At 52.7% G+C, this 57,671-nt stretch carries 50 protein-coding genes and 1 pseudogene (1 of these 51 only partly in view); 39 read left to right on the top strand and 12 right to left on the bottom strand.

What is annotated here, in order from left to right:
• The 11 genes and pseudogenes from murD to AB1483_08705 form a co-directional block, all read left to right on the top strand.
• Positions 1 to 812, top strand: partial view of a UDP-N-acetylmuramoyl-L-alanine--D-glutamate ligase gene (murD, locus tag AB1483_08755; GenBank protein MEW6412546.1) — the 3' portion only. The gene continues 559 nt to the left of window position 1, outside the view; only the last 812 of its 1,371 coding nucleotides appear in the window; its start codon lies off the left edge, out of view; its stop codon occupies positions 810 to 812.
• A 1-nt stretch (position 813) separates the two neighbouring features.
• Positions 814 to 1,914: a putative lipid II flippase FtsW gene (gene ftsW, locus AB1483_08750; protein ID MEW6412545.1), complete on the top strand. Its 1,101-nt coding sequence runs from the start codon at positions 814 to 816 to the stop codon at positions 1,912 to 1,914.
• Positions 1,911 to 3,047, top strand: coding sequence for an undecaprenyldiphospho-muramoylpentapeptide beta-N-acetylglucosaminyltransferase (murG, locus tag AB1483_08745; GenBank protein ID MEW6412544.1), 1,137 nt, complete (start codon positions 1,911 to 1,913; stop codon positions 3,045 to 3,047). The genes ftsW and murG overlap by 4 nt, the downstream gene beginning before the upstream one ends.
• A 53-nt stretch (positions 3,048 to 3,100) precedes the next feature.
• The gene (gene murC, locus AB1483_08740; protein MEW6412543.1) at positions 3,101 to 4,474 is read left to right on the top strand and encodes a UDP-N-acetylmuramate--L-alanine ligase; all 1,374 of its coding nucleotides are present in this window, start codon (positions 3,101 to 3,103) and stop codon (positions 4,472 to 4,474) included.
• A complete protein-coding gene (locus AB1483_08735) occupies positions 4,475 to 5,203 on the top strand; it encodes a hypothetical protein (protein MEW6412542.1) in 729 nt (242 codons plus the stop codon). It begins immediately after the preceding gene.
• Between the two features lies 1 nt (position 5,204).
• The gene (gene ftsA, locus AB1483_08730) at positions 5,205 to 6,428 is read left to right on the top strand and encodes a cell division protein FtsA (GenBank protein MEW6412541.1); all 1,224 of its coding nucleotides are present in this window, start codon (positions 5,205 to 5,207) and stop codon (positions 6,426 to 6,428) included.
• A gap of 20 nt (positions 6,429 to 6,448) precedes the next feature.
• Positions 6,449 to 7,462, top strand: a pseudogene (ftsZ, locus tag AB1483_08725) (cell division protein FtsZ).
• Between the two features lie 492 nt (positions 7,463 to 7,954).
• Positions 7,955 to 8,710 carry a SagB/ThcOx family dehydrogenase gene (locus AB1483_08720; protein MEW6412540.1) on the top strand — a complete coding sequence of 252 codons (756 nt, stop codon included), beginning with the start codon at positions 7,955 to 7,957 and terminating at the stop codon, positions 8,708 to 8,710.
• A gap of 197 nt (positions 8,711 to 8,907) precedes the next feature.
• Positions 8,908 to 9,678, top strand: coding sequence for a flagellin (locus tag AB1483_08715; GenBank protein MEW6412539.1), 771 nt, complete (start codon positions 8,908 to 8,910; stop codon positions 9,676 to 9,678).
• Between the two features lie 393 nt (positions 9,679 to 10,071).
• Positions 10,072 to 10,710 (top strand): hypothetical protein, encoded by a 639-nt coding sequence (locus tag AB1483_08710; GenBank protein ID MEW6412538.1) that lies wholly within the window; start codon positions 10,072 to 10,074, stop codon positions 10,708 to 10,710.
• A gap of 300 nt (positions 10,711 to 11,010) precedes the next feature.
• Positions 11,011 to 12,024 (top strand): hypothetical protein, encoded by a 1,014-nt coding sequence (locus AB1483_08705; GenBank protein MEW6412537.1) that lies wholly within the window; start codon positions 11,011 to 11,013, stop codon positions 12,022 to 12,024.
• Between the two features lie 210 nt (positions 12,025 to 12,234).
• On the opposite strand, the gene rpmB is transcribed toward AB1483_08705, so the two are convergent.
• Entirely contained in the window at positions 12,235 to 12,462 is a 228-nt protein-coding gene (gene rpmB, locus AB1483_08700) for a 50S ribosomal protein L28 (GenBank protein MEW6412536.1), read from the bottom strand.
• Positions 12,463 to 12,963: 501 nt separating this feature from the next.
• On the opposite strand from rpmB, the gene serS reads away from it, so the two are divergent.
• The 12 genes from serS (at position 12,964) to AB1483_08640 (ending at position 26,562) form a co-directional block, all read left to right on the top strand.
• Positions 12,964 to 14,229 (top strand): serine--tRNA ligase, encoded by a 1,266-nt coding sequence (serS, locus tag AB1483_08695; protein ID MEW6412535.1) that lies wholly within the window; start codon positions 12,964 to 12,966, stop codon positions 14,227 to 14,229.
• Positions 14,229 to 15,491, top strand: coding sequence for a HAMP domain-containing sensor histidine kinase (locus AB1483_08690; protein ID MEW6412534.1), 1,263 nt, complete (start codon positions 14,229 to 14,231; stop codon positions 15,489 to 15,491). The genes serS and AB1483_08690 overlap by 1 nt, the downstream gene beginning before the upstream one ends.
• A 14-nt stretch (positions 15,492 to 15,505) precedes the next feature.
• On the top strand, positions 15,506 to 17,065 hold the full coding sequence (locus AB1483_08685) for a bifunctional response regulator/alkaline phosphatase family protein (protein ID MEW6412533.1): 1,560 nt from the start codon (positions 15,506 to 15,508) through the stop codon (positions 17,063 to 17,065).
• A gap of 3 nt (positions 17,066 to 17,068) precedes the next feature.
• Positions 17,069 to 17,509: a tRNA (adenosine(37)-N6)-threonylcarbamoyltransferase complex ATPase subunit type 1 TsaE gene (gene tsaE / locus AB1483_08680; GenBank protein MEW6412532.1), complete on the top strand. Its 441-nt coding sequence runs from the start codon at positions 17,069 to 17,071 to the stop codon at positions 17,507 to 17,509.
• 8 nt (positions 17,510 to 17,517) lie between these two features.
• Entirely contained in the window at positions 17,518 to 18,189 is a 672-nt protein-coding gene (gene tsaB / locus AB1483_08675) for a tRNA (adenosine(37)-N6)-threonylcarbamoyltransferase complex dimerization subunit type 1 TsaB (protein ID MEW6412531.1), read from the top strand.
• On the top strand, positions 18,161 to 18,634 hold the full coding sequence (rimI, locus tag AB1483_08670) for a ribosomal protein S18-alanine N-acetyltransferase (GenBank protein MEW6412530.1): 474 nt from the start codon (positions 18,161 to 18,163) through the stop codon (positions 18,632 to 18,634). Before tsaB ends, rimI begins: the two co-directional genes overlap by 29 nt.
• Before the next feature lie 13 nt (positions 18,635 to 18,647).
• Complete coding sequence (gene accD, locus AB1483_08665) at positions 18,648 to 19,490, top strand: acetyl-CoA carboxylase, carboxyltransferase subunit beta (GenBank protein MEW6412529.1); 843 nt, start codon at positions 18,648 to 18,650, stop codon at positions 19,488 to 19,490.
• Positions 19,490 to 20,767: a folylpolyglutamate synthase/dihydrofolate synthase family protein gene (locus AB1483_08660; GenBank protein ID MEW6412528.1), complete on the top strand. Its 1,278-nt coding sequence runs from the start codon at positions 19,490 to 19,492 to the stop codon at positions 20,765 to 20,767. The genes accD and AB1483_08660 overlap by 1 nt, the downstream gene beginning before the upstream one ends.
• Positions 20,764 to 22,152 carry an ATP-binding protein gene (locus AB1483_08655; protein MEW6412527.1) on the top strand — a complete coding sequence of 463 codons (1,389 nt, stop codon included), beginning with the start codon at positions 20,764 to 20,766 and terminating at the stop codon, positions 22,150 to 22,152. Before AB1483_08660 ends, AB1483_08655 begins: the two co-directional genes overlap by 4 nt.
• Before the next feature lie 16 nt (positions 22,153 to 22,168).
• Positions 22,169 to 24,316 (top strand): response regulator, encoded by a 2,148-nt coding sequence (locus tag AB1483_08650; protein ID MEW6412526.1) that lies wholly within the window; start codon positions 22,169 to 22,171, stop codon positions 24,314 to 24,316.
• 91 nt (positions 24,317 to 24,407) lie between these two features.
• Entirely contained in the window at positions 24,408 to 25,832 is a 1,425-nt protein-coding gene (locus AB1483_08645) for a sigma-54 dependent transcriptional regulator (GenBank protein ID MEW6412525.1), read from the top strand.
• Between the two features lie 295 nt (positions 25,833 to 26,127).
• On the top strand, positions 26,128 to 26,562 hold the full coding sequence (locus AB1483_08640) for a hypothetical protein (protein MEW6412524.1): 435 nt from the start codon (positions 26,128 to 26,130) through the stop codon (positions 26,560 to 26,562).
• 83 nt (positions 26,563 to 26,645) lie between these two features.
• Here AB1483_08640 and AB1483_08635 read toward each other — a convergent pair whose 3' ends face one another.
• Together AB1483_08635 and AB1483_08630 are read right to left on the bottom strand one after the other, a co-directional pair.
• Positions 26,646 to 27,842: a cation:proton antiporter gene (locus AB1483_08635; protein ID MEW6412523.1), complete on the bottom strand. Its 1,197-nt coding sequence runs from the start codon at positions 27,840 to 27,842 to the stop codon at positions 26,646 to 26,648.
• 144 nt (positions 27,843 to 27,986) lie between these two features.
• Positions 27,987 to 30,665 (bottom strand): valine--tRNA ligase, encoded by a 2,679-nt coding sequence (locus tag AB1483_08630; protein MEW6412522.1) that lies wholly within the window; start codon positions 30,663 to 30,665, stop codon positions 27,987 to 27,989.
• Between the two features lie 157 nt (positions 30,666 to 30,822).
• On the opposite strand from AB1483_08630, the gene mazG reads away from it, so the two are divergent.
• Positions 30,823 to 31,614: a nucleoside triphosphate pyrophosphohydrolase gene (gene mazG, locus AB1483_08625; protein MEW6412521.1), complete on the top strand. Its 792-nt coding sequence runs from the start codon at positions 30,823 to 30,825 to the stop codon at positions 31,612 to 31,614.
• Positions 31,615 to 31,949: 335 nt separating this feature from the next.
• Complete coding sequence (locus AB1483_08620; GenBank protein MEW6412520.1) at positions 31,950 to 33,149, top strand: hypothetical protein; 1,200 nt, start codon at positions 31,950 to 31,952, stop codon at positions 33,147 to 33,149.
• Positions 33,150 to 33,738: 589 nt separating this feature from the next.
• Here AB1483_08620 and AB1483_08615 read toward each other — a convergent pair.
• The 4 genes from AB1483_08615 to AB1483_08600 form a co-directional block, all read right to left on the bottom strand.
• The gene (locus AB1483_08615; protein ID MEW6412519.1) at positions 33,739 to 34,410 is read right to left on the bottom strand and encodes an OmpA family protein; all 672 of its coding nucleotides are present in this window, start codon (positions 34,408 to 34,410) and stop codon (positions 33,739 to 33,741) included.
• Positions 34,411 to 34,485: 75 nt separating this feature from the next.
• Positions 34,486 to 34,893: a DUF4440 domain-containing protein gene (locus AB1483_08610; protein MEW6412518.1), complete on the bottom strand. Its 408-nt coding sequence runs from the start codon at positions 34,891 to 34,893 to the stop codon at positions 34,486 to 34,488.
• Between the two features lie 40 nt (positions 34,894 to 34,933).
• Positions 34,934 to 37,918: a preprotein translocase subunit SecA gene (gene secA / locus AB1483_08605; GenBank protein ID MEW6412517.1), complete on the bottom strand. Its 2,985-nt coding sequence runs from the start codon at positions 37,916 to 37,918 to the stop codon at positions 34,934 to 34,936.
• 191 nt (positions 37,919 to 38,109) lie between these two features.
• On the bottom strand, positions 38,110 to 38,895 hold the full coding sequence (locus AB1483_08600) for a DUF3800 domain-containing protein (protein ID MEW6412516.1): 786 nt from the start codon (positions 38,893 to 38,895) through the stop codon (positions 38,110 to 38,112).
• A 182-nt stretch (positions 38,896 to 39,077) separates the two neighbouring features.
• Here AB1483_08600 and rsgA point away from each other — a divergent pair, with 182 nt between their 5' ends.
• The 8 genes from rsgA (at position 39,078) to pyrF (ending at position 49,146) form a co-directional block, all read left to right on the top strand.
• Positions 39,078 to 39,983, top strand: coding sequence for a ribosome small subunit-dependent GTPase A (gene rsgA, locus AB1483_08595; GenBank protein ID MEW6412515.1), 906 nt, complete (start codon positions 39,078 to 39,080; stop codon positions 39,981 to 39,983).
• Between the two features lie 60 nt (positions 39,984 to 40,043).
• On the top strand, positions 40,044 to 40,946 hold the full coding sequence (locus tag AB1483_08590) for an MlaD family protein (GenBank protein ID MEW6412514.1): 903 nt from the start codon (positions 40,044 to 40,046) through the stop codon (positions 40,944 to 40,946).
• 3 nt (positions 40,947 to 40,949) lie between these two features.
• Positions 40,950 to 43,118 carry an alpha-amylase/4-alpha-glucanotransferase domain-containing protein gene (locus AB1483_08585; protein ID MEW6412513.1) on the top strand — a complete coding sequence of 723 codons (2,169 nt, stop codon included), beginning with the start codon at positions 40,950 to 40,952 and terminating at the stop codon, positions 43,116 to 43,118.
• A 114-nt stretch (positions 43,119 to 43,232) separates the two neighbouring features.
• Positions 43,233 to 43,976: an NAD-dependent deacylase gene (locus tag AB1483_08580; GenBank protein ID MEW6412512.1), complete on the top strand. Its 744-nt coding sequence runs from the start codon at positions 43,233 to 43,235 to the stop codon at positions 43,974 to 43,976.
• A 64-nt stretch (positions 43,977 to 44,040) separates the two neighbouring features.
• Complete coding sequence (locus AB1483_08575; protein ID MEW6412511.1) at positions 44,041 to 46,149, top strand: tetratricopeptide repeat protein; 2,109 nt, start codon at positions 44,041 to 44,043, stop codon at positions 46,147 to 46,149.
• The gene (locus AB1483_08570; GenBank protein MEW6412510.1) at positions 46,146 to 46,940 is read left to right on the top strand and encodes a dihydroorotate dehydrogenase electron transfer subunit; all 795 of its coding nucleotides are present in this window, start codon (positions 46,146 to 46,148) and stop codon (positions 46,938 to 46,940) included. The genes AB1483_08575 and AB1483_08570 overlap by 4 nt, the downstream gene beginning before the upstream one ends.
• On the top strand, positions 46,937 to 47,854 hold the full coding sequence (locus tag AB1483_08565; protein MEW6412509.1) for a dihydroorotate dehydrogenase: 918 nt from the start codon (positions 46,937 to 46,939) through the stop codon (positions 47,852 to 47,854). Before AB1483_08570 ends, AB1483_08565 begins: the two co-directional genes overlap by 4 nt.
• Complete coding sequence (gene pyrF / locus AB1483_08560; GenBank protein ID MEW6412508.1) at positions 47,854 to 49,146, top strand: orotidine-5'-phosphate decarboxylase; 1,293 nt, start codon at positions 47,854 to 47,856, stop codon at positions 49,144 to 49,146. Before AB1483_08565 ends, pyrF begins: the two co-directional genes overlap by 1 nt.
• 103 nt (positions 49,147 to 49,249) lie before the next feature.
• Here the strand turns inward: pyrF and AB1483_08555 are convergent, their stop codons facing one another.
• Positions 49,250 to 49,810, bottom strand: a complete 561-nt coding sequence (locus AB1483_08555; GenBank protein MEW6412507.1) for a GNAT family protein — start codon at positions 49,808 to 49,810, stop codon at positions 49,250 to 49,252.
• Between the two features lie 35 nt (positions 49,811 to 49,845).
• A complete protein-coding gene (locus AB1483_08550; protein ID MEW6412506.1) occupies positions 49,846 to 50,388 on the bottom strand; it encodes an inorganic diphosphatase in 543 nt (180 codons plus the stop codon).
• Positions 50,389 to 50,513: 125 nt separating this feature from the next.
• Here AB1483_08550 and AB1483_08545 point away from each other — a divergent pair, with 125 nt between their 5' ends.
• Complete coding sequence (locus AB1483_08545) at positions 50,514 to 50,861, top strand: hypothetical protein (protein MEW6412505.1); 348 nt, start codon at positions 50,514 to 50,516, stop codon at positions 50,859 to 50,861.
• Between the two features lie 48 nt (positions 50,862 to 50,909).
• Here AB1483_08545 and tpx read toward each other — a convergent pair whose 3' ends face one another.
• Positions 50,910 to 51,428: a thiol peroxidase gene (gene tpx, locus AB1483_08540; GenBank protein MEW6412504.1), complete on the bottom strand. Its 519-nt coding sequence runs from the start codon at positions 51,426 to 51,428 to the stop codon at positions 50,910 to 50,912.
• A gap of 190 nt (positions 51,429 to 51,618) precedes the next feature.
• Here tpx and prxU point away from each other — a divergent pair, with 190 nt between their 5' ends.
• Positions 51,619 to 52,326: a thioredoxin-dependent peroxiredoxin gene (gene prxU, locus AB1483_08535; GenBank protein MEW6412503.1), complete on the top strand. Its 708-nt coding sequence runs from the start codon at positions 51,619 to 51,621 to the stop codon at positions 52,324 to 52,326.
• 75 nt (positions 52,327 to 52,401) lie between these two features.
• On the opposite strand, the gene AB1483_08530 is transcribed toward prxU, so the two are convergent.
• Both AB1483_08530 and AB1483_08525 read right to left on the bottom strand, forming a co-directional pair.
• Entirely contained in the window at positions 52,402 to 54,027 is a 1,626-nt protein-coding gene (locus AB1483_08530; GenBank protein MEW6412502.1) for an aconitase family protein, read from the bottom strand.
• Positions 54,024 to 54,512 (bottom strand): HIT domain-containing protein, encoded by a 489-nt coding sequence (locus AB1483_08525; protein MEW6412501.1) that lies wholly within the window; start codon positions 54,510 to 54,512, stop codon positions 54,024 to 54,026. The genes AB1483_08530 and AB1483_08525 overlap by 4 nt, the downstream gene beginning before the upstream one ends.
• Before the next feature lie 215 nt (positions 54,513 to 54,727).
• Between AB1483_08525 and AB1483_08520 the strand changes: the two genes are divergently transcribed.
• The 4 genes from AB1483_08520 to AB1483_08505 all read left to right on the top strand — a co-directional run bounded on the left by AB1483_08520 (position 54,728) and on the right by AB1483_08505 (position 57,586).
• Positions 54,728 to 55,597, top strand: a complete 870-nt coding sequence (locus tag AB1483_08520) for an SDR family oxidoreductase (GenBank protein MEW6412500.1) — start codon at positions 54,728 to 54,730, stop codon at positions 55,595 to 55,597.
• 80 nt (positions 55,598 to 55,677) lie between these two features.
• Positions 55,678 to 56,223: a hypothetical protein gene (locus tag AB1483_08515; GenBank protein MEW6412499.1), complete on the top strand. Its 546-nt coding sequence runs from the start codon at positions 55,678 to 55,680 to the stop codon at positions 56,221 to 56,223.
• Between the two features lie 160 nt (positions 56,224 to 56,383).
• Positions 56,384 to 56,959: a hypothetical protein gene (locus tag AB1483_08510; protein ID MEW6412498.1), complete on the top strand. Its 576-nt coding sequence runs from the start codon at positions 56,384 to 56,386 to the stop codon at positions 56,957 to 56,959.
• Positions 56,960 to 57,013: 54 nt separating this feature from the next.
• Positions 57,014 to 57,586, top strand: coding sequence for a hypothetical protein (locus tag AB1483_08505; protein MEW6412497.1), 573 nt, complete (start codon positions 57,014 to 57,016; stop codon positions 57,584 to 57,586).
• Positions 57,587 to 57,671 lie beyond the last annotated feature (85 nt).

Genomic DNA, 57,671 nt, shown 5'->3' with positions numbered 1-57,671 from the left:
ATCTCACGCCGGACCATCTTGACCGTCACGGAACCTTCGAGGACTACAAGCGGGCCAAATACCGCATTACCGAGAATCAGACCAAAGCGCAGTCGCTGATTCTGAATCTCGATGATCCCGGGACTGATGTGGCCGAGATAAAGAGCCGTGCGACCATACGCTATTTCACAACCGGTGATTCATCGCAAGCCGGGGCTTTCGTACGCGATGAATTTCTGTGGCTGCGCAAAAACGGTGAAGAGCACCGCGTCATTCGTTGTTCGGAAATAATGATTCCGGGACCGCATAATCTTCAGAATGCCGCGGCGGCCGTCTGCGCGGCTTCGCTCTACGGTGTCCCGATTGAAAACATGAAGAAGGTACTGAGCACCTTTCCGGGGGTGGAGCATAGACTGGAGAATGTCGGTCGCGTAGCCGGTGTTAACTTTATCAATGATTCCAAAGCGACCAATGTCGATTCCGTATGTTACGCGCTGCGTTCCGTTGATACTCCCATACATCTCATAGCCGGCGGACGAGACAAAGGAGGTGTCTTCGAGACTATCGCGGATTACGGCAAAGGCAAGATCAAGGGGATCGTTGCTATCGGTGAAGCCAGGGAAAAAATATTCAACGCGCTGGGGCAAGAGTTCCCGGTGCAGTTCGCACCTGATCTCGAGGCCGCGGTAAACATGTGTTTTGAGGCCGCCCGTCCGGGAGAGACCGTACTTCTCTCGCCGGGATGCGCCAGCTTCGATCAATTCGAGAATTTCGAGCATCGCGGCCGTGTCTTCAAGCAGGCCGTGGGGAATTTGAAAAACGGCAAAAACTAAAATGAAACGCTTTCGCAAAAATGGCACAATCGACGAGAAACTCCTCTTCGCCTATTTGATCCTGGTGGCCATAGGGCTCATCATGGTCTACTCCATTTCTTCGATAATGGCGGAGAGCCGGTTTGGCTCGCATCTTTTCTTTTTCAAAAACCAGATGATGTGGGCGGTGATCTCGCTGGTGGCGATGTTCGTTATTTGTAAATTCGATCTGCCGAAACTGTCGGTCTATTCCGCTCCCGCTCTTATTTTGATTGTGCTTTTGTTGTCGCTGGTGTTTCTGATGCCGGCCCGCAACGGTTCACATCGCTGGCTGATGCTTGGACCGCTCACCGCGCAACCGTCGGAAATGTTCAAGTTCGTGATGATTGTCTATCTGGCCTTTTCGCTTTCCAACCAGAAGCGTAATTTGGCCGACCTGAAACAGCTTCTGTTCCCCTACGTGCCGATTCTCGGATTGGGCATGTCGTTGATAGTGCTCGAGCCCGACTTGGGAACAACCATTGTAATATTTCTGACAGCGCTGGGCATGTTCTTTCTGGCCGGCGCGCGCATGAAGCACCTACTTGCCGGGTTTGTACCCATGATCGGGGCTGCTTCGTTTATGGTCTTCGTTCTCGGCTACAAAAAGGCTCGCATTATCGATTATATCAATTCCGTGATAGATCCCCTGCAGGGGAGCTACCAGGTCAAACAGGCCGCGTTGACGCTTGGGTCCGGCGGCATACTTGGAACCGGTCTCGGAGAAGGCCGGCAGAAATTGTTTTTCCTGCCCTATCCGCACACCGACTTTATTTTCGCCGCCATTGGTGAAGAGGTAGGTATGCTGGGGCTGCTGGTGGTTCTCGGGCTCATGTTCTTTATCCTGTGGAGAGGTCTGAAGATTGCGTCGGCTCAGCCCGATCGATTCGGATACTTGCTGGCGGCAGGCATGACGCTGTCGCTGTTTATAAATATTTCCATCAATATCGCTGTGGTAACAGCGCTGATTCCGGTGACCGGTCTGCCGTTGCCGTTTATGTCGTACGGTGGGTCGTCGCTCCTGGTATCAAGCGCGGCGATAGCCGTGCTGTTGAATCTGTCCCGAAGGGTGGTGGCCACGTGACAGCCAGAATTATCCTGGCCGGAGGCGGCACCGGAGGTCATCTGTTCCCGGCCATTGCAATAGCTGATAGAGTGACCGAGATGCTCAAAGATAGAATGCCGGTGGAAATACTGTTCGTCGGAACAAAACGGGGTCTTGAATTCAGAATGCGTGACTCGCTGGGTTATCCGCTCCACCTGATAAACATGCGGGGAATTGTCCGGGGGTTCACGTTGGTCAATCTGTTGGTGCCCTTTATAGTCATCGCGGCCCTGGTGAAGTCGAGCCGTCTCATTTCACGGTTTAGGCCGGACCTAGTCATTGGCACGGGTGGCTACGTTTGTTGGCCTGTGCTCAAGATGGCCGCGTTTAAAGGAATTACCACCCTTCTTCAGGAACAGAACTCTTTACCGGGAGTGGCAACCAGGCAACTGGCCGGAAAAGCGAAAAAGATCTATCTCGGCTTCGAGAGAGCCAAAGAGTACTTGAAGACCGATGCTAAAATGATAGTTACCGGCAACCCGGTGCGCAGCTCGATCTCAAAAGGTGACCGCTCTGCGGCAATCAAGCGATTCGGACTGCAGCCCGACCGCAAGACCATTTTGGTTCTTGGCGGCAGCCAGGGCGCCAGAGCAATCAACAACGCTGTTTTAGACAGCCTCGATAAATTAGAAACTAACCAGGGAGTTCAGATACTGTGGCAAACGGGGAAGAGGGACTACAAGGAGGTAGAAGTAAAGGCAGCACAAAAGGCTTCGAACTGCGCCCTTTTCCCCTTTGCCCAGGAAATGGATCTCGTTTACGCCGCCGCCGACATTGTCATAGCCCGGGCCGGAGCGCTTACGCTGGCCGAAATAACCGCGTGCGGTCTCCCGGCTATTCTTGTTCCCTATCCGTACGCGGCCGGGGATCATCAAAAGAAGAACGCACAGGACTATGTTGAGCGTGGTATGGCGATGATGATCGATGAAAAGGATCTCGCCGGTTACTCGCTCGTAGGCAAGGCCATCGAGATTCTACAGTCAGAACAATTTGACCGCATGAGAGAGGCTATAAATAACGAGACCTCCGGACAGAGGCCGGCGGTGGATATAATAGCGGAAGACATTGTGGCGCAGATACAGCATTTGAAAAACATCGAGGGAAACGGGTGAGCACGAATCTGGTGGGCGTCAAGCTCGGTGAAAAGTTTAAGAGAGAAACGATAATGTTTGGTAAAGTAAAAAAGCTCTATTTCGTCGGCATCGGCGGGGCCGGCATGTCGGGTATAGCCGAGATACTGCACAATCTCGGATACCAGGTGAGCGGGTCCGATAATACTCCCAGCGAAGTTACCGACTACCTCCAGAATCTGGGCATAACGCTATTTGCCGAACATAAGGCGGCCAATCTGAGCGAGGTCGATGTTGTGGTGATATCGTCGGCGGTGGGCGAGGACAATCCCGAAGTTGTCGAGGCCAGACGCCGGGGCATTCCTGTAATCAAGAGAGCGGAAATGCTTGGCGAACTTATGCGCCTGAAATTTTCCATCGGCATTGCCGGGACACATGGCAAGACCACGACAACCTCGATGATCGGCAAAATCCTGCAACAGGGACGATACTACCCGACCCTGATAGTGGGTGGTGTGGTAGCCGAGCTTGGCACGGGGGCGGCGTTGGGTAGCGGCGAATATCTGGTTGCCGAGGCCGATGAATACGATAAATCATTCCTGTCGATGTTTCCCACGGTCGCCGTGGTGACCAATCTCGAGGCGGATCACCTTGATTGCTACGATGGCATGGATGATCTCATCGAATCGTTTTTGACCTATATGAACCGGGTACCGTTCTATGGTTCGGTGATTATCTCCGCGGACGATCCGAACCTGACCAAGCTCCGGCCTCGCATAGCACGGCCATATAAAACCTTTGGATTTGACATAGAAGCGGACTACCGGGCGTTGAATATCAAAAGCGAGGCCGGCAGAACCACCTTCAGCGTGTATCATCGCGGCGATCCGCTGGGCGACGTTTCGCTGAAAGTGCCGGGACTTTTCAATGTGGCCAACGCCCTCGCGGCAATTGCCACCTGCTACGAGCTCGATGTCCCGTTCGCGACTATTGCCGACAGCCTCCGGGCCTTCAGCGGAGTGAGCCGCCGGTTCGAGGTGATCGGTGAAGCGAACAATATCCTCGTGATTGACGATTACGCCCATCACCCATCGGAAATTAAAGCAACGCTGACAGCCGCAAAGGAAATTGGCCGCTCGCGTGTGATTGTCATATATCAACCGCATCTCTTCAGTCGCACGAGAGATTTTAAGACGGAGTTCGCCGATGCCCTCTCGCTGGCCGATACATGCGTACTCACTGACATCTACCCGGCCAGGGAAAAACCAATCGAGGGAATAACCTCGAAAATCATAGTAGAGGAAGCGACAAAGAAAGGCATTGGCAATTTCGAATATGTGGGTGTGAAAGAAAACGCGATTGATGTCGTCAAGCGGATTGCCAAACCGGGCGATCTGGTCATTACAATGGGCGCCGGCTCGGTTACGCTCATAAAACGCAAAATACTCGAGGAACTCGCGAAAAAATAGATGATGGTAAGGCTGTCGAGGAAAATTACGCTGACGCTCCTAACTGTCGTCATAACAGGCGGCGCGCTTATGGTCACGGTGCACTATACCGGCGCCTGCCGTCTGGAGAGTGTGAAGGTTAACGAGCGCGAAATCTCGGACTGGTCAACCCGTCTCGGTCTTCAGGAAGGCAAGTCCATCTATCGCCAGCCAGTCGACAGCTTGGCCTGGGCGCTTCTGGGGAAGCGCGATGTTTTCAAGGTCGATATAGATTATTCGTTTCCGGGTACTATCGATATCAAAGTCAACGATTTCGAACCGGTCTGTTTTGCTCTCGACAAATACACCGGGAGAATGTTCGGTCTGAACCGCGAAGGAAGAGTGATCTCGCTGAAGGACCACGAATTCAGCTGGGAACATCCGGTGCTCACCTCGCTGACGGTCGGTAAGCCGTATGATTACTGCGAGGATGTCAGAACGCTTGTTCTCGTGAATTGTCTGGAGCAATTGCGCGGTGAAAATATCGATTTGTACCGGTTAATATACGAAATCGACCTCGGGTCAGACAGCTTTGTGAGAGTGGCCCTGTCGGGACTGGATTATCGACTCAAAGTGAGAGCCGAGTATTTTCTCGAAGATATATCCCGGTTCGTGGAATTCGTGAGCAAGTTCGACCCGCAGCTTGAGGGAGTCTCATCGATCGACCTGCGGTGCGACGGTATGGTAATATGCGGGGGAGGAGAGAAGTAACGTGGCCCAGGAAAATATCGTCGCCGCCCTCGATATCGGCACCACCAGGATTGTCTGTCTGGTGGGGGAGATGGATGAAGACGGAAGGATCTATGTAATCGGTCACGGGCAGTCCCCGGCCGAGGGATTGCGCAAGGGTGTGGTCGTTGATATGGAAAAAACAGTGACATCGATACGAAAGGCCGTGGAAGACGCTCAGATGGTTTCGGGGACGGAGATTGACAGCCTGACAGTCGGGATCGCTGGTGAACATATTCGGTCCATCAACAGCCATGGCGTGATTGCCGTGGGGCGCTCCGACAACGAAATCACGCCGCAGGATGTCAGGCGGGCTATCGACGCCGCCCGGGCGGTGGCGATTCCGGTCGACCGCGAGATCATTCATGTTATCCCCCAGGATTTCTCGGTTGACGACCAGGCGGGCATCAAGGACCCGGTGGGCATGACCGGCGTGCGCCTCGAAGTGGAAGCTCACATCGTGACAGCATCGGTTACCTCGGCGAAAAACATCTACCGGGCGCTCGAGCGCTCTCATCTGGGAGTTGACCACATGGTGCTCGAATCGCTGGCGCTTTCCGGAGTGCTGCTTTCGAACGAGGAAGCCGAGGTGGGCGTGATCGTGGTGGATATCGGCGGTGATATTACGAGCGTGTCGGTTTTCTACGACAGCGCTATTCGATATACCAGTTTTGTTTCGCTGGGAGGCAGGAACGTGACCAGCGATATCGCTATCGGGCTGAGAACTTCGGTCGACCAGGCCGAGAAGCTCAAAATAGCGCACGGGGCGGCAATTGCCTCGATGGTGGACCCCGAGGAGATGATTACCGTGACGGCCGCCGTGGGAAGGCCGGACAAGGATGTCTCTCGCAACGTGCTGGCCTCGATAATAGAGCCCCGCATGGAGGAAATTTTCTCGCTGGTAGCCAGGGAGATAAACAAGGCCGGCATGACCGACATTCCCGCAGCCGGTATCGTGTTGACGGGAGGCGGAGCGCTGCTTCCGGGCACGGTTGAACTGGCCGAGCAGATTTTCGATATGCCGGTACGAATGGGTGAGATAAAGAAGATTGAACATGTACCGGAAGAACTCGACAGCGCGCGCTACATAACCGCTCACGGGCTGCTTCACTACGGTTTCGGCAACGAACCGTTGACGGGCGGCAAGAGCGGCACGGTGCGCGGGCTTTTGAAACGGTTCGAAAATTGGATAACAAGACAGTTTTAGAAACATTGGAGGAACAAGGTATGACAGAAAAGAAGCATTCGTTCGGTTTCGCCGAAGACTTCATCGGGTATGCCAACATCAAGGTAGTGGGTGTTGGCGGAGCGGGCGGCAACGCCGTCAACCGGATGATCGAAGCGAAGCTCAAAGGGGTGGAATTCATTGCGATCAACACCGATGCGCAGGTTCTCGACAGCAATCGTGCCGAGACCAAGGTGCAGATCGGTACCGAAATTACCAATGGCCTCGGCGCCGGCGCGAACCCGGAAGTCGGCAAACGGGCTGTCGATGAAAACCGCAGGGAGGTCTCCGACGCGGTCGGCAAACCGAACCTGGTGTTTATCACCGCCGGGATGGGCGGCGGAACCGGCACCGGTGCGGCTCCGACCGTGGCCGAAATCGCCAGGCAGGCGGGGGCGTTGACGGTGGCTATCGTGACCAAGCCGTTCACGTTCGAGGGCCGCAAGAGAGTGCAGCGCGCCGACCTGGGGTTGGCCGAATTGAAATCGAAAGTCGACACGCTGATTACAATTCCCAACGACCGGCTGCTGGAGATTGTCGATAAGAAGACGGCGCTCACCGAGGCCTTCTCCACCGCGGATGAAGTTTTGTACCAGGCCACCAAGGGTATCTCGGATCTGATTACCGTACCCGGCCTGATCAATTGCGATTTTGCTGATGTCCGTACCGTTATGCTTGAGAGGGGGGATGCCCTCATGGGTACCGGTTATGGCAAAGGCGATGAGAAAGCGGTCGACGCCGCTCGCAAGGCGATTTCGTCGCCGCTTCTCGAAAATGTATCTATTAGCGGCGCCCGGGGCGTGCTGATCAATATCACCGGCGGCGAGGATATGTCGCTCTTTGATGTTAACACGGCGACCTCGCTCATTTATGACGCCGCCGGTGATGACGCCAATATCATTTTCGGCGCCGTTATCGACCCGAATATGAACGACCAGATGCGCGTGACAGTCATCGCCACCGGGTTCGGCGGTGAAAACGAGCTGGTCGTCAAGAAGGCTGAGGAAAAACAGGTCGATATGTCCAAGCCGGGCAAACCTATGTCGCTGTTCCCGGACCATCCTCAGACTTTCACCAAACCGGAGCCGCGGGTGATCGAACCGGAAGAGGCGCTGGTCGGCGCTGCCGAGGCTGAGCTTCATGAGGTATTCGAGTCCGAGCCCGACAGCTACAACGGTCGGAGCCACGGCGGCAATGGCGGTAACGGGCACTCCATCCGCAACCGCGTGCCGCTCTTTTCCGAGGACGACCGGACCATTCCGGCCTATATCAGAAGGCTTGATGATAAGATGTAGTCGCAAAGAAGCGACCACGACAGAACAAATGCACCTACACAATAGAGCCTGAACCGCTCTATAAATTGGTTCCTCCACGATACCGTCGGTTAACCTACCCTGCCGACGGTATTTTTTTGCGTCTTTTTGAGGCGAGACGAGGTTGCTGACCGGCGGCGGGGTGGTTATATTGGCAGCGGTGAGAACAAGTGTCTTTCTGAAAGGATGGTTATCATGGCAAATGAGATAGGGAAGGAATTCATAGAGAGAACCAAGTACAGGTATGTCGATGAGTCCGATCAGAGCCGGGGTGCGCCGCAACCACCACTTCAGCGGGGCAACGCTCAGGGGCTGCCGGTCATTGATCTGCCGAAACCATCGTCGATAAACATCCCCGCCAGCGATCTCAGAAATGTCATTGATCAGCGCCGTACTCTTCGGACGTTCTCGAAAGAGCCGCTGACGCTCGGGGAGCTCTCGTACCTTCTGTGGTGCACCCAGGGAGTGCAGAAAGTTGTCGAGCCGGGCGGGATTCAGGCCGGAAGAACTCTCCGCACCGTACCATCGGGAGGCGCCCGTCACGCTTTCGAAACATATCTCATCGTGCACAATGTTGATGGTCTCGCGCCGGGAGTGTACCGGTTTCTCGCTATTGAGCATAAACTTGTCGAAATCGGCAAGAGCGATGAAGCCGCGGCGGTTTTCGCCCAGGCGTGCGCCGGGCAGACGTGGATGAAAGAAAGCGCGGTGATTTTCGCGTGGGTGGCCGATGTTTACCGGATGACGTGGCGCTATCCGCAGAGAGGATACCGGTTCATGTTTCTCGATGCCGGGCATGTTTGTCAGAATCTTTATCTGGCGGCGGAATCTATCGGCTCGGGAGCATGCGCTATCGCGGCTTATGAAGATGACGAGGTGAACGAGTTTCTTAAGCTCGATGGTATCGAGCAGTTCGTAATCTACATTGCCACGGTTGGCAAGAAGCGCTAAACAATTAATACTATTAATGTATCCAATTTTGTGTGGGATTAGTCCCATACTTATCTCTCTCTTCGTAATTCGCCCCGTTAGATTGATTGTCGTAAGTTACGGCAAGGCAATAGATTAAGACGAGACAACTCCTGCCCGGCATGGGCTATGCTGCTTTATCATCCGGTGGATAACACCTTTGAAAGGACAAAAGAGGTATGACTCTTAATCTTTTTGATGATGCCAATGCCAGCAATCTGGTCAATTATATCCGGCTTTCCAGTTCGAATATGTACAAGTCGCTGGAGAAGTTGTCGTCGGGATTTAAGATCAATTCCGCCTCCGACGGCCCGGCGATGTTGATCATCTCGGAGCGACTTCGCTCCCAGATAGCATCGCTCAATCAGGAAATCGAGAATCGTGTGGCGCAGGTGCACAAGTACGACACAGCATCGTCGCACCTGATGACCTACCGTCACCAGCTCACCGAACTTCGCACGCTCGCTATCGGCGCCGCTAACGAAGGTGTCAACAGCGAGGCGGCGCAAGAGGCCTATGCTCTTGAGGCGCAGAATATGGTGACGTACTATAATGAGGCAGTCGGGAGTGCGGAGTATAATGGCGCGATGCTTTTTGACGGTTCTGCGGGATCGCTCGGTGACCTTGCGGCGCTGGAGGGGATTGATCTGTCGTCGGCCGAGACCGCTGAGGCATCGATAGCCGTTATCGATGAGGCGATAGCGGAAGTCGATTCGCTGCAGGTGGAGATTGGATCGACGCAGCGTTATGAGTTTCAGTCGCAGATAGCATCGATGCGCGTCACCAGCCAGAATTTGCAGGCGGCGGAGTCGAGTATACGTGATACCGATTACGCTATGGAGTTTTCGAATTTCCTGGCGCAGCAGATAAAATATGAGGCCGGGTTGGCGATTTTGAGTCATTGGGCGATGAGTTCCAATTCGGTTTTACAATTATTGGGTTCCAGGTAACACTCCATCCAAAACCCCCTTATTTGCTATAGGATAGCGATACTGCGTTGGCCGCCGGGTTCTGCTCTCCCGGCGGCTTTTTATTTGCAGGGTGTGGGCAAAACCGAGCCCAGCGCCAAGTCATTCCCGCGAAAGCGTGGAATCCAGACGCAGTGACCGTCAGGTCACACGACCTCAGGAGGTCGCAAGACCTGACGAAACAACGAAGATTTCTCTGAAGCCTCGAATCCGACTCTTTCTTGTCATTCTATTGAAAAACGGAATCCAGTCTTCGGTGTCATCATTTGGGGCATAATAGCCAGCTGTGCGCGGCAGATGTCCTCATCTGCCCGCGTAGAGTGTTTTGTTGCGCATCGATGCGTTTGATAATTCAAACGCCCACGGATGCGCCAGGTGTATTATTCTAAGTCAGGGCCAAACGAGTTTGAGCCTGCCACCCCGGACGCGGTCATTCCGGTTCTCTTTTGTCACCATTCCGTTGAAAAACGGAATCCAGTAAGCAAGAACCGTCAAGGATTCTGCCGTGATGGTGTATCCGTATTTTTCCGCGCAATCCTCTATCATCCATTTCATTATCCGGATTTGGGTTCGTTTCGTTATTTTTGTGTTTTCGTGTCTGTTGATCTTTTGCTCATGGTAGGCTCACGCCGCGGCGTGAGCCTACCAACGCGGGTGTTCGAAAGAGAGTGGTGTCAGGTCGCGTTTGATAAATCAAACGCCTACCGTTCAGGGCGGGGATCGCACGGTGGCGGGTTCGAAGACGGACCCGCCCTACGGGATTTAAGCATATGCCATGCAATTGTGCCCGGTGCATCTTCAGATTCTGATTTTGCGTCCGGTGGCGCTTCAGATTCTGATTTTGTGCCCGGTGAATCTTCAGATTCACCGGGTAATCCAGAATTGGCTTTGTTTCGTTATTTTTCATGGGTCCCCAATTCAGGTTATTCTCTTCTAACCTGTTTTCATGGATGTAGTTATCTGGTGCAACCAAAGCCAATTCGGCGCAAAGATCATCAGTACATCTATTTTTAACAAGATTCCGCTTCATACTTTTCGCGCGGGTAGTGAAATCACCATCGATTTTGTAGTGAAATTGCATCAATCGTCGGATGGAGGGAGAAACGGAAACTTGATTTGCAACAATCAAATACCGATCATATGGTATATGTTTGGGGAGGAGCCACGACGGGGAGATCAGGGTAGTATCATCTGAAGGCTTAAATGGCCAATGATTGGCGAAAGTGTATAATGAAGTAGAGGATAATGGGCGTCCGGGGCAGCCGGTTTTGTCATTTTCACAAATGATGTTTACCTCAGAACAGAGGTCTTTTCATGAGAATCATCCTGTTTGCCTGTGCCGTCCTTCTGAGCCTGAGTGCAGGCGTGTGTCATGGTATTGATTTTGAGATTACGGATGTCATCAACATCGGACCTGTCTACGCTGGCAGCATGCTGAGGCCGGTACAGTGGTCGCCGGACGGCAGATGGATCGCCTATTTCGATGGAAATGGATTGCGATTAGCTGATACTCTCGGGGTGAGCCGCGCCGTTGTTAAATCGGACTTCGTACCGATGAGATTTCGCTGGTTAGGTAATAAAGAAATCGTAGTCCACCAGAGGCGCAAAGCGTCTGGTACAGAGTCTTTGGACCGTCTGGTGACTATTGACATTGAAACTGGCGATATGAGGGTCTTGGAAGAACAGGGCAACCAGTCTTCGCGCTCCGCGCTGGAGGACGGGCGACTTTTCTGGGGACTCTGGCAGACTGTGGAAGGAAATGCCTATTATAGGGTCAAAGAACAAGGCCGAACGTGGATAGAAATATTACCGCGAGAAGATGGTAAGATAGCTACCGCAGATCGAAACCATATATTGCGTGCTGGCGACGACGGAGTCTATTTGGTCCGCACTGATTTCCAAGATTCTACCAGAATCTCTGAGAGACCGACCGGTCCCTACACGGGCCATCCGATGAGCCTCAATCGCGAACGCACGCACCTTCTTTTTGACGGAACTATCTTGAGATTGCCGGATGATGAGTTGATTGCCCTTGACACAATATCCGCTGTGAGAGATGTCTATGGCTGCGAATTGAACGGTGGTTTTGTTTCCGAGGGGATGAACCCGGTATTCTCGGAAATATGCTTTGTGCTAGTCTGTAGTGACGTGCATGAAAACGAATCGGTTAGGGTAGGCGTGTTCGACTACAGCGCTGGTCAGTTCACGATTCTGGATGGGATAGCCGGCCTCACGGAATGTCACATGCCGGAGTTTTCACCCAATGGCAGGGATTTGACTTTGATATCTAATCGCCAATTGTATATCGTAGTGCGCAATGTTCGATAGGACGCGCAGAAAGGGTTGGGCGTCTTTTCGGGATTTCGTGCGGAGCCGAGCACAAAGTCTAAAACCCGGTCAATCTGAAGATTAACCGGGCACAACAACGAGGTTCGTGCCTTACGAAATTGAAGTACCACCGAGGAACGTGATTTTGGGCATTAAAAAAGCCGCGCGGGCGCGGCTTTTTAAAATCGTAATGTCGGCAATCTAAAATCGCTACTGATTGATCGCAACAGCACTGGTCTTCTTGACACGGATATTCTTGGTGACCTTGCCGGCCTTCAAACAAGAAGTACACACCGTGACGCGTTTCGGCTTACCATCAACCAGAGCGCGAACAGTCTGAAGATTCGGATTAAACCGTCTCTTGGTAATATTGTGCGCATGGGATACGTTGTTTCCCGTGGTCGGTTTCTTGCCGCATATTTCACATGCTTTTGCCATTGTTCGTCTCCATTCGTTCTCGGAAAAGTCTCATAAGTTATCAATTTTGCCTCAAAAGGCAAGCAGAATCTGGGCAATCAGTCATTTTTTTGTTGGGCAACGTGTTATAAGGCTTCTTTCCACAGACGCTCTCAGGGTAAGCTGTCAGGTGGGGACACCTGACAGCACACATTGTCTCAGCTGCCGCTGTAACAGCCGGGGGGCAAAATGGTTGCAATTGACTTAATTTGTTGATTACTTTATAATTAGTGGAACTCTGGCGCCCCTCGGCCTTAGAAATTGTGGCGGGATTACAGAGATTATGGCAGGAGACTGGGAAGGCTCCTGCCCTACGGGAAGAGAATTCGAGCTTTTCTCATATGACGGCGGGTTCGAAGACGGACCCGCCCTACAGGGGCTGAGAGCCCTAGAAATGACGGCGGGTTCGAAGACGGACCCGCCCTACGAGAGGAAAATTGGGGCGGGTAGACCTCAAAAATAGTAGATAACAGGATATTTACAATGTTGGACCTCAAATTCATACGCGAAAACCCGGATCTGGTAAAAGCCGGGCTAAAAAAGAAATACGATAACTCCAATATAGACAAAATACTTGGGCTCGATGACCGTCGGCGCGAAATAATCCGCCAGGTCGAGGCCCTCAAAGCCGAACGCAATGCCGCTTCGGCCGAAATCGCCAAAAAGAAAAAGGCTGGAGAACCGGCCGATAACGCGATCGAGGCGATGCGAAAGGTTGGCGAAAACATTGCCGCCATGGATAATGATCTTCGCGAGGTCCAGCAGCAAATCAACGACCTTTTGGCCTGGATACCTAATCTCCCTCACGAATCAGTACCGGTCGGGCCGGATGAAACCGCCGCGGTGGTTGTGCGCGAGTGGGGCGAGATCAAGAAGCCGGATTTCGAGGTTTTGCCGCACTGGGAGTTTGGCGAAAAGAAGGGTTGGCTGGATCTTCCGGCAGCCGCGCGCATATCCGGGGCCGGGTTTTATCTGCTCAAAGGCACCGGCGCGCGACTTCAGCGGGCGCTGGTCAATTACATGCTCGATGTCCACACCAAGAGCGGCTTCACCGAAATAGCCCCGCCGTATCTGGTCGGTGCGGATGCTATGTTCGGAACCGGGCAGCTTCCGAAGATGGCCGAAGATATGTACCGGACCGAGAACGACAATATGTATCTGATTCCGACCGGCGAAGTGCCGGTGACTAATCTCTACCGGGGCGAGATTCTGAGTTACAAGGACCTTCCGATGAACATGGTTTGCTATACGCCCTGTTTTCGTCGCGAGGCAGGAGCGGCCGGCAAGGATACGCGCGGGATGATACGGGTACATCAGTTCGACAAAGTCGAGCTGGTGAAGATTGTCCGTCCGGAGAGTTCCTACGATGAGCTTGAGTCGCTGACAGCCCAGGCGGAGAAGATACTTCAGGGACTGGATATTCCATATCGGGTGGCCGCTCTGGCGAGCGGTGATTTGTCTTTCGCGGCGGCCAAGTGTTATGATCTCGAGTTGTGGGCGATGGGGGTAGGCAAGTATCTCGAGGTATCATCGGTATCCAATTTCCAGGATTTCCAGGCGCGGCGGATGAACTGCCGGTTCCGCGATGAGGATAAGACGGTGAAATTCCCGCACACGCTGAATGGTTCGGGAGTGGCGCTGGCGCGTCTGGTCGCGGCGATACTCGAGAATTATCAGAATGTCGACGGCGGCCTGACAGTGCCGCGCGCTCTTCGGCCGTACATGGACGGGGCGGAAACTATCGGATAATGGCGTCATCCAAAAGTACAAAGAGTCGCAGTGTCGACCATCTGTACGTCGGAAAATCGACCGTATTCAAAATTTTTCTTCTCGGCGGCGTCACGATCATATCGGCGATTTTCATCTGGTACACGTTTCGCGTTATCGACGAACTGCAGCAGGATACCCGTTCACAGGTGGAGAAGTATGTTCGGATGTGGCAGTTGGCGGCCAACTCGAACCTGTCGGGCGGGGAACTTCAGTTCATTTTCGACGAGATCATAGTCAAAGCCAATTTCCCTATAATCGTTTTAGACAGCGGACGAGAGCCGATTCATCACCGCAATGTGCCCGGAGTTAAGCCGGGAGACATGTCGCCTCAGACGATTGTACGTCTGAAGAAAGAAGCGGCGGAGATGATCGAGCAGAACGGCGAGTTTCCGCTGGTGTTTTCGGGGTTGTCGCACGGGTTCGTGAATTATCTCTGTTATGGTGATTCGAGCGCCATCAACCAGCTCAAGATTATGCCGTTCGTGGAAATCGGGATAATCGTGGCGTTTATGATCGTGGCGATAGTCGGTTTTCAGAATATCCGGCGCAGCGAAGAGCGGCACATCTGGATCGGCATGGCCAAGGAGACGGCGCATCAATTGGGCACGCCGATATCATCGCTGATGGGTTGGCTGGAGGTTATCGAAGCGGAGAAAGAATCCGGCAACTATTCCGGCGAGGAGAAGCAGCTTCTGGCCGACACCCTCGCCAACAGCAGAATTGATGTGGTGCGGCTGCAGAAGGTCGCCAACAGATTCGGGCAGATAGGTTCGATTCCTGAGTTGAAAAGCGCCGACCTCAACGAAACGATACGGGAAGCGGTGGATTATTACAGGCGGCGACTTCCTTTTGAAGGCAAGGGGATCCAGCTTGAGTTTGCCCCGACGCAGCTTCCGCCGGTCGACTTGAATCCGGAGCTTTTCGGGTGGGCGCTGGAGAATTTGATAAAGAATTCGCTTCAGGCGGTAGATTCCAAGACCGGGCGGGTGGATTTGAAGACTTCGCCATCGGATCGCGACGGATGGGTGGTTGTTGAGATTACTGACAACGGTCCGGGTATCCCGCCGAGGTCATCGCGCAAGATTTTTAATGCCGGTTTCACCACCAAGAAACGGGGATGGGGGCTTGGCCTGACACTCGTGAAACGGATCGTTGAAGAGTATCACAATGGACGTATAATCTTGCGCAGGTCGAAGCCGGGAGAAACGACCTTCGAGATTCAACTTCCGGTGGCAAAGTAACGCGAAAGTAAGATATGTCGAGACGATTGAGTCCGAAAAAAATCCTGTGGGTCGACGACGAGATTGATTCGTTGAAACCTCACATTCTCTTTCTGGAGAAGAAGGGGTATGAGGTGTCGACGGCCATATCGGGTGATGATGCTATCGCCATGGTTGGGAAAGAGACGTTCGATGTGGTGCTTCTGGATGAAATGATGCCGGGCAAGGATGGCCTGACGACGCTCGAGGAGATCAAGGATATCGTGCCGCATCTTCCGGTGGTTATGGTGACGAAATCGGAGGAAGAGTCTTTGATGGATGACGCGATCGGTCAAAAGATCGATGATTACCTGGTCAAGCCGGTGAATCCATCGCAGATTCTTTCGGTGATAAAACGTCTTCTGGATTCGCGTCAGATAATAACGAGTTCGGCCATGCGCAGGTATATCAGCGAAATCAGCCGGTTTAATCAGAAGTTGTATATGGATGTCACCGCCGAAGATTGGCTGGAGGCGGCGAGGATACTTGCGTCATGGAGTCTTGACCTCGATGAGCACAATGAAGAGGGTCTGGAGCACGCTCTTGTGGGAACGCGCAAGGAATGGAACAACGAGTTTACCAAATTCATAGAGACAAATTATACGAGCTGGCTGTTCAGTGAGGACCGTCCTGTGCTATCGCCGGATATCGCGGGTGAGTACGTGATGCCGCTTCTGACGGGCGGGCGGAAGGTGGTTTTCATAGTTGTGGATTGTATGCGTCTGGATCAGTGGATGCTGGTCGAGCCGCTTCTGGCGGAATATTACAACATACAACGGAAGTATTATTTTTCGATTCTACCCAGCGCGACGCCGTTTGCCCGCAATGCTTTGTTCGCGGGCGCTTTTCCCGATGAGATTCACAAGGCTTATCCGGACAATTACCGGGTGCAGGACGAGGGATCGTTGAACCGGTATGAGGAAAATCTGCTCGCGGACAATTTGTCACGGTATCGCATACCGCTGGAGGGAAAGCCGCGCTTTTTGAAGGTGCACAATGACTCAGAAGGTGACGAGCTGGCCCGGAGAATTTCGGATTTCTACGACAGTCCGCTGGTGTCTATCGTTTACAATTTCCTGGATATCCTCGTGCACGGCCGATCGAATAATATCATTGTTAAAGAGATCGCCGGGACGGAAGCGGCGTTTCGATCGCTGATGAAAACATGGTTCACGCATTCATCGTTGTTTGCCATGTTGAAATCGTTCGCCTCAAAGGACCATACCGTGATAGTGACATCTGACCACGGTTCGGTGCTCTGTCAGCGGGGAACGATGGCGCACGGTAAGCGGACGACCTCGACCAATCTCCGATACAAGTACGGAGATAACCTGAACTCGGATCCGAAGGAGTCGGTGATAATCAAAAAGCCCGACCAGTGGCGGTTGCCGTCACTCGGCCTGGCCACGACGTTTATCCTGGCGAAGGAAGATTTCTATTTTGTTTACCCCAATAAATTCAACGAGATGGTGCGGCATTTCCAGAATTCGTTTCAGCACGGAGGCATTTCTCTCGAGGAGATGGTGGTGCCGCTTGCCATTCTTAATCCGAAATAGACTATGCAACGAATGTTGAACATCATTTCGCACAGCGAAGAGGAGACTCTGGCGCTGGCGTCGAAGCTGGCCTTACTGTTCAAGCCCGGGGATGTGCTTGTCCTGACAGGGGTGCTTGGCGCCGGTAAGACGGTCTTCGTGCGGGGACTGGCGGCGGCGATGGGTATCGATGAATCCATCGTGAACTCGCCATCGTTTACACTTGTTAACGAATATCAGGGGGAGAAAACGCTTTATCATTTTGACCTGTATCGCCTGGGGGATTCCTCGGAGTTGTACGAAATCGGCTGGGATGAGTATCTCAGTCGCGATGGTCTGGTGGTGGTGGAATGGGGAGAGAAGGCAGCGGGATATCTTCCGGAAAGATATTACCAGATGGAGTTCGGCATTGTCAATGAGACCGACAGGGAGATAAACATCTCGTTTGTCAACGGCGGCGATTGAGGGTAGCAGTGAATATTCTCGCGATAGATACATCGGGTAAACATCTCAGATTAGCGCTTAGTTTTGGCGGGGATCGGCTGGTCAAATCGGACGAGTTGATGGAGCAATCGCACGGCCAGCTTTTGATGAAAAAGATCGGGGAGCTTTTTCGGTCGGCCGGTCTTCGCAAGGAGGAATTGAACGCCATAGTGATCTGTACCGGGCCCGGTTCTTTTACCGGTTTGCGCATCGGATTGGCCGCGTCGAAAGGGATGGCTGTGGCGCTCGGTATTGAGGTTGTGCCGGTGAGTCTGTTCGAAATCGCGGCTCAAAAGTTGAGCGCGGTGGATAGCGAGGTAAGCGTGGTCGTGCCGCTCAAGCGGGATGAGTTTTTTGTCAGCGAGGTGGCCGGCGGCAAGCAGGTATCGGAAATTCGTGTGGTGAATGACCGGGAGCTTGAGTCGCTGGTTAACGAGCGGCCGGTAGTGGCAATTCATTTTGACCTTCAAAATAACGCCGGTATTCTGGCGGCGAATGATCTGTCATCGGCGGTCGGCTATGACGCGGCTGATATGATTTATATTGGTCTGGCCAAACTCGAGTCGGGCTACAGCAGTGATTTGGCCATGCTGGAGCCTTTGTATGTTCAGAAATCACAGGCGGAGATCAGGTTTGAGCGACGAGGCAAAGGCGAAAACTGATATAGCCATAAGAGATATGGTGTTAGCGGATATTCCGCGGGTGATGGAGCTCGAGCGGGCAATATTTCCTGATCCCTGGTCGGTGGCGGCTTTTAAACAGCAAGTCACCGAAAAGGATTGGGGCGGTCTTGTGGCGGAATCTGATGGTATGGTAATCGGTTACGCCTGTTATTATATGGTCGCTGGCGAAGCCCATCTGACCAACATCGGGGTCGAGCCCAATTATCGCAGAAAATCTGTTGCCAAGCAGCTTTTGGACAATATCTTACAGTTCGTAGCCGATAACGAATGCGAGTATATTTTTCTTGAAGTAAGGCCCAGTAATAGCGGGGCCATAACTTTTTATGAGAAGTTTGGATTCGATGTGCTATATCGCCGGCCGAATTACTATCGCAAACCGGTCGAGGACGCTCTGGTGATGGGGAGGTATATCCCGCTGAAGTGAGAGATGATAATCAATGACGTGGTTTAGAAAAGATAAGTCTGGTTTGGCCCGCCAGGAGAAGAAGAATATTCCGGAAGGCTTGTGGACCAAGTGCGATTCGTGCGGCGAGGTGGTCTACAGCCGAAAGATGGAAGAGCTACTGTGGGTCTGTCCCAGTTGCGATTTCCATTTCAGGATATCGAGCCAGAAATATATAGACCTTTTGCTGGATAACGGTGAGCTGGAGGAACACGACGTTCATGTCGCCTCAAAAGACCCGCTCAAATTCAAAGATTCCAAACGGTATCCCGACAGAATCAAGCAGGCCCAGCAGAAGACCGGCAAGGTCGAGGGAGTGATTTCCGGTATCGGCAAAATTGACGGCATCATGGTATCGTTCGCCATCATGAATTTCGAGTTTATCGGCGGTTCGATGGGTTCGGTGGTCGGTGAAAAAATCGCGCGGGCGATTGAGCGGGCAATCGAGGGAAATATGCCGCTTGTGGTGGTATCCTGTTCCGGGGGAGCCCGCATGCAGGAGGGCATCCTGTCTCTTATGCAGATGGCCAAAACATCGGCATTGCTGGCGGTGCTGGCCGAGAAGCAGATACCGTACCTATCGATACTGACCAACCCGACCACGGCGGGGGTGATGGCATCGTACGCCTCGCTCGGCGACGTGATTCTCGCGGAACCGAAGGCGCTTTTGGGTTTTGCCGGGCCGAGAGTGATTCAGCAGACAATCGGGCAGGACCTGCCCGAAGGTTTTCAGTCGACCGAGTTTTTCCTCGAAAAGGGGTTTGTTGACAAGATCGTCCATCGCAAGGAGCTTCGCCCTACCGTCAGCCGCCTTCTGCACTACATGTGGAGAAAATAATGCCGCGTCATACTTACGAGGCAGCGGAGAAGTATATTCTCTCCCGCGAGTTTTTTGGCATGAAACTCGGGTTGGAAAATATCACCGGGTTTCTTCATCAGATTGGCGACCCTCAAAACAAATACAAAACGATTCACATCGCAGGAACGAATGGCAAAGGTTCCACGGCGGCGATGCTGGAGGCGATATATCGCGCGCAGGGCTATAAGACGGGACTGTTTACATCACCTCACCTGGTGAGCCTCCGGGAGCGCGTGAAGGTAAACGGGCGCAAGATTCCAAAACATTCGGTAGCGGCTTTTATCGATCGTCATCGCAAGGTGCTTTCTAAACGGAAGCTGTCGTTTTTCGAACTGACCACCGCTATGGCTCTGGAACACTTCGCGCGAGTCGGCGTGGAAATTGCCGTTATCGAGACCGGACTTGGCGGTAGACTCGATGCTTCGAATGTCCTTTTACCCGAACTCACGATTATCACGGATGTGAGTTTTGACCATATGGAGATACTGGGCGACACGCTGCCCAGGATCGCATATGAGAAAGCCGGCATAATAAAGCGAGGGGTGCCGCATCTTGTCGGACTTTTGCCGGAGCCGGCTGAGAAAGTTATCCGGCGGAGGTGTGTCAAGCTGAGCGCGCCATTTCACAGGTTGCGACTGACGGACTACCGGCCGTATCCGGAAAGAATGAGCCTGGACTTCAGGTACAACGGCCTGGCGATGAATAATGTCAAACCGGCTCTGATAGGCCCGCAGCAGTTGCAAAACTCGGCGCTGGTTTTGAAAGCGGTATCGATTCTGAGGGATCGAGGCTTATATGTCAGTCGCCGGGCTATACTGGAAGGTTTGAAACAAACTTACTGGCCGGGGCGTTTTCAGATTGTGGAATACCGTCGCAAGCCGCTTCATATTTTCGATGTCTGTCACAATGCGTCCGGGGTGGAGGCGTTCGTTAGAACGTTTGAGCTTCGTTTTCCGGGCAGGAAGGCGAAGGTTATTACCGGATTTGTGAAACGGAAAGAGCATCAGAAGATGTTTGACAGCCTGAGACGAATCGCCGAATCTTATGCTCTGGTGCCGCTGGCCACCGGCCGGTCCACTGATACGAGGGAATTGATTCGTACGATTGACTGGCGCGGCGTGCCTTACAAAAAGTACGGTTCGCTCGATAGCGCGTATAATAAAACAGTAAAGACGACCTCGCCTGAAGAAATAGTAGCGATAATAGGCTCGCATTATCTGGTGGGTGAATTTTTTGGCAAGCACAAGGTAAAATGAGCGGCAGTAAGAAAAAGCCAACTCAGAAACGATCCAACAACCCAGGTCCATCCAGCCCATCCGGCTCCATCGAGCGCAAAAGCGCCCTCAGGGAGCACGAATCGGTGGCGACGCTCAAGCGGGAACTTCAGGAAAAAATAACGAGTCTCACCGAGGCCAACCGGCAACTCAAGCGGAAAATATTCGATCTCTACACGATTTTTGAGATCAGTCGCAATTTCAACGCGGTGCTGGATTACCAGCAACTTCTCGACACCTTCATATACACGTCACTGGCGCAGGTGGGGGCCTCGAAGGCGGCCGTGTATATCGAGCGCAATCAGCGTGACGGTGTGTACGGCATGGCGAAACACAAAGGTTCGGGTGATTTCCCCGATGACAATTTGTCTTTTCGCAGAGACTCGGGGCTTATCAGTTATCTGACCAAGTTGAACCGTCCGGCCGCTACCAGCGATGTAATCACGGATCTGGCGTCCGAAGAGGAGAGGCTGATTCTGGAGAGATTTCATCCCGGACTGATAGTGCCGTTGATCTTTCAGAGCCGTCTTGGCGGCGTGCTTTTGATAACCGATAAGATGTCGGGCCGCGAGTTCAATATGGATGACATCGAGTTTTTGTCGATTCTGGGCAACAAGATATCGGTGGCTATTGAGAACACGCGTCTTTACGAGGCGGAGAAAGAAGCCAGCCAGCAACTGCGCGCCACGCAGCAACAGTTGGTACATTCGGAAAGGCTGGCGGCGTTGGGGGAGATGTCGGCTAAAGTGGCTCACGAGATAAACAATCCGCTTGGTATAATCAAGAATTACCTCCTGCTCACGAGAAAATCGGTTGGCAGCAACAAGAATGCCGGCGAGTTTTTGGAAATACTCAGTCAGGAGATTGAACGGATAGCTCGCATCGTAAAGGAACTTCTGGATTTCCACCGCCCGAAAGGTATCCAGTTCAGGAGGGTTGATATTGCCGCGGTGGTGAGCGACGTGCTTCTTTTGATGGAGCGCCAGATGGAGAGTAAGGGGATACGTCTGGAGAAGGGTTTCGAGCCGAACTGTCCCGAGGTCGAGGCTTCGCCGGAGAGTCTCAAGCAGGTGTTTCTGAATTTGATAATTAATGCGGTTGATGTAATGCCCAACGGCGGAAGACTCAAGGTGAGCGTTGTTAGCGAGGCGGACGAAGTCGTCATATCATTTCGCGACACCGGACCGGGTATCGCGCCCGATGTGATACCGCGGATTTTCGAGCCGTTTTTCACCACTAAGGAGCCGGGAAAGGGGACCGGTCTGGGGCTTTCGGTCTGCTATGGTATAATTAAACAGCACAAGGGGTCGATAACTTATAAAAACACCGATGACGGCGGCTGTTTTGAGGTGAGGCTGCCCAAATGATACACAGAAACGAGTCATGACGCCATTATTCGAAAAAATCATTGTGGTCGACGACGAAAAGAGAATGTGTGATTCTCTGACGGCTCTTTTGAGTGACGAAGGTTACCAGGTCGAGGCTTTTCAGGATCCCAGGCAGGCGGCGCAGGCAATCCGTACCAGTCGGGTGGATCTCGTTATCACGGACATAAAGATGCCCGAGGTCGATGGTCTGGAGCTTCTTCAGATTGTCAAGCAGGTTGATCTGGACATTCCGGTAATCCTGATGACCGGGTACGCGTCGCTCGATTCCGCTATTCAGGCCATCACGAGGGGAGCTTATGATTATCTGCTCAAGCCGGTGGAGTTCACGCAACTCGATTTGGCGGTGAGACGCGCCCTGGATAAACGTCGTTCGGACCTGTCCAGACTTCGAATCCTCGAGGAGCTCAAGATCTCCAACCTGATTCTTCACCGCCGCATCGGCGAACTCAATGCTCTCTACGAGGCGGGCAAATCGATTGGTTCCACTGCGAACCTGAAGGAACTGCTTCGGCAAATCGTCGTGCTGGCTTCAAGCGTAACCGAGGCGCAGGTGGGTTCGATAATGCTCATTGACGAGCAGGGGGAGTGCCTGACGATTGAGGCCGCTATCGGGCTCGAGGAGAAGATCATCGCGACCACAAGATTGCCCATCGGCGCTTCGATTGCGGGTCATGTCGCACAGAAAGGCGAGCCCATGATAGTCGAGAACGTCGAGCAGGATGGTCGTTTCAAGCGTATCAACAAGGAGCGTTACGGCGCTGCTTCGCTCTTGTGCTGTCCGCTGAAGATAAAGAACAAGGTCATCGGTGTAATCAACATGGCCAACAAACAGGGCGGCGAGGGATTCACGAAGAATGACCTGCACCTTCTCACGAATTTTGCCTCCCAGGCGGCGGTCGCTGTCGATGATGCCAATCAGTTCGAGAAGAACCGTCGCCGGCTGACCGAGTTTCAGATTCTCCATGAGATCACTACCGAACTTCCCCAGATACGCTCCCTCGGCGATTTCCGGGAAAAACTCATAGACAAGCTGAGCCGCGTTTTTCCCATAGACTACTCAATCTGGTTCAACTGGGATCCCTCGCGCAAGGTGCTGACCGCCGACGGTATCTCCGGCACCACCGAGGTACCACTGACGCGCAGCGGCAAGATCGATCTATCGAAAATAACCCGTGACAGTATCGTCTTCGGACCTTTTGACGACGGCGCTCTTGATGTTTCGGATATCGGTTCGATGACCTCGGCCGTCTCCGCATACCTCGATAAGAGCGAGTTGTTCCCCAATGCCAAGAACGCCCATGTGGCGATACCGATCGCGCGGTATGGTGAACTGGCGTACGTTTTCTATATGGCTTCGGATTTCAAGACAAAGTACAGCGAGGAGGATATCTCGCTGGCCCGGCTGGTTATTTCACAGGGAGCGATTCTCTTCGAGAAGGAAAAAGCGCTTCTGAATGCCACGCGTCTTTTGACCATGGGCAATATGATATCCGAAATCAGCCACGACCTGCGCCGTCCGCTGACATCGATAAAGGGAGGACTTCAGATTATCAGCCAGCGATGGCCGGATGTTATGGAGAACTCGCAGTTTTTAAAAGATGTTCAGGACGAGGTTCACCGGATGAACGAGCTGGTTAAGGAATTGGTCGATTTTTCCAATCCCAACAAATATCAAACCGAAAAAGTGGACTTGAGGCAGGTTGTGGAAAGGGCAAGTGAACTGGTCGACGCTGACCTTCGCAAGAAAAAGATTACGATGGAAGTGCGCTATGATGATGCCGACTGGAACATCATAATCAATAAAAACCAGATCATGGAAGTCTTTTTGAATCTTTTCCTCAACGCCATTGATGCCATGCCCGAGGGCGGCTTGTTGACCGTGCACGGCTTGATTGAAAAGCCGGGGCACAAGAAAGTAGACTATCTGGCTGTGAAAGTGACCGACACCGGTGTCGGCATCAGAAAGGAAAACCTCTCGAAAGTCTTTGACCGGTATTATACTACCAAGGATACCGGTACCGGTCTGGGACTGGCGGTGGTCGAGAGGATAGTATCGGCTCATAATGGAACCCTTACGGTGGACTCCCAGGAGGGGCAGGGTTCCACTTTCACGATATACCTTCCCTATGATCAGAGCATGTAGGTTGCAGCGATTTGCCGAAAGTGAGCAAAATCCAGTAATTTCAACTTGATTATTCTCCGCCGGTGACGATATATATGCAAAAGCTATCAATATGGCCAAAGACAAAGTAAAAATACTGGTTATCGATGATGACCCCAAGGTTTCCTGGATCCTCAGCGAAGGGTTGGCGGGGAAGTATAATTTCGTTTCCGCGCGCGACGGTATCGAAGGTCTTCAGATGGTTTCCACCGAGAAACCGGACCTGATACTTCTCGATATAAAGATGCCGGGAATGAACGGTATAGAGGTGCTCGAAAAGCTCAACAAGCTCGATACCCGCCCCGATGTTATCATGGTTTCCGGGCACGGCGAGACCAACTATGTCGTCGATTCGATCAAGCTGGGCGCCGCCGAGTTTATCAATAAACCCTTCGATGTTGAAGAGATTGAAATCCACATCAACGGCGTTCTGGAGCGTACGCAGCTTCGCAAGGAAGTCAGTGAACTCAAGCACCAGCTCGAGGCTCGGAGCAACTACGACAGCTTTATCGGTGATTCGCAGGCGATGCACAAAGTGCGGGCCATTATCGAGCAGGTTGCCGATTCCGAATTGACCGTGCTGATTCGGGGCGAGTCCGGTACCGGCAAGGAAATCGTGGCACGGTTGTGCCATCAGCTTTCCAGCCGCAAGAACAAACCTTTCGTTAAAGTGAATTGCGCCGCTATCCCGAGGGATCTGCTGGAGGCTGAACTGTTCGGTTATGAGAAGGGCGCTTTTACCGGAGCCCACAAGAACAAGCAGGGAAGATTCGAGTTGGCCGATAAGGGGACGATCTTTCTCGACGAGATAGGCGATATGCCCATGGAGCTTCAGTCGAAATTGCTTCAGGTTCTCGAACAACAGGAGTTCGTTCGCGTGGGAGGCATTCAGAACATTCACGTCGATGTCAGGATTATTTGCGCGACGAACCGCAATCTGGAGCGAGCCATCAAGGAACAGGGTTTCCGCGATGATTTGTTCTATCGGCTTAACGAGATAACCATATTCCTTCCGCCTCTTCGCGACCGTCGGGAGGATATTCCGCTTCTGGTCAGTTACTTTATCGAGAAATACAACAATCAGTACGAGCGGGAATTCGGCAGTCTTTCAGCCGAGATTCTTGACAAGCTGGCGTCGTTTACCTGGCCCGGCAATGTTCGCCAGCTCGAGAATATGCTCAAGCAGGTCGTGGTTCGCGGCGACGAGTCGGTGATATCCGATCTCATCGATTCGGCCGGTTCCGGACCGATCGTTATCAGTCCGGAAAACTCTCAACATTCTGAGGCGGTCAGCAACCCCGGTCCGGCCACCGCGAGTGACACGTATTCCCTCAAAGAGCGGGTGGGCAAGACTGTGGCCAGCGAAGAAAGAAAGCTCATCGCTGAGGTACTGGCGAAAACAAACTGGAACCGCCGCAAAGCAGCCGAGTTACTTGATATTAGCTATCGTTCGCTTCTTTACAAGATCAAAGACTATAATCTTAACGCCACGGATTGACCCGAGAGTCAAAGCAGATAAGAATGCTCCGGATTAGCAAATAGTTGCATAATAAATGCATACTATCCACTTGCGTCGTGTGGATAAATCTCGATACATGTTTTTTAAAGAATTTTGACCGTCAAGATTCCCCATTGTCTGTCAAGCGATTGCGAACTCTTCGGAGTTCTTTTCGACTCTGATGTGAGAAATATTTTCTTATTCTCTGAGCTCCTCGTCAAACCGGAATGACAGTTGCTGTAATCATTTTGAACAATAGCAACTGGGAAAACCCTACCAACCGAAGGGGATGGGTTTGGACGCACTAAAACTGATGGATAACTTGTTCCTTGATCGGGTCGATAACGAGCTGAAGAGGGCAGAACGATACAGGATTTTTATATCTCTGATAGTCCTTGATGTGGGCTTCATCGACTCGATTTTCCCCGGCCAGACGACTGAGATTATGGGCGACATTGTTGACGCCGTGAAAAAGCACATCAGGGCTATCGACAACGTGGCGGTTTTGCAGCCAAGCAAATTGGGTTTGCTGTTTCCAGAGACGACTCGTCAGGGAGCCGAGATTGCGTCGCGCCGAATAACCGAGTTGATCAAGACCAGGCTGTCCGAGCGCAGGAATGGGCGGCTGGACCAGATAATTCAACTGGAGATGGCGTCGTATCCCGACGCCGCCGGCGCCAAGAGCATCGATGACTTTTTGAGGGAGTATTCGGATACAAATTTGAATTAAAGTGCCCTGTTTTTTTATTACCTCCCATTCCCAAAGGAAGATCGCCCACCCCCTCCGGGCGGTCTTCTTTTTTTGTCTTGCGGCTATTCAATCGAAGCAACCTCGCGGACTTTATACAGCACCCATCGGATCACGGGAGGGCCGGCGGTCTCATAGATTATGATTGATGCGAGGACAAGGGGGGTGATGGTATTTCCCAGTTGGGGGTCGGCGTCATTTATTACGTTGACCAGTCCGATAGCCACTCCGGCCTGTACCAGCATCCCCAGCCCCAGATATTTGCGAACATCGGTCGAGAGATTTTTCCAACGGCTGACCGCATAGATACCGATGATTTTTCCGACCGGCCTGCTTACGAGGTAAGTTATGCCGGCCAGGCCCAGGGCGGGAAGGAGTTCCAGGTGCAAAGATGCCCCGGCGAGCACGAAGAAGGCGATATAAAGGGGCTGTTCGACTTGTCTCAGTTCGATATATATCAGGCGGTGCATCAGAGAAAGATTGGTCGTTACGGCGCCCATGATGAGGGCGGCGAAGAGCGGCTGAAGATTGAGAGTAGTGGCCAGTCCGATGACGAGCATCACGCCGGCGACGATGATCATGAGCAGTTCCGCCTGGTCCTCGACATGCTGTTCCCATTTTGATATCACGTAGCCAACCGCGGAGCCGATGACGAGCGAACCTCCGAGTTCGTACAGGGGGCTCATGGCGGCGTAGAGCAGGCTGGTACCCTCCCTGATCTGCCCGAGCGAGAAGACGAATTCAAAGCTGAGGATACAGACGATATTCGATGTCGCCACGATTGTTATGAGGGTGTCGGTGAAGTCGCCGCGGGCTTCATATTCACGCAACACGAGGATAGTGGCGGCCGGCGCGATTTCGATCCCGATCGTCGCAAGCAGGAGAGCGGGAAACCAGTCCATACCGATTATCAGCAACGATACGGCGATAAACATTGCTGCGCCCAGTGACTGACCGATTGTGAGCCAGATGGTTTTCTTCCCGACCGAACGGATGTGGTGGATTTCAAAGACGCCACCGATAGCGAACATTATCAGGCCGAGTGCGATATCGTTAATGAGCGACAGATTCTCGACGACCTCGGTGGAGATCAAATTCATCAGCGAGGGGCCGATGACTATGCCGGTAAGTAGATACCCGGTCACTTTCGGCAGCTTGATTTTGCGGGCGATTTTTCCGCCGAGCAGACCCAGGAGCATAACGGCGCCGGCCGGAGCCAGGTAGTGGAGGGTGATGTCGAGAATGGGTATATTTTCGGCCACGGTATCGGTTCGAATTAAAGGGTGAGTTGTTTAGCCATAATGTTGGATAATCTGGAGCGATTTACAAGCACTAATTTGGTTCGAAGACAGTCCTCACCATCGCGGATTGATTGACCTGCAGGGATGGAGAGTAAGCGGAGGTCGCTACCAGTCGAGAATCTGTTCGAGGTTTTTGTTGAGCTTTTCGATGCGTTCCTGGAAATCGTCTTTCTTGGCTCTCTCTTTACCGATAACGTCCTCGGGGGCGTTGGCCAGAAAGTCCGGGTTGGCCAGCTTTTTGGAGATCTTCTCCAGCAGGTTTTTCAGGTTGGCCAGTTCTTTTTCCAGGCGTTTCTTCTCGACCTCGATATCGATAAGTCCGGCCAGCGGGACGAATATTTCGGCTCCGGAAATGATCGCCGAGGCGGAGATGGGCGGTTTTTTGATATCGACACCGGTGAAGAGGTTTTCCACTTTGGCCAGCGAACGGAAATACTCTATATGTTTTTGCAGCAGGTCACCGAATGACTGTTCGTTAACCCGCACGTAGAGGTCTGATTTTTTCGATGGATGCACGTTGAGTTCGGCGCGCACCGAGCGCACTGCCATAACCACGGCCTGAATCTGCTCGAGGCTCTGCTCGAGTTCGGTGTTGATGTGGCGGCCATCGGATTTCGGCCACGGTCCGAACATGATTGTCTGATGGCTCGAGCCGATTTTATCGCGCAGTTCGAGGAAGATATTCTCGGTGACAAACGGCACCATCGGATGAAGCAGCTTGAGGATCTGGTCGAGCACATAGACAGCGACTCTCAGCGAGCCGGGGCGAATCGGCTCGCCCGGTTGGTCCGGCTTTATCAGTTCGACATACCAGGAGCAGTAATCGTTCCACACGAAATTGTACAGTGTCTTGGACACCGTCGACAGGCGATATTCCGTAAAGGATTTCTCGACCGCTTCGATTGTTCTCTCGAGCCGCGAGAGGATCCATCTATCGAAAATAACGAGATCGGAATCGTCGATTTGACTGACATCGATAGTCTCATCTTCCAGACGCATCATCACGAACCGGGAAACCTGATGCAGCTTGTTGACAAAATTTCTGCCCAGTTCAAACGTATTGCGGCTGATCCACGGATCCTGGCCGTCGGGAGTCGCCAGCACCAGCGACATACGGAGAGCGTCGGCGCCGTACTTGTCTATAATCTCGAGCGGGTCGATGCCGTTACCGAGCGATTTGGACATCCTGATACCGTTGGCGTCGCGTACGGTGCCGTGGATATAGACATCGGCAAAGGGAGCATCACCCACGAACTCATACCCGGCCATAACCATGCGGGCCACCCAGAGAAAGATAATTCCCGGGTCGGTGGACAGCACCTTGGTGGGATAGAACCTGCCGAGTTCCGGTGTCTTCTCGGGCCAACCCATCGTGGAGAAGGGCCAGAGCCACGAAGAGAACCAGGTGTCGAGAACATCTTCATCCTGCGTCAGGGTCGCCGGGTCGTGGCCGGCGCACTCCTGTTCGGTAGGACGGTCAACCGAAACGAACATGGTGCCGTCTTCGGCGTACCAGACGGGGATGCGATGTCCCCACCAGAGCTGACGGGAAATACACCAGTCGCGGATGTTCTCCATCCAGTGCAGATAGGTTTTCGACCAGTAATCGGGGTGGAAACGAACCTTGCCGCTCCTGACGGCATCGATAGCCGGTCTGGCCAGTTCATCCATTTTGACAAACCACTGGTCGGAGAGATAAGGCTCGATTACGTTGTGACATCGATAGCAGGTACCGGCCGCGAGGTCATATTTTTCGATTTTTTCGATGTGGCCCTTTTTCTTCAACTCCTCGACGAGCTGCTTGCGGCCTTCGTATCTGTCGAGACCTTTGAATTTGCCGGCGTTCTCGTTAAGGGTGCCATCGGTGTTGAGGATGTTGACCTCTTCGAGATCGTGACGTCGTCCGATTTCAAAGTCGTTGGGGTCGTGAGCCGGGGTGACTTTTACCACACCGGTGCCGAACTCCGGATCGACGTAGTTATCGGCGACAATCGGGATTTCGCGTTCGAGGATCGGCAGGATGATAGTCTTGCCGACATATTTTTTGTAGCGGGTGTCTTTGGGGGAGACGGCCAGCGCCGTGTCGCCGAGCATGGTTTCCGGGCGAGTAGTCGCTACGGTCAAAAACTCATCCGTGCCCTTGAGTTTGTATTTGATATACCACAGATGGCTGTCGATATCCTTGTGTTCGACCTCATCATCGGAGAGAGATGTCTGACATGAGGGACACCAGTTTACGATACGGTGCCCTTTATATATCCAGCCCTTTTTGTACAGATGGGTGAAGACTTCGGCTACGGCGCGGGAGAGGCCTTCATCGAGCGTGAAGCGGGTGCGATCCCAGTCGCAACTGCAGCCCATCTTCCTGAGCTGATTGAGAATCTTGTCCTTGTGCTCAATGGCCCAGTCGCTGGTGCGTTTGAGGAATTTCTCACGGCCGATATCGCGACGGGTGAGGCCCTCTTTGGCCAGTTGTTTTTCCACGATAACCTGGGTTGCTATACCGGCGTGGTCGGCTCCCGGTATCCAGGCAGCCTCGAATCCCTGCATGCGATGTTTGCGAATCAGAATGTCCTGAATGGTGTTATTCAGGGCGTGACCGAGGTGCAGGATGTTGGTTACGTTGGGCGGCGGGATTACGATGGTATAAGGGGGTTTCTTCGAGTTAACATCGGCGTGAAAATATCCCTCTTCGAGCCATCGCTGGTAAATATTATCTTCAACCTCGGCCGGCGAATAGGCCTTGGTCTTCTTTTCGTTGTTTTGGTTTTCCTTGCTCATCATATTTTCTTGCGCTATATTCGACCGTTGCTGCCCCGCAGGGGGTTCAGCGGTGAGATTTCAAAGGCAAAACGCCAAATTTAGGCGGCCTCGGACGTTTTGTCAAGGCATACATTAACATACCGTCTTTTAGCGACTTTAGGTAGAATTATCGTCACCCGTGGCTGATTTCAAAAGCAAAGTTTTCGACAAGAATCTGCCGCCATTTGAACGGCTGGTGGCGATTATGGCTGTACTGCGCTCCGAAGAGGGGTGCAATTGGGATCGCAAGCAGACCCATAAGAGCTTGTTGCCATACCTTATAGAGGAATCCTACGAGGTTGTCGAGGCGGTCGAGTTCGGCGATTCATCGATGCTCTGCGAGGAACTCGGAGACCTGGCCTGCCAGATGGTCTTCCACGCCCAACTGGCTAAAGAGGCCGGGTCATTCGATATTAATGATGCTTTGGAAAGCATTAACAAAAAGCTCATTCACCGTCACCCGCACATTTTCTCGGAGAAAAAAGACCTCAGCCCCAAAGAGGTTCGCGACCAGTGGGAGAAAATCAAGGTGGAATCGGGGGAGAAAAAGTCAGTTCTCTCAGGATTGCCGGTCTCAATGCCGGCTCTGCTTATGGCTTACAGGATGGGGGAGAAGGCGGGAGGAGTGGGGTTCGATTGGAATAATCCCCGTGAGGTGATGGATAAGATATCCGAGGAGATAGAAGAGATCGAAGCCGAAATGACCAAAGGGGATAAAGGGCGGCTCGATGAGGAGATAGGCGACCTTCTGTTCGCTGTGGCCTCGCTGGCGCGGAAGATGGAAATCGATCCTGAGCAGTCGCTCAGGCGCGCGCTGGTAAAATTTCGCTTAAGATTCGCTAAACTCGAACAGGCTGTCAATGATTCGGGCAAGAAATTCGGCGATTATTCGCTCGATCAGCTCGAAGCGATCTGGCAGAGTATCAAGTAAGTTATTTATCTTCAATACATTATATCGATTGGGTGACCAAACTAAAATGGTCGCGTTTGTCTTGTATGGCCATTGCAATGGCCTTTTTTTTGTTGAATTGAATTTGTTGAATCAATAATTTTTTTCAGCCTTTGCAGTTGATGGGATACTTTAAGGGTTTGGCATAGATCAAAGGGAATTGGTAATTAGGGATAAGCAGACCGGGTCATTTTGGGAGTGATCCGAAGGGAGGTTTGCCTATGATGTAACAGCGGCGCGCACTTCAGTGAGGGATTTTAGTAATCCAGTTTTTTTGCGACAAACTGAATGGATTCAAACTGACTATAGAGGATTTTATGATGAAAAAGTTATTTATTCTTACGTTCGCGGTCCTGCTCTTAATGGGCACGACCTCCATGGCTACCGACACCAGAGTGTTGACCATGGGTGACAACAATACTGTGTTGCTCGATGACGCCAATATCTGGCTGTTCCCGTCGAGAATTTTCGAGTATCAGAAGATAGCGGTTGGTGAGTTCGGCGTGAACGATGATTTCACCAACTTTGGTGTTCACTGGGCGTTCGGCAACGACAATCCGATCGTTTTCGGCACTTATTTCAGCAAGCTGGCGCCGGCGGTTCCGACCGATCTGCTTGGCGGCAATCTGGTACCCTTTGATTTCGCACTTCTGGACAACCGCCGTATCGATTTCCTGTATGGCAACCAGGTGGGCGATCTCACTTTAGGCGCCCGCATTTCCTACTACAACAGCAGCCAGGAATTCGACTATCCGGCCGATCAGTCGGAGGAAGGTTTCAGCTACTATGATTTCGATTTCGGGCTCACGCCGTCCGGCGGCGCCTGGGATCTGGCGGTGAATGTCGGGTTCGGATCCTGGACCGACAAAAATGCTGTGGGTCAAAAAGAGACTGAGGCCGATGGCTTCATGGATATCGGCGTTCTGGGCCGCTATTTCTGGCAGCGCAATCCCAACTACACGTTCATTCCTCATGCCGGATTCTTCCACAGCAAGCGCGGTATCATAGACAATCTGTACGACGGTGATCCGGCCACGACGGATGATCGGACCGACAAGTACACTTGGACCGGTTGGGATCTGGGTATCGGTACCAACTACACCCCGGCCGCCAATGTGCTGGCCGTGATGGATTTCGGCTTCATGTACGGTAAGTGGAAAGACGAAGTGGATATTACTCTTCCGGCTGCGGCTACGGGTGAAACCACCGAGTCTTATTCGGTGCTTCCGTATTTCAAGATTGGTCTTGATGCCGACGTGTTCAAATGGATGGATGTCCGTCTGGGCGCGACATCATACTGGACCAGTTTCACCGAAGAGGATAAGGGCGCGAACGAGAAATTCAAGGCGAAATACGCCGCCAATGATACTTATCTCGGTTTCGGATTCCACTGGAACAGGCTGCATGTCGACACCTACACCGATCCGGAGTTGTTCCTTCAGGGATTTGACTTCATTTCGGGCAACGGTGACACCGACATGAATTTCCAGCTTTCAGTTGTATATGAGATGATGTAGACACCTGTGACGTAGCACCTTTATGGCCCGGCCAACGGATTGGCCGGGCTTTTTTTATGCGGTGTACTTAAGTCTTTCGGGGGGTGCTGCTCGGCCAGGGCAGATGAGGACATCAGGGCAGATGAGGACATCTGCCGCTCACAAGTGGTGGTCGGTCAAAGCAGATGGGGACATTTGCCGCTCACAACGCGTTAGATGCGATCGGCAAGATCGCGTCATTCCGTTGAAAAACGGAATCCAGTCCCAGTAGGTTTCGACCTGCTTTTGATAGTTCAGGGCAGATGAGGACATCTGCCGCTCACAGTATGGGGGTCGGCTCGGTCAGGGCAGATGGGGACATCTACCGCTCACAACATAAATAAGTAGAAAGATGTCGGGTTTCTTGGCGTGTGTCCCTCGCTGTGCGAGGCCACACCCGGCGGAACACCGACCTACTTTCGATAGTTCAGGGCAGATGAGGACATCTGCCGCTCACAGTATGGGGGTCGGCTCGGTTCAGGGCAGATGAGGATATCTGCCGCTCACGGTAATAATAAGCGGGAATCAGGTGTGATTCCCGCTTTGCGCAATTCATTTTTCACAACAAGTCTTAACCGGCTGTTTGCTCCTCGGCGACTTTCTTGAGCTTGTCGTTGGCATAGATGGCTATTTCGACACGGCGGTTGGCCTGACGACCATCGACAGTCTCGTTGGAGGCGACAGGCTGAAGTTCCCCATACCCCAGCACGGTGAACCGCGTCGGGATGACGTTGTTCATGGCGAGATGGGTGGCTACGGATTCGCCCCGGCGAACCGATAGTCCCATGTTGTATTCTTCGGGACCGGTCGAGTCGGTGTGACCCTCGACGAGAATCTCAGTGTCTTCGTACTTGTTCAAGATCACCGCCAGTTTTTCGAGATTGGCCTTCGCCTCGGGCCGCAAATCCGACTTGTTGATATCGAAAAGAATCCCCGAATCGAAAGTGATTTTGATACCTTCGCCGATTCTCTCGATTTTGGCGCCCTCAAGGTCGCGCTCGATTTCCTCGGCCTGCTTGTCCATGTAGTTGCCGATATAGGCGCCTGCCGCGCCACCGATAGCCGCGCCGATAATAGCGCCGACAGCGGTATTACCGGCTTTATCGCCGATCACGCCGCCGATTACGGCCCCGGCCGCCGCGCCAATCACCAGACCCTTGTCCTTCTTTTTCCAGTTCGAACAACTGGTAAAGCTGAACGCGAGCGCGAGAATGACGAGAAAGACCAATGACTTCTTAATCATATAAGATGCCCTCCGTGGTTAATAGTTGTCTTATCCAAACCTACGTGGTTGCTAACGCAAAAGCGAGTGAAAAAACTAAGAGTCGATATTTTTGCCATCCGGAATAAATGACTCTGCCGCAGTCGGTGTACCCTGGTGGAAGACCATGCGCCAGTTGCCGTTTACAATCTTCCAGATGGAGCTTCGCAGCGAATCTCCGGTCGGTTGGTCGCCTTCGGTTATCGTCGCGCGATAGGTCACCAGCGCCACTTCAGAGGACAAAGCGACACACTTGAAATCACTAATAGAGATTCGCATCGATGACTCTTCGGCCAGGCTGGCGATAATGCTGTCGCGGTCGTAGATGCAACCGGAACTTCCGAATTCCACGAACTCTTCGGCAATAAGCTCGGTCAGTTGCTCGCGGGAATGTCGGACATCCGGTTGAAACAGGCGGGTTTCGAGCTGATAGAGAAGGTCCGACAGTGAATTTCCGTCAGCCATGGCTTACCCTCCCGGGCAAGATCAGCATTACAGATTTATTTTATTCGTTCGCGCCGTGGCACTTTTTGTATTTTTTGCCGCTGCCGCAGGGGCAAGGGTCGTTGCGGCCGACTTTGGGTTGCTCACGTTTTATGGTCCGTTCCTGTTTGCCGGCCTGAGACGCCTGGGCCATCGGGCTGGCTTCCGGTCGACCGCCCTCGGGAGCCTGTACCGCGGCGGAGGCGAGCCCCATACCGGTAGTATCGGCGTGACGGGCCACCATCGCCGGCTGTTCCCGTCGGCGTTCCTCGCGCGATTTCTGCGGCATATTTACTTGAAGCTTGAAGACCAGGTTGACGATTTCCTTATCGACTGCTTCGACCATGTCCTGGAACATGCGGAAGCCTTCGCGCTTGTAAATATCGATCGGTTTACCCATGCCGCCGTGATAGGCCCGAAGGCCGATACCGGTGCGGAGTTCATCCATCTCGGCCAGATGATCGCGCCAGTGGCGGTCGATAGTCGACAGGACGGCGTAGCGTTCGAGCTGACGCATGATCTCGTTGCCGTAGGCGGTCTCTTTCTGCGTGTAAATCTGCATGATCGCTTTGAGGATGTTTTCTTTCAGGGATTCACGCGTCAGTTTCTCGATGTCGGAGTCTTTGAACTGGACGTTGAGCAGGTATATTTTGCGAAGCTCCTCGGTAAAGCCGGTCAGGTTCCATTCCTCGGGATAGACTTTTTCGGGGCAGTAAGCATCGATTACCGTTTCGAGAATCTCTTCGATCAGCTCGACCACTTCTTCTTTGATAGACTCTCTTTCCAGCGCGGCCAGACGTCGTTCGTAGATCCACTTGCGCTGGACATTCATGACATCGTCATATTCGAGAGTGTGTTTGCGGATGGCGAAATTCTGGGCCTCGACTTTTTTCTGGGCGCGCTCTATGGCTTTGGTGACCATACCGTGGGTGATGACCTCGCCCTCTTCGACACCCAGCCGGTCCATGATACTACCCAGTCTATCGCCGCCGAACAGGCGCATGAGGTCATCTTCGAGAGAGAGGAAAAACAGCGACGACCCCGGGTCGCCCTGACGTCCGGAACGTCCGCGAAGCTGGCGGTCGATGCGTCTTGATTCGTGGCGTTCGGTGCCGACTATGTGCAGGCCGCCGCGTTCCACCACGCCCTGGCCGAGACGGATATCGGTGCCGCGGCCGGCCATGTTGGTGGCGATTGTGACGGCCCCCATTTCACCGGCGCGGGCGACGATTTCCGCCTCGCGCTGGTGCTGTTTGGCGTTGAGGACATTGTGGCTGACGCCGATACGCTTGAGCATGCGCGAGAGCGTCTCGGATACATCAACCGTCACCGTACCTACCAGTACCGGTTGCCCGGCGTTGTGCCTTTGGACAATTTCTTCGATGATGGCGTTGTATTTTTCGCGGCGGGTCCGGTAGATGCGGTCATCCTGATCATCGCGTACGACCGGTTTGTTGGTCGGGATAACCATGACATCGAGCTTGTATATGTCAAAAAACTCCTGGGCTTCTGTTTCCGCCGTGCCGGTCATGCCGGCCAGTTTATCGTACATGCGGAAATAGTTCTGCAGGGTGATGGTGGCCAGGGTTTGCGATTCGGCCTCGATAGTGACGCCTTCCTTGGCTTCAATCGACTGGTGAAGTCCGTCGGAGTAGCGTCTTCCCGGAAGGATACGTCCGGTGAACTCATCGACAATCATCACCTTGCCTTCCTCGATAACATATTCGACATCTTTTTCATAGAGCGAATAGGCGCGCAGCAGCTGGTTGATGGCGTGGACTTTTTCCGAACGCTCGGCGTGCACCCGGTAGATTTCGTCAGCCTTCTTCTGGCGTTCTTCCGCCGATAGAGACTCGTCGCCTTCGACCTCGGAAAGCATGGTTGAGATATCCGGTATCTCGAACAGTTGCTGTTCGCCTTTATCGAGCTGGGCGGTGCCGAGGTCGGTCAGGGCGATGGAATGTTCGCGTTCGTCGATATAGAAATAGAGCTTGTCGTCTATCTGGTGGAGTTTTTTGTCGCGCATGAATGACGACTCGACATCGGTCATCAGCTTTTTCATGCCCGGCTCTTTGAGTATCTTGAGCAGCTTTTTGTTTTTGGGAGCGCCGCGGTTGGCCGCCAGAAGCAGCGTTCCCAGTTCGAACTCGTCTTCGCCGGCGCCGCGATTCATCATCCGCTCCGCATTGTGGAGCATGTCGTTAATGAGCATCGTCTGTTTGCGCACGAGCTTTTCGACAGTCGGTTTCATTTCGCGGTAGCGATCGTGCACTTTGGAATCGACCGTGCCGGAGATAATCAGCGGAGTACGGGCTTCATCGATAAGGATCGAGTCGACCTCATCGATGATGGCGTAGTTGTAATTGCGGTGGACGCGGTCATCGGCGGTCTGGGCCATATTGTCGCGCAGGTAGTCAAAGCCGAACTCGTTGGCTGTTCCGAAGGTGATATCACACCGGTACTGGACACGTCGCTCGGCGTTGGTCATCTGGTTTTGAATGACGCCGGTGGTCAGCCCGAGGAACTCGTAGATTTTTCCCATCCATTCGCGGTCGCGGCGGGCGAGGTAGTCGTTGACGGTGACGATGTGGACGCCTTTGCCGGAGAGGGCGTTGAGATAGGTGGGCATAGTCGCCACCAGCGTTTTACCCTCACCGGTCGCCATTTCGGCGATTTTGCCCTGGTGCAGGGCGACGCCGCCGATTAACTGAACATCGAACGGAATCATATTCCACTCGGTCTTTTGCCCGACAACATCCCATGTCTGTCCCATCAGCCGGCTGCAGGTTTCTTTGACCACCGCGAAAGCCTCGGTCATGATATCCTCGAGTGTGGCGCCATCGGCCAGGCGTTGCTTGAATTCGTCGGTTTTGGCTTTCAGGTCGTCATCGGAGAGCGGGTGGAGTTTTTCGTAGAAGTCGTTTATTTCGTCAACGAGGGGGAGCATTTGTTTGACATCCCGCTCGTGTTTGGTGCCGAATATTTTCGTTATTATATTGCCAATCATATCTTTTCCGGAATCTTATACATTACGAGTTATCTGAGGATACAAAATTTTGATACAGAAGGCAACAGCGGGAAAAACGTAAGATAATTCTCCTTGACACAAATTTATGTTTTTGCGTATATATAATTAATCCAGTTAACTGGAGGTGGATGGCAAAAGCTATCGGCCCCGGCCTTGAGTCGGGGCTTTTTTTATATGAATTTTTTGCCGCAACCCGTAATCTTGCCCTCTTTTTGATAGTATTTTGTCTGAAGTATGCCGGTTATCGACAGTGCGAACGGCGTAGGGGGATTGCTCAGTAATCCCTGTTCGCGCAGGATTTCGTTGCGGCTTGGCTGAGCCAAAATATCAGCGAGCTGGAGTCCAGCGATGTTATTCGATTTTGGCTTAACCTTCAATTGTTTGCTCGTCAGCACGTTCTGGATCCGTTCTCGATCGACATAATCAGTCCCCTGTCGCCACAGTCGAGAGAATGATTCCTTCAGTTTTTTGTCCTCTTTACCGCCCCTTGATTCCGCGAGCACGTCTCCGGTCGATCTCATTTCCTGAAGAAAGAAAACATACCTTTCCAACAATATTGCCAGGCAGTAGTGGTACGGGTGATAGCGCCAGGTGGCGTACGTTGAAACATGATTCATTTTGTCGAGGCAAATTGTTATTACCCGGTACTGCCAGTCTGAAAGCAATCTCAGCAGCCGCGAATCAAAGCCGTCCCTCACGTTCTTGTCTTTCAGAGACTGAAACGGCGGTTTAGCCCTACTGATTTCAGTACGATGCAGTATGATGGGTTCATCGGGATGCTGCCCAAACGCATGACACTTTAAGCGCTCCAATTGGGGATGAATGACTGTCCTAACGTGCTCTAAGTCTATGATAACGCCGGTCAAACTCAGGTATCTCTCGTTATCGCTGGTGAACCGTCTGAGGTCGTGCGTACCGGTCTCATCAACGTACATGCGGTATTTCGTAGTCGACATTGCTTCCCAATCAGGATATGACAGCAGAATTTGGTTCCCGTTTCCCCGAATCGTCAGGCTGTACGACAATATATAAACTCAATCGAACTGTAAGTCAAGCGTCTACTTTGAGTTGTCGGGCATTTGCCGCACCTTACATTTGTCTTGATAAGCTGTATTTATGCGGTTAGATTCATAAGCGTATGAGCAAGCACGAGAAGGCGGTCGTGGTCGCCACCAGAGGAAGGTTGTTTGATGTTCGTGTAGAGGATGGCACGCATCTCAAGTGCGAAGTGCGCGGGGGAGTGAAGGCTGATGCCGATGCTACCACGCCGGTGGCGGTGGGTGACGATGTTCTGGTCAGCCGCAGCCACAAAAAGGGCGGCGCTATTGAGAAAGTGCTCGAGCGCAGGTCTTCGTTCGGTCGGCCCGCGAAGGGAATCGAAGGGAAACTTCAAATTATCGCCGCCAATCTTGACCGTCTGGCGGTTGTGACGTCGGTGCGCTCACCTTCCCTGAAAACCGGTATGATCGACAGGGTCATAATCGCCGCTTACATCGGGCACATGACCCCCTTTATAATCATCAATAAGACTGACTTGAAACATCCGGACGATTTCGATGAGATCGTGGCGGCTTACCGATCCCTCGAATTCGAAGTATTCACCGTGTCAGCCAAACGCGGCGATGGGATGGACGAGTTGAAGACGAATCTGATAGACCACAGAACATTATTCGTCGGTCATTCCGGGGTGGGGAAATCCTCGATTTTGAACGCGCTTATCCCCGGATTGAACCTAAAGACAAAAGAGGTATCGTCTTACAGCAATCGAGGCAAGCATGCCACTACCTCCATAGAGCTGTTTGAATTGCCCAATGGCGGGTATATCGCTGATTCTCCGGGTCTAAAGGTTATGGGGTTGTGGGATGTTCGGAAGGAGGATTTGCCGCATTATTACCCTGATTTTGAACCATTTATGGCCGAGTGTCGTTTTAAGCCATGTAGCCATACCCATGAGCCGGACTGCGCCGTAAAGGCGGCGGTAAAACGCGGGGAAATACATGAATTCAGATGGGAAAACTATGTTGCTATCGCGGACTCCATTTAGCTATTATTCTGTGCGGGTTAACTTAAAAAATGGTAATAAGTTACCGATATAAATAGAGATATGGCCTCAAGAGATATAGAGTTTAAAGTCGGTGTTATCATCCTTGTCGGTATAATCATCCTTGGCGGGTCACTGTTTTGGCTTCAAGATTATCGCCTGGAGCAGACCGCCCAGGTAGTGATGGTCCGGTTTGATGATGTTGGTACTCTTGAAGTTGGCGACAAAGTTACGGTCTCAGGAGTGCGCAAGGGGAAAGTGAACGGCTTAAAACTCACCGAAGACGGTGTTCGTGTGGAGATTTTACTCCAGACCGATGTTGTTTTGAAAAGGGATGCCGCCTTCACGATCAAGAATTTGGGTCTAATGGGTGACAGGTTTATCGCTATCGATCCGGGCAAAGATTCCGTTCTTCTGGTGACTGATGAGACGATTAACGGCAGCTATGATACGGGATTGCCGGAAGTAATGGGTTTGATGGGCGAGATGATAGTGGAGTTGCGTTCTCTGGTGGGTTCATTCAAGAGGTCGATCGGATCCGACTCGTCGCTGCAAAAATTCAATAACACGATTTCGAATCTGGAGTCGGTAACGGCCTCGATGGCGTCGTACATGGACCGAAACAGCGACCGTCTCGACCAAACCGCCACCAATTTCCACAAGGCGTCGAAGGAGTTGAGCCGGATGCTTTCGGATAATTCGGGCAAGGTTGACTCGGCGGCCCAGCGCATGGATCGTATGACAATGAGACTCGAAGATTTCGTGGGGCGGCTTGACAGTCTGTCGATGTCGTTCAAGGAGTTTGCGGACAACCTGAATAATCCCGATGGAACCCTGCAGCTTTTGGTCGAGGACCGTCGCCTTTACGATGACCTTCGCCGCACCGCTGATAATATCGATGATTTGATTTTGGATATTCGCGCCAATCCCGGCAAATATATCAATCTAAAGCTGGAGATCTTCTGATCGATGAGCAAATTTAGGCTGGCCTTTGGGATTCACAATCACCAACCGGTCGGTAATTTCGACCATGTGTTTGAATTTGCCCATCGCAACGCCTACGCGCCGTTTCTTGAGGCGCTCAGTCGCTCGGGATTGTCCATCTCGCTTCACCAGTCCGGTATTCTCTGGGACTGGCAGGAGAAGCACCATCCGGAATATCTTCAGACGGTTAAGGCGATGGTTACGCAGGGTCGCCTGGAGCTTATGACCGGCGGATTCTATGAACCGATTCTGATATCGATACCGGAACGTGATGTTCAGGGGCAGATAAAGCAGCTGAATGACTATCTCAAAAAGCATTTCGATTTTACCCCGGAGGGATTGTGGCTGACCGAGCGAATCTGGGAACCGCACCTTCCCAGACAACTCCAGCAGGCCGGTGTCAAATTTCTCCCCGTTGATGATACTCACTTCATCTATGCCGGTTTCGAGCACAGCCAGTTAACCGGTCCGTTTGTGACCGAGCACGAAAACTACCGCGTGAAGTTGCTTCCGATATCCAAGCGGATGCGTTATCTGGTGCCGTTCGGTACGGTGGACGAAGTCATCGACGAGCTCAAATCGCACGCCGAGGGGGATCCCTCGGGGATGATCATCTACGCCGACGATGGCGAGAAGTTCGGCAGTTGGCCGCAGACGCATCAGCATTGTTATGTCGATGGATGGCTTTCGAATTTCTTTGAAGCGCTCGCCAGGAATTCGGACTGGCTTGAGGTGGTGCCGTTGAAGACGGCTGCCGACGCCAAAGCGGTTGGGCGGGCCTATCTGCCATCGGCGTCATATGCCGAGATGCTTCACTGGTCACTGCCACCGACGGCTTTCGTCCAGTATGAAAATTTTGAGATGTATCTCAAAGACCACAGCCTGCAGAAACTTTATGGACGGTTCGTCCGCGGGGGGCACTGGCGTGGATTTCTGGCCAAGTATGATGAAGCCAATCTGATGCACAAGAAAATGATGGCTGTATCGGAGCGGTTGGCGAGTTTCAAAGCGAAAACCGAAGCGGAAAAGAAGCAACTCGAAACGGCCCGCGATCACCTGTACGCCGGGCAGTGCAATTGTCCCTACTGGCACGGGGTTTTTGGCGGTCTATATCTACCTCATATCAGACAGGCTATCTTCAGTAATCTTGTCTCGGCCGACAGCATCCTCGATAAGATGGAGTCTTCCAAGGGCAGCAGAATCTCAAGTTCGGACTACGATGCCGACGGCAGCGATGAGATAATTGTCGGTGGGGAAAAGCTCTCGGCGGTATTTAAGCCGGGGCGGGGAGGAACTCTACTCGAGTTGTCGATCAATGAGCGCAGTTTTTCTATCACCGATACGCTAACGCGGCGCAGAGAGGGTTATCATCTCAAGCTCGACCAGGCGGTCACACCGGGAAGCGAAAGCAAAACAGCCTCGATTCACGATTTGGTCCTCGCCAAGGAAGAAGGTCTCAAGGAGTTGTTGACCGAGGACTGGTATTTGAAGCGCTGCTTTATCGATCATTTCTTTAACGGCGGTGTCAACTATGAAGCCTTTCATTCGGGAGTGTTTCGTGAGGATGGCGATTTCGTGCTGGAGCCGTATGACAGCAGGATTGACAAGAAGTCCGGCAGTATCACGCTGATGCGCGATGGTCACCTGTGGAAACCCGAGGGTGTGATTCCGGTCAGGCTGGTCAAGACGTTCGCCTTCAATCAGGATCGTGGCAGAATCGATGTTACTTACGAGATGTCGTGTCCGGGTCATGCCGGTCAGGATGTCAGTTTCGGATTGGAGAACAATTTCAATCTTCAGGCCGGCCATGATGATCAGCGGTTTGTTCTGATCGATGGAGAACGTCCGCACGATTCATTTCTTGATACCTCCGCCGAGCACAAGGGGATATCGTCTTTTGCCATGGTCGATTCGGCCCGCGATATCGCTATCGGCCTGGAATGCCGGCCATCGGGTGACCTCTGGCGAATGCCGATTTTCACGGTATCGCTATCCGAGGGCGGCTTTGAGAAAGTGTATCAGGGAACGACTCTGTTGAATCACTTTTTCCTCAGGCTGACCGATGAGCCTACCGTGCTTCATTTCGGCCTCGTGGCGGGCACGGTCGGTCAGGTGACCGAAAATCTGAGTACGTCGGCCATTCACCACAAATAACGGCACTCTTGGTTGCCGCCGATTTTTCCTTCTTATAAGCCCGTGTGGCTGACCGTTTTTCCGTCCCCAAACATTTATTTTGGCTTTTGCCGCCACGATTCATATCTTGCGCCTGTGGTAGAAGAAATTGTCGACGTAATGGTTAACTGCCGCAGTTGTGTGGTGCTCACCGGAGCGGGAATTTCGGCCGAGTCGGGCGTACCTACCTTTCGGGGCCAGGAGGGTTTGTGGAAGAAGTTTCGGCCTGAAGAATTGGCGACCATGGATGCTTTCATTGCTAATCCCAAGATTGTCTGGGAGTGGTACAACTGGCGCCGTCAATTGATGGCCAAAGTAACGCCGAACGCGGGTCACCTGGCCATTACCGAAATGGAGTCATGGTGCGAAAGTTTTACGCTGGTGACGCAGAATGTCGATAATCTGCACCGCACCGCCGGGACTCAGGATATTCTGGAACTGCACGGCAATATCCAGCGAAACAAGTGTGTTGACTGTAACGAGCCATTCGACCCGGTCGTGGAAATCAACCCGGATAAAATTCCGAAATGCAAACTGTGCGGGGGGAGGATACGTCCGGATGTAGTCTGGTTTGGCGAGCTTTTGAATCCACAGATTATCGACCGGGCGTTCAGGGTTTCACAGGAGGCTGATATATTTTTCTCGGTCGGAACATCCGCCATCGTACATCCGGCGGCATCGCTGCCTCCGACGGCGAAACGAGACGGCGCCACCCTTGTTGAGGTGAATACAGAAGAAACGCCGATCAGCTTTCTGGCCGATTTTCAGATTCGGGAGAAATCCGGCGAATTTTTACCTCGTCTGGTTCAGCAGTTGAAACAGAGAAAGCAGGTCAGATAGCTGCAACCAGCTACTGGCTGAACGGTATAAGGTAAGAGTTACCAGTGAGATAGGCTATAACCTGATGTTTTTCAGAAAATACCGAACGTTTATTTTGATTATTCTGGCGCTGTCGTTGACTTCGCTGGGTGGCTGTGTTTACTGGAATACTTTCTACAACGCGAAGAAGGCTTTCAACGAGGCCGAGAAATCCCGCAGAGCGAGCGCCTTCGGGCGCGGACGCATAAATACGGGGCTGTACGAGACCGCCATTGAAAAATCCCTCAAGGTGATTGAAAACTACCCCAATTCCAAGTACTACGATGACGCTCTTTTTGTGCTGGGGGTATCATATTTTTACACTGAGAAATACATCTCTTCCGAGCGTCGCATGAGGGAACTTCTGGCCAACTACCCGGACTCCAAGTTCGGCAAGGAGGCCGAGCTTTATCTGGCAAAATCGAAGCTTGCCCTGCGCGATGAGAAGCCGGCCATGGAAATTTTCGAAAAGATATTCCGCTCCGATTTCAAAAGGGAGTACAAAGTCGAGGCGGCCATAGCGCTTGGGAACTACCACTTTGATGAGCGGGATTACGAGAGGTCACGTCAGTATTTTCAGGCTATCCGCGACTCGCTGGGCAGCGATAGTGAAAAGAAGATGGGCCAGTTGATGATAGCCGATGGTTACTACAATGATTTCGACTCGCGGGCGGCGCTGGGAGCGTATCTTCAGGTTCTCGGAATGAAGCCGGAGCCCGATGAGAAGTATCACTCGCTGTATTATGCCGCTCAAGCGGCTTTTCGCCTGATGAGGATTTCCGACGGGCTCGATTATCTCCAAACGCTGGCTACTGACGAAACGTATTTCGACTCGCTCGCGGTGATAAGACTTCAAATCGCGGCGGGATACGAGTACGCCGAAGATATAGCGCAGGCCGAGCAGATTTATTCCGAAGTGCTGGAGCAGGAGGAGAAAAAGCAGATCGCCGCCGAAGCGGCGTATCGTCTCGGACTGATTCATCAGTTCGATTACGACGATTTGCCGAAGGCTAAAGAATTTTACGACCAGACAGTGAAACTCGACCGTAATTCGGTGGTTGGGCTCGACGCGCTCCAGCGTTCATCGGATATAGGCAAGATCAAAACATACGCCCGGGCGGCGCTTGATTCGACGGCCTCCCAGGAAGTAATCGATGAGGCCGCGATCACCCAGTACCAATTGGCCGAGCTGTACTGGTTCAGTCTCAACAAGCCGGATTCGGCCATGATTGAGATGCAGTATGTCGTTGATTCCTTCCCGTCATCGACCATCGCTCCCAAGGCAATGGTGGCGCTGGCGCAAATGTATCGGGACAATCTTGGAGACTCGACTAAGGCTCGTGAGTTGTTCGAGCGGGTGCTGGAGCGTTATCCCCGATCCGACTATGTACCGCAGGCGCTGGAGGCCCTGGAATTGAAAGACACGCCGGCCGATACCGGTTACGCTCAGATATATCTGGACAAGGCGGAGAAGTTCCTGGTCGATCAGGAGAATATCGATTCGGCTCGCTTTTACTATCGGGTGATTGCCGATAATTTTCCTCGCAGCAAGTATTATCCTCAGGCCAAATTCAGTTTGATCTGGCTTCAGGAGCAATACAACAGCCCCGGGGATTCATCGGTCTATTGGGCCTACACCGAGTTCGTTGACTCGTTCCCCGGTACTGACTGGGCGCTGGAGGCGGAAAACCGTCTGGCAGTCAACCGGCCTCAGAGTAAAGCCAGGCAACCCAGGCCGGATACCACCGATGTTCGAGACGAGAGGATAACCGATGATCTCGCCGCCGATACGGGTGCGGTCCAGGAGGATGAGCAAGCTCTGACACCAATCGAGGCCGTTTACATCGGTCCCAACGGAGAGCCTATCAAGAACGCTCCAATTGAGCCGGTGGAAATCCGCGAGGAGTTTATCTATCCGGTTGAGGCCTATCGGCTCGGCTGGGAAGGCGACCTGTATTTTCAAATCTTCCTTGATTTTTCGGGTGAAGTTACGGATTATATCCTGAAAATTCGCTGTGAGAGCGAAGAAATTAACCGCGAGGCCAGCGAGGCTGTGGCGTCAATGATATTCGACCCGATGCGGATACCCCAGGAGCAACAGGATAGCTGGATGGTTTACAGATTTCAGGTCAGAAAACCGGAACACCTGCGATGATAAAGCCGACGTGCGAAGACACGTTTTTGATAAAAAAGCGCGACCTCAAAAACAACTACTTCTCCATGGTCTTTAAGACCTACTCCCGTGTTGACCAGTGTCAGCCGGGACATTTTGTTCACGTTCACATTCCATCGACAGACATCTTCTTCAGACGAGCGATGTCGGTTGCGGGCGTGTTGGTTGAAAGCGGCGAGATTGAGGTCATTTTCAAGGTGGTTGGCCGGGGGACACGGCTGCTCAGTATGCTTCACCCAGGCGACCGCGTGAATTTTCTCGGCCCGCTCGGCGTGTCGTTCAAACTTCCCAAAAAGAGCGAAAAAGCGATCATGGTGGCCGGGGGAGTGGGGTTTCCGCCGCTTTTCTACATGGCGACCGAGATGGTCCGCCGGGGTTATGATCCCAAAAATATCGAATTCTTCTACGGCGGGCGATCCGTTTCGGACATACTTGAAAGAACCCGCATCAAAAAGCTGGGCGTCACTTTTCATCCGGTGACTGAAGACGGCTCCTATGGGGAAAAGGGCCTTGTGACAGGTCCGGTGGAGAGGTACATAAAAAGCGGCGACAAGGCGAAAATGCGGCTTTATGGCTGCGGTCCCGATGGTATGCTGAGAGCCGTCAACGAACTTGGTCTGCGACTGGGTGTTCCCGGACAACTTTCGCTCGAGGCGCCGATGCCGTGCGGAGTGGGAATCTGCCTGGGCTGTGTGGTTCCACTTGTCAAAGGCGGATATGCCCGGGTTTGTCAGGACGGACCGGTTTTTGAAATCGGTGAGGTGGCGTTATGACGCCGAATCTTAAAGTCTCTATCGCCGGCGTCGAGTTCGCCACGCCGATAATGACAGCTTCGGGTTGCTGCGGCTACGGCGAGGAACTGGCGGCGATTTTTCCGATGTCCAAACTGGGGGCGCTGGTAACCAAGTCGGTGACGCTCAATCCCCGCGAAGGTCACCCGCCGCCCAGAACGGCCGAGACGGCATCGGGGATGCTCAACGCTATCGGGCTCGCCAACGTTGGGGTAGACCGTTTTATCACCGAGAAGATTCCGTTTCTCGAAAAGCAAAAGACGAAAGTAATTGTCAACGTGGCCGGCTCGAAACTCGAGGAGTATGTCGAGGTCTGCAGTCGATTGAACGACATCGAGCGGGTTGATATGATCGAGCTCAATATCAGTTGTCCGAACGTGAATGAAGGCGGGATGGAGTTTGGTTCCGACCCGGCGATGACGGAAAAATCGGTGGCGGCGGTAAAAAAAGTATTCTCCCGTCCCCTCATAGCGAAGCTCTCGCCCAACGTGACCTCGATAACCACCATCGCTCAAGCAGCCCAGCAGGGCGGCGCGGACGCTTTTTCTGTGATCAATTCGCTGGTAGGCACCTCGATTGACACCGACACCTGGCGACCGAGGTTGACCAACAACAAAGGCGGCCTGACCGGCCCGGCGATAAAACCCGTAGCGCTGGCTATGGTGAACGCGGTTTATGAAAAGTGCAGTCTCCCGATTATCGGAATCGGCGGAATTGCCACCGCCGAAGATGTAGTGGAGTTTATGTTATGCGGCGCCACGGCGGTCCAGGTGGGAACCTCGCTGTTCGTGCGTCCCGATGCTCCGGTGATCATCGCTGATGGTCTCAAAGAGTATCTGAGGAAAAAGAAGCTGAGTTCAGCGTGTGAACTCATTGGCAAGGTAAGGAAATACTGATGAGTGCAGTAGACAAACTTAGATCGATACAGGACAAAAACAAGTCCATGATATGCCTGGGTCTGGATCTGGACCCGAAAAGGATGCCGCCGGAATTTACCAAGAGCATCAAAGGCATGTACGATTTCGTGATGCAGATTGTTGAAGCTACTTCGGATATGGTCTGTGCCTACAAACCCAACATGGCCTTCTACGAGAATAAAGGCCCCGAAGGCATCTCTCTTCTGACCTCGGTAGTTCAGCATATGCCTGAAGATGTGGTTTTGATTCTCGACGGTAAGCGCGGCGATATCGGCAACACGGCGTCGTTTTACGCCGAGGCGCTTTATCAAAGATTCCGGGCCGATTGGGTGACGCTCAGTCCCTATATGGGCTATGATTCCATGCGCCCGTTTCTGGAGTACGAAGACAAGGGGATTTTCGTTCTCTGTCTGACATCCAATACCGGTTCCAAAGACTTCCAGCATCTGAATTGTGACGGCAAGCCGTTGTACCGGATAGTCGCGGAGAAGGTATCGTACTGGAACAAGGATGACAACTGTGGCCTGGTTGTCGGAGCGACTCAACCGGAACACATCAAAGAGCTTCGTGATGTGGCCGGCAATATGCCGCTTCTCATTCCCGGTGTAGGCGCTCAGGGCGGTTCGCTGGAGAAGGCCGCGGTCTATGGAACGGACAATTTCAAAAAGTTGGCGGTGATAAATGTTTGCCGATCGGTACTGTATGCCTCGACCGGGAGTGATTTTACCGCGAAGGCGCGGGAGGAGTTGAAAAAACTGAATGATATGGTTGCGGGGCTGCGCAGCGGCGAGATAAAAATCGAAGATGAGGCGTGGCTGGAAGTTTCCACTGATCCAACCGAGCAGTCTCCGCCGCCTCCCCCGCCACAGCCGGAGCCGCCCCAGCCACAGGTTCCGCCGGTGCAACAGCAGCCACCGCAGCAATCGCAGCCGCAGCCGACTCCGCCGGTGCAACAACAGCCACCGCAGCAGTCGCAGCCGACTCCGCCTCCAGCACCACCCCCTCAGCAGGAACCGCCGAAGAGAGAGTGGAAACTTCCTCCCATACCGGACCTCCCTTTCGTAAAGAAAAAGGATCCGAACGAATCGGCGGCGCAATCTCAGCAGCAATCCGGGCAACAGCCGCAGGGCCGGCAGGATCATCCTCAGCGCGACAGTCAGCTGCGACCGGACAATCAGCAACGCGACAACAATCAGCGCAATTTCGATAACAGAAGCCGTCGCGATCGCCGCAACCGTCGGCACAACAAGCCGTGGCGACGGGACGGGTAAGGTGTCTGGATTTTTTTAGGGCTTCAGTTGAGAGTATCTCCGCTCCATGCCAGGCCGGTGTGGAGCGGTTTTTTTATGGCCTGATCAGCGATATGTCGCGTTCTCACCAATCCAGCTCAAATCGAAGCATCGAGTAGACGAGCTTGTCGTAGTATTCGCCGTTGTAGAAATGGTGGTTGCGAAGGGCGCCGTCTTTTTTGAACCCGACCGATTCCAGCAGAGCGACTGCCGCTTTGTTGAATTTCGCGGTGGAGGCATGAACCTTATTGAGGTCACGATACTTGAAAAGGTATTTGATCAAAACACGCATAGCGTCGGCGGCATGGCCGTTCTTGCGTTCATCGGGATCGATTAATATGCCCAGTTCGGCGGAGCGATTCAGAGGATTGTAATTGAAAAATGTGATCTGTCCCACCGGTATCTTATCTTCCTTGCGGACGATTGTGAAGGCCTGCCGGTCGGTAGACTTCTCCTGATTCTTGAAGGCTTCGGCAGCTTCCGCCGGGGTTCTGAATTTTATGGGGCGTTCGCTTTGTGCCTGTGGTTCTGATTGCATAAACCAGACATGGATATTTATGATATCCTCAGCGGTGGTCGGTCTGAGAAAGATGTTTTTGCCGACAAGCGACGGTTGCGTGGGGAGCGGTTGACCTTTTTCTGCCATATTATCCTCCGATCAGTTGCTGCCTTTTGCCCTGTTTACTCTTTGAGTTCGCTTTCCATCTTCCGGTATAGTTTCAGAGCGTCTTTTATACTGTTGACGGCATCGACACGCCCCCGCAGGCTATCGACTATCACTTCTTTGTGCTCGAGAATTTTGTAGTCCTCGAAGAAACGCTGGAGCTCTTTTATGACGTGAGGCGGCAGAGCTGAGATATCGTGATAACTGTTGTAGGCCGGGTCGTGGGCGTGGACGGCTATAATTTTATCATCCTGACCTTTTTCGTCGCGCATCGTTATGACCCCGATTGCCTTGCATTCGACCATGCACAGCGGGGTAATCGGCTCCTGGCAAAGCACTAAAACATCGAGCGGGTCGCCATCGTCGCAGAAACTCTGCGGAATAAAACCATAGTTGGCCGGGTAGTGAACCGAACTGTAGAGAACGCGGTCGGCTAGAAGCAGGCCGGTTTTCTTGTCCAGTTCGTACTTGTTTTTCGAGCCTTTGGGAATTTCGATTATAGCGAAAAACGAATCTTCAATATGGCTCCCCGGACTGACTTCGTGCCAGGGATTGCTCATTTTGCCTCCTTAAGCTATTTCAGTAGATTATAATCTCGCCACTATTGGTTGGCAAACTCAATTTATAAGGTCCGACCGGGCATGCTTGTAATTGACAATGCGCGTTAAAACCCTTTAAATGCGCTATGCGAAACAGAGTTATTTTCCTTTTTGCGATCGTGCTTCTCTACCTGATACCATCGCTGATTTTGCAGGGTATCTACGGGCCGTCGTTCGGTTTTCTATCGGGTGAAGATTGCTGGCAGCCCGATGGTGAGGGGGGATGGGTCAGGCATGGCGAGCCATCGTCGCCACCGCCCGACCAGCCAAGCGTAAACGTGCCGCTCTGGGTATATTATATCCCGATTTTCCTTCCCGGTATGGTGCTTTTCCTTTTTCTGTTTACACCTTTATCGCGCCATTTGGACTCGGCCCGTCCCCAGACGCTGCCGGATGAGTCGGCGGAAAGCGATTCGGAAGGCCCGGCAACCTAAGAAAAAACGCCCTTTCGGGCGTTTTCTTGTTTTCCCCTACCACCGCGTTTACTTGTTAACGGCTTTCTTCAAAGCCTCAAGGGCGGATTTGTAATCCGGCTCGGTGCTGACCTCCGGTACAATCTGCATGTGGGTGATCGTGTCGTTTTCGTCAACAACCAGCACGGCTCTGGCCAGAAGCCTGTTTTCTTTTATGAGGAGACCGTAGTTTTCTCCGAATGATACCGTTTTGTAATCCGACAGCATTCTCATCCTGTCGATGTTATTTTCCTGGGCGTATCGACTCTGGGCCGTCGGTAGATCGGCCGAGATTGTGTAAGTGGCAACTTTATCGGCCATCTGGGCCAACTCTTTGTTGAAAGTCCGTGTCTGAATACTGCAGGTCGAAGTGTCCAGCGAAGGAACGATTGACAAGAGGCGAACCTTTCCTCTGGTGTCGGACAATTTCACGGGCGAGAAAGTGCCGTCTGTCAGGGTGACATCCGGGGCCTTATCGCCGACTTTGAGTTCCTTGCCGACCAGGGTGAGGGGCTTGCCCTGCGATTTGATTACGTTATTTCTTTCCACGATTCATCCTTTCTTGTTTTGTATTACCGTCGTTTTGCAAAGTTCTAAACACGAATGATAGACGAAAGTTCACCACGATAAGCTTTGTGAGCAAAAAAACTCCGAGGAAGCTTGCGGTGGAGCGCTAAATGTGTATTTTAGGGTGTTCAAGTTGACAATTTAGCGTACAGTGGATTTCCAAGGAGGCAATATGGCAGAATCATCCGGATGCGGCAGGCCGAGCGGCAAAGTGCTCGGTCAGCAGGACGAACCGGTGTCCGTGAAAGATGAAACCATTAAGGAGGAGAAAAAGATGGCCGTTCAGGTTGGTAAGAAAGCCCCTGATTTCGAGGCGCCGGCCTATTTTAAGGGGGACTTTAAAAGGGTTAAATTGTCCGAGTCGCTGGGCAGCTGGGTTCTGCTGTGCTTCTACCCCGGTGATTTCACCTTTGTCTGACCGACAGAATTAGCAGCGGTCGCTGCTTCGTATAAAGAACTCGAAGGACTTGGCGTAAAAGTCTTTTCGTGCTCTGTCGATTCCCAATTCGTTCACAAAGTCTGGCATGAGGCCGAACTGTCGAAGATGGTTGACGGCGGGATACCGTTTCCGATGATATCCGATGCCGGCGGGCACATCGGCCGCGTGTATGGCGTCTACGATGAGGATTCGGGCGTCAATTTCAGGGGGCGGTTTATTATCGATCCCGATGGTGTCATTCAGGGCATGGAGCACCTGACGCCTCCGGTGGGACGCAATATCGATGAAACCATCAGGCAGGTCAAAGCCTTCCAGCTCGTCCGCAAGTCCAAGGGGACCGAGGCCACTCCCGCTGAGTGGAAGCCGGGGGATATGACATTGAAGCCCGGTCCGGCTCTGGTCGGGAAGGTCTGGGAAGTCTGGAAACCTCCGAAACGTTAGTCTTGCAAAGTTTATTTGCTTATTCAGCCGGGTTGTTTTGACCCGGCTTTTTTTATGAGGACGGATTGATTTGGATTACTTGGCGTATCGGCTCGGATCGGTAATCGAGCCGTTGAGAGCCGAAGCGGCGGCGGTGCCGGGGGAACAAAGGAAAATCTCGGCTTTGTCGGATCCAAGCCTCTGCGCGAGGCCGCAATCCGATGTCGCCAGAACCCTGTCGCCCGGAGCTATCATGAGCTGCCCCTGCCCCAGTGAGCCCCAGTAACCGGGATAGGTGACAATCGCGCCCGCTTCTACCAGAACTCTGATAAGCCCTTTCTTGAGCGCTTCCAGATAGACCGACCGCGAGGCAGGGCAGATGATCAGCCGACAGTCGGAACTGACCCGCTTATTTTTGAGAATGTCGGCGGCCACCCGGATATCATCGAAGCGGCCGTTACTTCCGGTGCCGAGTATAATGACATTGACCGCGAGACCTTCAGATTCTCCCACCGGTGTTATATCGGTGGCCTCGCCACAGCGGGCAAGTTGCGGGGTGAGGTGGTCGATATTCATCTGGTAAATCTGGTGATACTCGGCGTTTTTGTCGGCCACTACAGGAGCATAATTGGTCGAGATTCGTCCCGTCAGGAACCGTCGCGTGGTGGAATCGAACGGACAGATAGCCGTAAGAACACCGGCATCGAGCGTGAGGTTTGTTAGGGTGTACCGTTCGCTGATGCTCATCCGTGAGACGACATTACCGTAATACTCGATTGTCTTGCCCTTAACATCCACGGCGGCCATCTGGCGGGCAATGAGAAGAGCGATATCGCGGGCATAGACACCGCGAGCTCGTCGGCCATTAATGTCGATTCGAATAGTCGGCGGGATCTGGAATTTGGCTGTTCCGGTAGCCCAGACTTCGGCAGCCTGCTCGACAGTGACTCCCGATGAAAAGGCGCTGACACATCCGTATGCCACGCTGTACGGGTCAGTGCCGACGACAAAGGCACCCGGGATAATGTGGCCTCTCTCCAGAGCCACCTGGTGCCCGACCCCTTCGGAGACATCGTAGAATGATTTTATTCCCTGTCTTTTGACAAACTCGCGAATTTTCTGGTGGGCCGCCGGCAGGTCCGGCCGCTCGGCCGACAGGCCATCGGCAAGCGAGACCACAATCCGCCCCGGGTTCCACACCAGTTCGCTGCCGAGTTTTTTGAAATGCTCGATAATCGTTTCGGTGTCCGAATGCGACACAATAAGGTCAGGCTCGACTTCAATCGTTTGACCGATTTCAAGACGCTCCAACTGCGCCGCCCGTGCCATAATCTTCTGCGACACGGTCTTTTTGCCATAGAGGGAGTTCGTGGTCGGATGAAGCTTGAGGCCGGGGAAATTCAGTTCCAGCTGTTCCAGCTTGAGGAATGCCGGCTTCTCGCGGATGCCATAGCGACGTCGCCAGTTGTAAAAGGCCGCCTTGGAGATACCCAGTTCGAGGCCGCACTTGTCATCATCACCAAACCGCTCCCACAAATCACGAATTTCCTTCTCCGAGAATTTCGGAAGCGAATGCTTCGGGACGTTTTTCTTCCTGCGCCAGTACGCGATCAGGTAGGCCGGAACACCGCCAAGACGTTCACCGATCTTCTCGTCGGTTTTGTACAGTTTCTGAAGACGAACCAGTTCGCTTTTAGTGGGTATTCTCTTGCGGGCGCTCATAAGGCGGCGAATTCCTTCTTCAAAGCTTCATAAATCGGTTCGAGAGGAACCGAAACGACATTGGTTTTGCCGATAACCGGCATGAAGTTGGTGTCGCCGTGCCAGCGTGGCACAACGTGCATGTGAACGTGACCGGGAATACCGGCGCCGGAAATTTTTCCAAGATTCATGCCGATATTGAGCGAACCGGGATTGAGGACTTTCTTGATAACCGCGACTGTCTTGCGGGTCAGCTCAAAGAACTCGATTGACTCCTGCTCGGTCAGTTTCTCAAGTTGGCCGACATGTCGGTTGGGAACGATAAGGGTATGGCCGGAGTTGTATGGAAACTTGTTGAGGATAACGAAACTATTTTTTCCGCGATATATGACAAGGTTCTTCACGGAGTCTTTCATCTTCAGTCGCTTACAGAAGATGCATCCCTTTTCCTTTTTGCTCAGAATGAATTCGGCCCGCCAGGGGGCCCAGAGAATTTTGTCGTCCATAACGCTATATAATACAAAAAATTAGCTAATTATCAAATTAATATACTGGATTTTATATCATCGATTGTAACGCCATGAAAATCAAGCGATTATTTTCGGGGAATTTGACTTTTTTGTTCTTTTATCAGCGGCCATTTTAGCCGTTCTTTAACTAATTAGAATTGAATGTATTACGCCCGCACCATCGGGTGGGCATGAATAAGAAAGGACTCAAAATGGCAGATAAGATTCTGGTTATCGGCGGAACGGGGATGTTGGGACTTCCGGTGGCAAGGAGGCTCAAGCAGGATGGTTTCGAGGTGTCGGTTATGTCGACCAATGCCGAGAAAGCCAGGGGGACGCTGGGCGATGGTTACGCGGTGGTCGAGGGCGATGTTACCAAACCGGAGACGCTGGCTGGTGCCATCGAGGGACATGATTTTGTATATCTCAATTTGAATTCGAAGCTGGATCCGGAAAAGTATGAGGCTATTGAGATCAACGGTACTGCCAACGTGGCGAAAGCGGCGTCGCAACTGGGAGTCAAGCGGATCGGCATGATCAGCGGAGCGTCTTCGAAAGGCAAAGAAGGCGGCATCATATATCTCGACGCCAAGGTGAAAGCCGAGCGGGCGGTGATTGACAGCGGCGTGCCGTACACGATCATGAGGCCGTCGTGGTTTTTCGAGTCGCTTCCGAGTTTTATCCAGCAGGGTAAAGCGGTTGTGCTCGGCGAGCAGCCGACAAAGTTCGGCTGGCTGGCGGCGTCGGACTTCGCCCGGCAGGTATCGACGGCGTTTCGAAGCGAAGCGGCGGCGAACAAATGCTTCTATAATCTCGGGCCGGATAAGATGACCATGATGGAGGCGCTGGGAAAGTTCTGCGCGAAGCATTATCCTGATCTCAAGCCCGAGGTGGTGTCGTTCGGGATGGCGAAGTTTCTGTCGCACATGCCGGGCATGGGCGTGCTTAAGCTGATTGTTCCGTTTTTCGAGTATTTCTCCGGGTTCGATGAAGATGTTGATCCATCTGAGGCAAACGAGATTCTGGGCGCGAGCACGACGACTTTGGACAACTGGTTGGAGAGCTGGAAAAAACCGGTGTAAAAGCACTTGCGAGGGGGCAGAAAAAATCGATACCTTGGTGTGAATTCTTACATGTTAACGTCGTAATTTCGGGAGGCTTTATGAAGCTTGTCAGAGTGTCAGTATTGTTTCTGCTTGTCGTCTTGATGGCGGGAAGCGTGTGGTCGTTTGATGGCATGCGCAAAGGGTTTGTGTTGGGCGGAGGTCTGGGGGTCAGCCCGATAGCCAGAGTATCACTGGGTGATCTCGATGAAAGCAAGGTCGGCGTTGGGGCTCACATCGTAATCGGCTACGCCTGGGATGAATTCAATATGCTCGTTTACGAAAGCAATGTCACGGCGTACGAGATTTACAGCACGTCTATCGGGCAGGGGTTTGGCGGAGCATCATGGTATCACTACTTCGGACCGCAGGGAAAGTCATTCTTTACCGTGGCCGGTCTTGGATTTTGCTACTACAAAGAGGAGGATATTGATGCCAATGATGCCAAGGGAGCCTACTTGATCGGGGCCGGGTATGAGTTCACGAGGCATGTTCAGGTGAGTATGTACTTCTCGGGCGGAAAAACGTCGGTGGACTTTTTCGGCTCTGACATCGAGTTCGGGCATAACCACATGAGTCTGGTAATCAGCGCCATCGCCTTCTAAGAAATTTCTGTTTTGTATTCGAGCCGGGGTCTTTGCGGAGCCCGGCTTTTTGGTGGTATGAGCACGATGAAACCGCAAAACGATTAGCTTGCCTGACGGGAGCCCTTGGTCTATCTTAAGGCAGAATCAGCAGGACATAGAAATCCACGAGGGAGGTATTATGAATCGGCTCAAAGTAATTCTTACGGCAGTTATAGTTCTGATTCTCGCCAGTCAAGCATCGGCATTTGACGGCAAACGAAAAGGAGTCGTCCTCGGGCTGGGGTTGGGCTTTTCACCCTGGGTGCACGGTTCATTGGATGATCCCGAGGAGGAATCTGCGCAAGGCGGTTTCGCGGGAAACGTGATAGCCGGTTATGCTCTCAGCGAGAAAGACGTTGTGCTTGTTGTGCATGACGGAGTTTTTTATACCGAAACCATTTATCGCGAGGCGCTCGATGGATCGCTTTCCAAAACCAGAGATACGGACTATCAAGGTTTTCGGGGAATAGGGTACCGACGGTATATGGATCCAGCCGGGCGATCGTTGTTTGTCACGGCGGCGCTTGGTGAGCAACGTGCGTCCAAAGAAGAAACAGGGTTTATCAGCGGCTTTGGACTGTTGGTCGGGGGAGGCATCGAATTCACGAAACATCTGGAATTCTACGCGAGCTATGCTGCCGGTACGGCCAGTCACGATGCTCACGATTATACATTCTCGCAGTTCATGCTCAGTTTTACGGGTGTGATCTACTAGCGCCTTATTCGGTGGAAATTTAGTTTGCCAAAAATTGTAGTTAGCGGAGGTGAGATGAAAGCGACCAGAGTAATTCTTATAGTGGCTGCCGTCCTGCTCATGGCGAGTCAGGCGTTGGCGTTTGACGGCAACCGAAAAGGGCTCGTTCTGGGCTTTGGGCTGGGGGCAGCGCCCCTGCTGAAAGGCACGGAGGGTAATCCGGCGGAAGATTTTGAACGCTCCGGTCTGGTGGTCAATTTGATGGCCGGATATGCGTTCAATGAAAACGATGTCGTGCTGTTGATACAAGACGCCGCCATCTACTCCCAGACTGCCTACCGTGAAGCGCTCGATGGGTCACTTGTCGCGTGGGACGACAGGGATCTTCAGGGGTTCTGGGGGGTAGGCTACCGGCGCTATTTCGCTCCTGCGGGTCGTTCGATGTTCGTTACGGCGGCGCTGGGTATTGAGGGCGCGGATGATGACTGGGGGATGCCGTCAGGTTTGGGGATACTGGTCGGCAGCGGGTATGAGATCACCAGACATATCGAGTTATACGCCAGCTTCGCCACGGGCAAAATAGACTACGGCGAAGGCGAGGATACGTTCTCACAGATCGTGTTCAGCCTGACAGGCGTGCTTTACTGATCACAGCGAGAGTTCTCGTACACAGAACCGGTACCAAGCTTCATCATTTTTGTTGACCCATCCGGCTGATATCATTGCTTGGCGG

This window comes from Candidatus Zixiibacteriota bacterium (genome assembly GCA_040756055.1).
Classification (GTDB): Bacteria; Zixibacteria; MSB-5A5; order GN15; family FEB-12.
Note: the sequence above shows the minus strand (reverse complement) of the source record. Positions and strands in the feature narration are given on the sequence as shown.

What these genes read in the sequence shown, in the direction of transcription:
- ftsW (MEW6412545.1), top strand. Translation starts at nt 814, where the DNA reads ATGAAACGCTTTCGCAAAAATGGCACAATCGACGAGAAACTCCTCTTC.
- rsgA (MEW6412515.1), top strand. Translation starts at nt 39,078, where the DNA reads ATGAGCAAGCACGAGAAGGCGGTCGTGGTCGCCACCAGAGGAAGGTTG.
- tsaE (MEW6412532.1), top strand. Translation starts at nt 17,069, where the DNA reads ATGCAACGAATGTTGAACATCATTTCGCACAGCGAAGAGGAGACTCTG.
- AB1483_08650 (MEW6412526.1), top strand. Translation starts at nt 22,169, where the DNA reads ATGACGCCATTATTCGAAAAAATCATTGTGGTCGACGACGAAAAGAGA.
- AB1483_08610 (MEW6412518.1), bottom strand. Translation starts at nt 34,893, where the DNA reads ATGGCTGACGGAAATTCACTGTCGGACCTTCTCTATCAGCTCGAAACC.
- AB1483_08525 (MEW6412501.1), bottom strand. Translation starts at nt 54,512, where the DNA reads ATGGACGACAAAATTCTCTGGGCCCCCTGGCGGGCCGAATTCATTCTG.
- AB1483_08545 (MEW6412505.1), top strand. Translation starts at nt 50,514, where the DNA reads ATGCGAAACAGAGTTATTTTCCTTTTTGCGATCGTGCTTCTCTACCTG.
- AB1483_08530 (MEW6412502.1), bottom strand. Translation starts at nt 54,027, where the DNA reads ATGAGCGCCCGCAAGAGAATACCCACTAAAAGCGAACTGGTTCGTCTT.
- AB1483_08510 (MEW6412498.1), top strand. Translation starts at nt 56,384, where the DNA reads ATGAATCGGCTCAAAGTAATTCTTACGGCAGTTATAGTTCTGATTCTC.
- AB1483_08655 (MEW6412527.1), top strand. Translation starts at nt 20,764, where the DNA reads ATGAGCGGCAGTAAGAAAAAGCCAACTCAGAAACGATCCAACAACCCA.
- AB1483_08520 (MEW6412500.1), top strand. Translation starts at nt 54,728, where the DNA reads ATGGCAGATAAGATTCTGGTTATCGGCGGAACGGGGATGTTGGGACTT.
- AB1483_08690 (MEW6412534.1), top strand. Translation starts at nt 14,229, where the DNA reads ATGGCGTCATCCAAAAGTACAAAGAGTCGCAGTGTCGACCATCTGTAC.
- AB1483_08550 (MEW6412506.1), bottom strand. Translation starts at nt 50,388, where the DNA reads ATGAGCAATCCCTGGCACGAAGTCAGTCCGGGGAGCCATATTGAAGAT.
- AB1483_08555 (MEW6412507.1), bottom strand. Translation starts at nt 49,810, where the DNA reads ATGGCAGAAAAAGGTCAACCGCTCCCCACGCAACCGTCGCTTGTCGGC.
- AB1483_08615 (MEW6412519.1), bottom strand. Translation starts at nt 34,410, where the DNA reads ATGATTAAGAAGTCATTGGTCTTTCTCGTCATTCTCGCGCTCGCGTTC.
- AB1483_08645 (MEW6412525.1), top strand. Translation starts at nt 24,408, where the DNA reads ATGGCCAAAGACAAAGTAAAAATACTGGTTATCGATGATGACCCCAAG.
- AB1483_08505 (MEW6412497.1), top strand. Translation starts at nt 57,014, where the DNA reads ATGAAAGCGACCAGAGTAATTCTTATAGTGGCTGCCGTCCTGCTCATG.
- pyrF (MEW6412508.1), top strand. Translation starts at nt 47,854, where the DNA reads ATGAGTGCAGTAGACAAACTTAGATCGATACAGGACAAAAACAAGTCC.
- AB1483_08515 (MEW6412499.1), top strand. Translation starts at nt 55,678, where the DNA reads ATGAAGCTTGTCAGAGTGTCAGTATTGTTTCTGCTTGTCGTCTTGATG.
- accD (MEW6412529.1), top strand. Translation starts at nt 18,648, where the DNA reads ATGACGTGGTTTAGAAAAGATAAGTCTGGTTTGGCCCGCCAGGAGAAG.
- AB1483_08585 (MEW6412513.1), top strand. Translation starts at nt 40,950, where the DNA reads ATGAGCAAATTTAGGCTGGCCTTTGGGATTCACAATCACCAACCGGTC.
- AB1483_08590 (MEW6412514.1), top strand. Translation starts at nt 40,044, where the DNA reads ATGGCCTCAAGAGATATAGAGTTTAAAGTCGGTGTTATCATCCTTGTC.
- murC (MEW6412543.1), top strand. Translation starts at nt 3,101, where the DNA reads ATGTTTGGTAAAGTAAAAAAGCTCTATTTCGTCGGCATCGGCGGGGCC.
- AB1483_08575 (MEW6412511.1), top strand. Translation starts at nt 44,041, where the DNA reads ATGTTTTTCAGAAAATACCGAACGTTTATTTTGATTATTCTGGCGCTG.
- AB1483_08715 (MEW6412539.1), top strand. Translation starts at nt 8,908, where the DNA reads ATGACTCTTAATCTTTTTGATGATGCCAATGCCAGCAATCTGGTCAAT.
- AB1483_08705 (MEW6412537.1), top strand. Translation starts at nt 11,011, where the DNA reads ATGAGAATCATCCTGTTTGCCTGTGCCGTCCTTCTGAGCCTGAGTGCA.
- AB1483_08735 (MEW6412542.1), top strand. Translation starts at nt 4,475, where the DNA reads ATGATGGTAAGGCTGTCGAGGAAAATTACGCTGACGCTCCTAACTGTC.
- AB1483_08660 (MEW6412528.1), top strand. Translation starts at nt 19,490, where the DNA reads ATGCCGCGTCATACTTACGAGGCAGCGGAGAAGTATATTCTCTCCCGC.
- AB1483_08630 (MEW6412522.1), bottom strand. Translation starts at nt 30,665, where the DNA reads ATGATGAGCAAGGAAAACCAAAACAACGAAAAGAAGACCAAGGCCTAT.
- AB1483_08720 (MEW6412540.1), top strand. Translation starts at nt 7,955, where the DNA reads ATGGCAAATGAGATAGGGAAGGAATTCATAGAGAGAACCAAGTACAGG.
- rpmB (MEW6412536.1), bottom strand. Translation starts at nt 12,462, where the DNA reads ATGGCAAAAGCATGTGAAATATGCGGCAAGAAACCGACCACGGGAAAC.
- secA (MEW6412517.1), bottom strand. Translation starts at nt 37,918, where the DNA reads ATGATTGGCAATATAATAACGAAAATATTCGGCACCAAACACGAGCGG.
- serS (MEW6412535.1), top strand. Translation starts at nt 12,964, where the DNA reads ATGTTGGACCTCAAATTCATACGCGAAAACCCGGATCTGGTAAAAGCC.
- AB1483_08570 (MEW6412510.1), top strand. Translation starts at nt 46,146, where the DNA reads ATGATAAAGCCGACGTGCGAAGACACGTTTTTGATAAAAAAGCGCGAC.
- AB1483_08685 (MEW6412533.1), top strand. Translation starts at nt 15,506, where the DNA reads ATGTCGAGACGATTGAGTCCGAAAAAAATCCTGTGGGTCGACGACGAG.
- AB1483_08600 (MEW6412516.1), bottom strand. Translation starts at nt 38,895, where the DNA reads ATGTCGACTACGAAATACCGCATGTACGTTGATGAGACCGGTACGCAC.
- AB1483_08620 (MEW6412520.1), top strand. Translation starts at nt 31,950, where the DNA reads ATGATGAAAAAGTTATTTATTCTTACGTTCGCGGTCCTGCTCTTAATG.
- AB1483_08565 (MEW6412509.1), top strand. Translation starts at nt 46,937, where the DNA reads ATGACGCCGAATCTTAAAGTCTCTATCGCCGGCGTCGAGTTCGCCACG.